A 56,818-nucleotide genomic window follows, 5' to 3' on the forward strand; every position below is an offset into this window, starting at 1 on the left:
ATCTTTGGTTCTTTCATTTTTCTCACCCTTTAATTTTTTTCATTCCTTTTTCATACTTATGGTCTAAATTCACTACGTATCCACGTATACTGAAATGAACGTTTTTTGGGACAAAGGGGGATTTACTTACATGTATGAAAAATGGAAAACCGCTTTCCTTACCATATCAACGCTATTTTTAACCTTTTCTCTTGTACTCCACCCCCAAGCCGCTTTGCAAGCTTCTATTCGCGGGTTAAATATATGGTGGGAAGTTGTATTCCCTTCACTACTACCGTTTTTCATCATTGCGGAACTTCTAATTAGTATCGGTGTTGTAAAATTTATTGGCGTTATATTAGAACCACTCATGCGCCCACTTTTTCGCGTTCCAGGGATAGGCGGATTTGTTTGGGCGATGGGAATGGCTTCTGGTTTCCCTGCAGGCGCCAAATTAAGCGCTAGACTACGAAAAAGCAATCTTTTAACTCAGATTGAAGCAGAGCGCCTCGTTTCTTTCACAAATTCTTCTAATCCACTTTTTATTTTCGGTGCTGTGTCTATCGGTTTTTTTAATAATCCGAAATTAGGAATTATATTAGCCGCTGCCCATTATTTCAGTAACTTTGCTGTCGGATTAATTATGCGTTTTTACGGCGATAATACCGCTTACAAAATTAATACACACACTACAAAAAAACGTCGCTTTCAAAACCCTTTTTTAATCCTTCACGAGACACGCTTACAAGAAAAAAGACCAATTGGTAAATTACTTGGGGATGCCATTGTTTCTTCTATTCAAACATTACTTATGATTGGCGGATTTATTATTTTATTCTCTGTGTTAAATAAAATGATTACTGTATTTCACATTACAGCAGCTCTTTCTTTTATTATGCAACATATTTTATCATTCTTCCAACTAAGTACAGATTTTAGTATACCTATATTATCAGGTATTTTCGAAATGACACTCGGAAGCCAAATGATTAGTCAAATAAATGAAACACCGCTCTTACAACAAGCTATGGTAACAAGCTTCATTTTAGCATTTAGTGGTCTTTCTATTCAGGCACAAGTTGCTAGCATATTAGCTGAAACAGATATCCGATTTAAACCCTATTTTTTCGCACGAATTATTCAAAGTATTCTTGCCCCTATTTTTACATTTGTATTTTGGACACCATTTTATGAGAAAGTGAGTTCTTTCTCGCCTATGCCAAAAGATATTCCTGTATTTTTATCCGAACATCCTTCTATACTACATGAAATTTGGACATCTTTTATACATTATGGACCAATTTTCACATTATTTTGTCTATACTTATATGTTATTTTATTATTTTTGCGCACATATAAAGAAAAACCCCGTTCACTTTAACGGGGTTTGAAACTTTTCTTTTAAAGCACGTTCTACAATAGGAGGTACAAGATCTACTACACTTCCTCCATACCTCGCAACTTCTTTTACAATACTCGAGCTTAAAAATGAATATTGATTGTTTGTCATAATAAAAAATGTTTCAATATTTTCATCTAATTTTCGATTCATAGAAGTAATTTGCATCTCATATTCAAAATCAGAAACTGCTCGTAAACCACGTAATATTGCATTTGCATTACGCATTTTTGCATACTCTACTAATAGCCCACTATGTGAATCTACTTTTACATTCGGGATATCCTTTGTCGCTTCTCGAATTAATTCTAATCGCTCTTCAACTGAAAAGAATGGTTTTTTTGATGAATTGTTTAAAACGACTACGTACACCTCATCAAATACTTTTGCTCCCCTTTTAATAATATCCAGATGCCCAAGGGTAATTGGATCAAAACTTCCTGAAGAAATAGCTATACTTGTCATTCTGTCCCCTCACCTTCATACTTATAAATCGATATTGCAGTAATCCCATAATTCTCAGCTCGTACTTTTACAAGCCTTCCTATTGAATTAGGTAAAACTACATCATTACCATGCTCTGCCATAATTAATCCATCACTATGTAGCAATCCATGTTGATCCATTATACTAATTAAAGATACAATTTTTTGCTCTTTATATGGAGGATCTATCAATATAAGATCGAATGACATTTCACGTTTTATTAGCGCCTTTACTGCACGTTCAGCATCATTTCGATATACTTCAGCTTGTTCCTGTACTCTACAACTTTCTAAATTTTGATGAATTACTTTTATCGCTTTACTATCCCGATCAACAAAAATTGCTTTATCAATCCCTCTGCTCAAAGCCTCAATTCCAAGACCACCACTACCACCAAATAAATCAAGGGCGATACCACCATCAAAATAAGGACCTATCATATTAAAAATAGATTCTTTTACTTTATCTGTCGTTGGACGTGTTGTATTACCAGGAACCGCTTTAAGTGGGTGTCCTTTACATTTTCCTGAAACTACTCTCATCTGTTGTCACTACCTTTATTTCAATCTATCGAGCGATTATAGAAAGCCATTCCCACTTCGGTAACCGTTAACAAACCACATTCACCTAACTATAGGAAAACTCGGCCTCAAATAACCTCTCGTTATTTTTATATATTCATCTCATCATTCACTAATATGAACCCAATATGTATATTAGTTCCACTTTATCTTTTTTATCCTATCACAAAATAAAAAAAAGAAAAATAAAAAGCCCAACATAAAATTTAATTTCATTATGTATATCTTCATTTAGATTGGACATAAATAATTATAACAACATCACCTTCGATGTTGTTGCCAACCGCGGAGAAGACTTACGTTTCCCCATAAGTTCTTCCTCCGGTTTCTCCTCTCCCTTTGCCTTCTTACTAGTACATGCTAGTATAAGAAGGGCCCTGCTATGCAGGGTTTTTTTTCTTTGTGTGCTTTTCATTTAAAAAGTGAAATGGTACAGTAAAAGAAAGAGGAGGAAAAGATATGATTCAACGCTTTATAGAACTTGGAGAAGGCTACTCTGATTTATATGAATTACTTGAAATTGCCAAAACAAATCAAGAACGTATAGCACATATGTTACAATTTGAAACGATAAAAAACGATAAAAAAGTATGTTCGCTTGTTGTAATATTAAAACCAACTACTACTGGTGATTTCCAACCATTATACATATGTCGTGAAGGCATTCCTGTATTTGAAAATAAAAAAAGTAAACGTGTCATTTTATTTGAAGAAACGGCAGAACAACTCGGAAAAAAAGTGGCTACCTTTACTGTAAAACCATCTACAACTTTCCCAGAAAAAGAACTATTTTTTAATCATTTAATTGGTATTTTACGAATGAACAATTTCATTCCTCCGATGAAATAACACGTTATTTCAAGTGAAAAATCCCCGGCTAAATTTAGCCGGGGATTTTTTCTATTAGCTATAATCGTATTCTTTTGCTCGATCAGGACGGGAATTTTCAAATTCCGTTTTTAAATACGGGCGATACGACTGTTCTATCTTTTTCACAAAAGGAAGTTTGTTCAACTTATGCATCATATGCTCAATTTGTTCCATATCACAATATACTACAGCATATTTTAATCGTTTTGATATGTAATGTATGTTACCATATTTCCTTAAAATCTTGGCATGTTTCAATGAATGTAAATAAACAATCATACTTTGTCGTTGCCCGAACATAATCTTCTCCATCTTCTCCTTTTAAAAACATATATTTTATATTCTATGAAAACCAATCAGAAATTTATAACATTACAGGACAAACTCTGTATACGTTTTCTTCCAACTTCTAAAAAACGGGGTACATCACCCCGTTTTTTTACAACCACAACCTCCGCCAGTACCACAACCTCCACCACAGCCACCAGCATCAAAGAATGGATTTCCTGTTGGCACTTTAATGGAAGAAGACACTTCCGAACCGATTGCTACACTAACTTCGTCTAATAACTTCTGCAAAGCAGTTTCTGCTCTTTTAAAAGCTGCAACCTTATCATGTAAGTCCACAGAACGCTTTAATTCTCTCATTTTCATTGACACGGTAGTATAGTCAGGATGGTATTTTCCAAAACGCTGTACTTCCTCATACCGTTCTTTCATCGCTGTAAATTGCTGAATGAGCGTCTGAAGTTCCATATCTTCATGTAATTCTCTATAATACTTACGATAATCTTCTGCTATATCTGAACAGATAATCGCTTTTGCAAGCTGCTCTGCCTTATCTAATATTAATACGCTTTCTAGCGTCGCTACAATCATGAGAGACACCTCCGAGTATCCATCATACCACATTTAGATTAGAACTACTAATTGAAGTGACTTACTCAAAAGAAAGATATAATGAAACTATTTTTACACTATATCCGTACACACTTATACATTAATATGTTCCGCTATATTATATTTAAGAACATCCCACTTTCCACTATTTTGTTTCACATAACTAATACACGCATTTTTTAATGGTGTCTTAAATGTAATTTCATCTGGTTCAATGGCATGTAAAATCGCTTTTATCGCGTGTGAGTGAGCAACAATAATAATACGTTTGCCAAAATGAGTTGTCGCAACATCTTCTAAAGCAGCAAAGCAACGAGCTACAATCTCTTCATCTCGCTCCATACCTTCTACTTTACCTTCAGCAATCAACTCTCTAACAGCCGCAACCGGCTTCCCTGAAGCTTCTCCAAAATTCCGTTCAACAAATCGCTCATCTAATAAAATCGATTGTAATCCAACTGTCTTTGCAATTTCATTAGCCGTTTCTTGCGCTCTAATTAACGGGCTACTTATAATGATATCCCACGTTTCTTCTTGTAAAGCAGCTGCACTCTGACTCGCTTGCTTCTTACCAACTTCATTAAGCGGAATATCTTCTCGTCCCTGAATAATTTCTTGAAAATTCCAATCAGTTTGTCCATGTCGTACTAAACAAATTTCCGTCATGCTGCAACTCCTTTTTAAATAATCAACCTCTATTGTAACAAAAGTTCTGCATGACGGACATATTTTTCACTTCCAATTAGGTTGCATTTTGTTGCTTCATATACTGAAACATATCAATCATGATCGAAGCAACGGCCAATTGATTTTGAAACTTTTCCACTTTATCTGGTATTGTTTTTTTGAAATGTTGCATCGCCGCTAACTCAAAAGCCTCTTTTTCTTCAGGATTTCGTGTTAATTTTCTATACCAGTACGGTTGCTCTCTAATATAGCGAGATAAATCCTCATCAGCCTTTATAAACTCCATAATTTCTGCTCTCATCATCTTTCCCCCTAATCCTTTTGAAAGAAAAATGGGTTATTTTCTGAAGTACTTTGCTCTTGCTGCGTACGGTTACCTTGAAATTGCTGAATAACTTGTTGCACGCTCCCAATTGCACTCGTCACATTGGCTAAATGGTTCTGCATTTGTTCCACGTCCAACTTTTTAAAAAAAGAAAGCATTTGCCCCATCACATCAGCAGTTTTTTCCTCTTCAGTTCGATTATCTTTTTCTTTTTTATTTTCTTTTACCGAAGAAAACGCAGGCGCTCCATCCGGTCTATAAGTTGCCCATATTGGATCTTCTTCACCAAGTAAGTACCATTCTTCATAAAATTGTTGCCATGTTTTATGACCACTTCTAACCTCATGAACCATTTTAGGGTGATGGTTTACAAATTCTTTAAACTGTTGAACCGATGGATGTAACGGTCCTTTTGTTGTTGGCATAATCCTCACCTCTCCATGTATATCTACTATATAGTAAGAAAAAAAAGGCGCATGGTTCGCCTATTTTTAGACGATTCATGCACCTTTTTTTCTGCTATTTGCATACGGTCAGATTCCCACCTACAATTCAGTGAATACGAAGTAACTAATTTGGTGATGTTAACACCCCACCGCTTACAATTTCACTTTATTTTCGAATAAAGTTTTGTGTATAAAATTTATCGTATACACCCACACCTAATCCTGTAAATTGTTCATTTAATAAATTCTTTCTATGCCCCTCACTATTTAACCAACCTTGCACTGCCGCAATTCCATCACTATGTTGAGCCGCTATGTTCTCACCAGCAAGTTGAAATCCTACTTTCCCGCGCTGCAAGCGATCTCCTAGTGTACCTAATGTAGGTGAGTCATGAGAAAAATAATTATTGTCTTTCATATCTTTACTGTGACCAACAGCAACATCTGCTGTTTCCTGATCCCATGTTAATAATGGTAATTTATGACGACCTCGAATGATATTTGTTAAATCAAAAATTTGTTGCATATTCCCATTTTCTACTTGGTTTATTTTTTCTGGAGTCAATGGTTGTTCTGCTATTAATTCACCTGAATAAACGAGCTGATACGGTCTTTGGCGTAATAAAGTTTCATCATCCATATAACGAACACCAACAAGCTCATGTGTAAATTGATCAAAATACAATTGCGCCCATCCATCTTCTACAGGTATTAACGGTTGTTCCATGACTTCGGTATCAGATAGCTCAAATTGATAACTATTTTTCCCTCTTTTTAATGAAATTTCATGCGAAAGCGGACTTTTTTTATATACTTCTTCATATTTTTCATTTATATAATAAGGTGGAACCTTAACTTGTTCACCAGCTGCGTATGCCGTTACAACTTTACGTTCAGAAACTCCAAATTGAACATACTGAGTTAAATCCTGGTTGTATACCCACCATTCATATCCGTATGCAGATGGCTCTATTCGAGAGGGTTCTCCCCACTTCGCTAATAAGTTTTCAGAGTCTTCACCAATCATATTTAAAACAGTGTCTGAGGAGTCTTCCTTAATTTGCTTTTTCTTTTTCACAATTTTATTTTCTTGCTTTGATTGAGATGGGGTTAATATATATTGTGAAACGAGTAATTTCCCATATAAATCAACAGCTAAAATTAAAAATGTAATCATTACGATACGCAATAATTTCTTCAAACGATATACCTCCTGAACAAAACATAAAATTGAGATATACACAAATCCTTTTCTTTCTTTTTGTGTGTACCGTACTCTTTTCACTATATCATATTTTTGTGAAAAAAGTCTGGATTATCCTTTTTCTCTCAATATGAATTGCACTTTCTTATTATTCATACTATTATAAAAATAATGGTGTAACATTAAAAAAGGAGGTATTATATGCAATTTACAAATACGCAATTTAATGGAGCCGTCGTTGAATTAACTCTTTTAACTGAAATCATGGAAAACAACCACTTCGTACTTGCCGGACAGTGGGATTATGAGCGAGTTACATACGATTATAAATTTGAAATATTAAAGGATGTTTATTATTTACGAGTGCAAGGAGTTGCTGTTGAAGGTGACATTGGCAGTAGACACGCTGAAGTAAAACTACTTCCCCCCTTATTAGGAAAACATTATTATCCTCACGGCGTTGAATATGGTGATGATGAGACTTTCCCAACGAATGTACTTCAAAAAAGCGAACAACTCCTACAAAATGTCGAAAAAGAGTTAAAAGAATTTCAAATTATTGATTAACAAAAACAAGCGCATCAATATGATGCGCTTGTTTTATTTCCCTTCCCTAAGAATGAATCGTTTTTTTTACTGGATATCCATAAATAGATCCATCTTTTACTTTAATCTCATCTTCCCAAGGAACCTTATATTTACCTTCAGCTAAATCTTTTACAAACGTATATGGATTTTCTTTCACCCCACCAGGAGTTGCTACATATCCTCTTGAACCTAGATTATATATATTATTTTCCAATCCCCATCCTAATCTAGCCTGATCTGCTAGTTCTGGATATACTTCAGCAGTAACAATCTCCCAAGGATTTCGATGTCCCTGTACTAAAGTAGTCCCATCAAAATTACATACTTGTCCTTCACCAAAGTAATAAAATACGCCATCATAACCCGCTAAGTTTACCGACAATGTATACATTAAATTCTGCCATGCATTTGAACGATTGGTTAGCATCCATTGTTCACTAACTTGTGTACTATATCCAGAAATACGAATTAAGACATTTGCACCTTTATAGGCCGCTTCACGAGCTACTTCAGGGAACATGCCATCATGACAAATACAAACAGCTAATTTACTTCCTCCAGGTCCATCACAAACAGGTAAGCCTAAATCTCCAGCTTTCCAAGGCTCGACTGGCACCCAAGGATTTAGCTTACGATACTTCAAAATCATTTCACCTTGTGGATCAATAATAACTGCTGTATTATATGGCTCTCCACCATCAGGATTTTTCTCCATTATTGAAAAAACACCATATACTTTAGATTCTTTACATGCCTCAGCAAATAAGTCTGTTTCTGGCCCAGGCACTGTGCATAAAAATTCTTCTGTAGTCCATTTTTTTGTATTGAGCCCTTGTGTACTATATTCAGGAAATACTATCAATTCTAAACCAGGGTAACCTGATTTGGTCGAATGAATTGTTTTTATGATTTGTTGAATTTGTTTATCAATGTCTGCACGCGATTCTACTACTGGTACTGGATATTGAATTAGTGCTGTCAAAAAACCACTAATCGGCTTTACCATACTTCCACTACTACCCATTTAAACTCCCCCTTAAAATAGTTCGTGTTTATTAAAGATAACAATATATATTTGTAACTCTCTAAAAAACTTGCACTACATATGGAATTATTACGCATGAAAGCTAGTAGTAAATTTTATCTCCACTTTTAGTACACGCCTACACTAACTTAACATAAAAAAATTAGAAAATTCAATCTTTTTAAGGTAGCTAAAACTAAGTAAAAAAAGCGCATGGAATCCCATACACTTTTTTTACTTAGTCTGTAAATACGGCGGCAATTGTTGCAACTGCTCCTTATCCTTTTCACGTTCTCTACGTGCCCATCTAAAGAATACATAGCCTATAATTGTACCGTACACTATTTCCTGGACAATTTTCATTATGATACCACCAGTTTGCTGGTCTTGTACGACTGGCATCCAGTGCAAAAATTCTGGTCCCGTTATATTTAAATCTGATAAAGTGCCCGCTGGTACACATAGTTCCATCGCTTTCATCCAAGCAGCCGGATCCGTATACGTTGCAAATAACGGGGCTGTCGCAAAAATGATTAACGCACAAGCAGGCGTTAATAATATGCCATTAGCAAACATATAACCAAGTTTCTTTATATCACTTAATGTTTGATATTCTGGTAATGGATTTAACATCGGCCACCACATCATGATTGCTGTAAAAAACAATATAGCGAGACAAATAGGATGAGCTATTTGACTTTGTTTTACCGTATCAAAAACAACTGGTAAATGATAAAAAGAAAACAGGCCGTTAAATACAAATAACGCAATAAGCGGTTTAGCAAATGCCTTTAATATAATTTGAACAAACTTAAAAGAAGTAATGTAACGATATAACCAAATTGGTATACCAAGCAACAGTAACGGTGGAACTGCAATATACATGACTGCCATTTCAAACATATGAGCACTAAATATAATATGGCCAATTAAATCAATAGGCCCTCCCTTTACAAAATACAAAAGAACAATACCAGTCGTAAAATAAAAAATTTGCTTCTTACTTACCTTCGTCGCATTTTCAAATCGCATTCTATATGGCCCAATAATTAAGAAGTACCCAATAAGAATCGAAAGCATAAATAATAAAAAGATTGGACTCCATAAAGCCTGAAAACCAAATATCCACAAGTTACTCATTTTCACACCTACCTTCGTAAGGTTATCTCATAATATGAAGAGGGAGCTGTGACAACACAAGCTCCCTTATTTTTCACTTTTCAAATCCACACGATTGTCATAAAAGCTAAAATTGTAATTAACCCTATTAGCAGACCAGAGTAAAGAAAGAAACTTGCTGCTTCATGTCCTTTATGACTCATATGCATAAAATAATACAATTGAAAAATTACTTGTACCACTGCTAATAGTAAAATAAACGGTACAGAGAAAATCGGACTAAAAGTTTTTGGATACGCCACCGCTACAAATGCAACTAATGTTAAAAAAATCATTAATGCAAACGTAATAACTTGATGCCTCATTTCCTCCGCACTTTTTCTCTTCCGATAAACAAGATCAACTTTAGGATTATTCGTTTGCTTTATCGCCATTGTTTATCCCACCATTCCCATTAAATATACTACAGTGAAAATAAACACCCAAACTACGTCAATAAAGTGCCAATAAATCGATGCAACATAAAACTTCGGTGCATTGTATAAATTTAGACCTCTCTTCGCATTTCTAAAGATTAATGTTAGAATCCAACATAACCCAAACAATACGTGGAGTCCATGTGTACCAACAAGAGCATAAAACGCAGAGCCAAACGCACTACTTCTCATAGTATGCTTAAATTCATGTGTATAATGATAAAACTCATATATCTCAAACCCTAAAAACCCTAAACCTAGCAATACTGTTACTAGTAACCAAAGCTGCATTTTCTTAAAGTTAAAGTTTTTCATGTGATACATCGCATATACACTCGTTAAGCTACTCGTTAATAAAAGCATCGTCATAATGAAAACGAGTGGCATTTGGAACATCTCTTGAGATGTTGGTCCACCATTTGTAGAATTCTTTAACGCTAAATATGTTCCGAATAAGGAAGCGAACAACACTGTTTCGCCTCCAAGAAATAACCAAAAACCGACAAACTTATTTTTCCCTTCAAGGGTTGCTTTTTCAGGCTCTGCTGGAAATGTTTCATTCGTTAATTTTTCATCTACATGCATTATGCCTTGCCCCCCTTATCCTCTAAATCTTCTTTATGAATATGATACCCATGATCATCAATTACTGAACGTAGGAACATTGCGCCAAATGTAATGATTAAACCAATAATTGCTACTAATAACCAGAACTTATCTTTTCCGCCCTGCATATACATCGCACCAAATGCCGCTATAAACAATCCGAAAGAAATGACAAATGGTGAAAACGAAGGATTTGGCATATGAATATCACCAACTGGTTCCGCTGCTGTCATCTCTTTATTACCTTCACGTTTTTCAATCCAAAACGGATCTAATCCGCGAACAAATGGTAATTGTTTAAAGTTATATTCTGGTGTCGGTGCTGGCATTGTCCATTCTAATGTACGTGCATCCCACGGATCACGACCAGCTTTTTCTTTTGATACTGTCGTTTTAATTACATTGAATAGAAGAACAATCGTTCCAAGAGCCATAAACACCGCTCCGATGGAACTAATCATATTCCCCATTTCCAACCCTTGCCCTTCAAGATATGTGTAGTAACGGCGTGGCATACCAATCAAGCCAAGGAAATGCTGAATAAAGAACGTTAAATGGAAGCCGATAAAGAATAGCCAGAACGTTATCTTTCCTAATGTTTCATTTAATACTTTATTAAACATCAGTGGCCAATAATAATGAGCTCCTGCAAGTAAACCAAATACAACACCGCCAACGATTACATAATGAAAATGCGCTACTACGAAATAGTTATCATGAAATTGATAATCAGCTGGTGCAGATGCTAGCATAACCCCTGTAACTCCACCCATTACGAATGATGGAATGAAAGCTACTGCCCACATCATTGGTGTCGTAAAACGAATACTTCCGCCCCACATTGTAAAGAGCCAGTTGAATATTTTGATACCAGTTGGAACCGCAATCGCCATTGTTGCGACCGAGAAAATAGCATTAGCAACTGGACCAAGTCCAACAGTAAACATATGGTGCGCCCATACCATAAATCCTAAAAATCCAATTAATACAGTCGCAAACACCATCGATGAATAACCAAACAATCGTTTTTTCGAAAATGTCGCGAAGATTTCTGAGAATATTCCGAAAGCTGGGAGTATAAGAATGTATACTTCTGGATGACCGAAAATCCAGAATAAATGCTCCCATATAATTGTATTCCCGCCCAATGCCGGATTAAAGAAACTTGTTCCAAATAAACGATCTAACATTAAAAGTCCTAATCCTACAGTTAACGGCGGAAAAGCGAATAATATAAGCGAAGATGTTACAAATGTCGTCCATGTAAACATCGGCATACGCATGTACGTCATTCCTGGCGCCCGCATATTAATAATGGTTACAAGGAAGTTAATACCTCCAATTAATGTACCAATACCTGAGATTTGCAAGCCGAGTACATAGAAATCAACACCATGACCTTTAGAGGCTAAAGCTAAAGATGCATAAGATGTCCATCCTGCATCAGGTGCTCCACCTAAAAACCAACTTAAATTTAAAAATACTCCACCAAAGAAAAATAACCAAAATCCGAGTGAATTCAAAAACGGGAACGCTACATCACGTGCACCAATTTGAAGTGGTACAGCGGCGTTCATAAATGCAAACACGAGTGGCATAGCTGCGAGGAAAATCATTGTTGTACCGTGCATCGTTAATACTTGATTATAAGCATCCCCAACAAGAAAAGCATTGTTAGGAATCGCTAATTGAAGGCGAATAAATAGAGCTTCTATTCCGCCTATTACAAAAAACAATCCACCTGCAATTAAATAGAGAATGGCAATCTTTTTATGGTCTACTGTCGTTAAATAATCCCATATGACAGCACCCATCCCCTGTTTTTTTGCTACAGAACTCACGTTTTCAACCTCCCCTTCGCGAATAATCCCTCTTTACTTTTCAACTTTTAACGTTTGTAAGTATGCATTTAATGCATCAATTTGATCATCCGTTAAGTTGCCATATTTGCCAGTCATTTTGTTTCCTGGCTTCATATTTTCAGGATCTTTCAGCCATTTTTTTAAGTTTTCTTCATTGTTTTCGGCAATACCGGCAACCATATCGCGATCCGCAAAGTTTGCTAAGTTTGGTGCGATACGAGCGGAAGGTGGTCTACTATCATTAGATCCAACTGCATGACAACCAATACAGCTTTTATTAAATATTTCTTGGCCCTCTTGCGCCTTTGTTGAAGCTACTTCTTTCTTCCCATCAATCTTCTTCATATCAGCAAGCCATTTTTTGTACTCGCTTTCATCTAAAGCTTTCACTTTAAATTGCATTAAAGAATGTGATGGGCCGCAAAATTCTGTACAAAAACCATTATAAGTGCCCGATTTATCTGCCTTTAACCACATTTTGTTCACATTGTCTGTATTTGTATCCATTTTCCCTGCTAAAGATGGAACCCAAAATGAGTGTTTAATATCGGCACCCTTCAAATTTAAATACACTTTCTTACCTGTGGGGATGACCAAATCTTGCGAAGTTACTATCTTTTCTGATTTATAAGAAAATTCCCACCAATAAAGATTCGCTGTTACATCAACAACGATAGTATCTTTATCAATATTCTTTTTCTCCATCGCACTTACATCAGCAAGTTTGAATGTATATGTAACTGTTGGAACAGCTAAGATTAGTAAAAGAATAATCGGAATAACTGTCCATATAATTTCTAGCTTGTGATTCCCTTCAACTTGCTCTGGAATATAATCTTCCTGACCTTTCTTTTGTCGGAAACGCACAATTACATATAAGAAAATAATAGTAACTACTAGTACTACTCCTACCATGATTGCACTCGCCAGTAGAAGTAAATCATATTGCATTTTTGCTACTTCTCCTTGCGGAATTAAAGTAGATTGAAAGGCTTTACCGCATCCCCCTAACAGTAAAGCCAGCAGTGAAACGAACGAAAGCAGTCGCCACTGTTTCTTCATACAAACAACCCCCACTTTCCTTGTGAATTAGATTGTACTTTATAGTTAAGTAAAGTAAATCTCAACGTAAAGAAATCCAATTATGTCGTTGTCTTAGAAGAATGTAACTACAATCATTGATACAAATAAGATTGTTAAATAATTTAGGGAATAAACAAACATTTGCACGGACCATTTGATGTCATCTTTCTTACGGAAGCCATAAAATCCTAAAACGATCCATCCGATGTTAAGCAGTGTTGCAATTACCATAAATGTTATCCCTAGTCCACTCATATAAAATGGTAGTGGTAATAAACATACTGTCCAAATCATAATTTGGCGTTTCGTAATTTCAAATCCATGAACTACAGGAAGCATTGGAATTCCTGCATTTCGATATTCATCAACACGTTTCATTGCTAATGCAAGGAAATGTGGGATTTGCCAAATAAACATAATTAAAAATAACATCCAAGCAATTGGATGGCCTAAAGATGGATCGATTGCTGCCCATCCAATTAAAGGAGGAACTGCACCAGATATACTACCTACAACAGTATTTAGTGTATACTTTCTCTTTGTCCATAAACTATATAGAACAACATATGTGAAAGCACCAATAAATCCCATTAAGACTGCCATTGGTGTTGTTAATAATAAAAATACAAAACCAAGAAGTAATATGACTAGTCCAAATGTAAGTGCAAATCCTGGTTTATACTTTCCAGTAACCGTTGGACGGGTCTTTGTTCTTTCCATTAATGGATCGATGTCTCGATCAATGTAGTTGTTTAAACAACATACCCCTGCCATAACTAATCCAGAACCAACGATTGTAAAGAATAACTTATCCAGATTGTCCATTACACTTAATCCATTAAAGTGTAATGCCAACCAAAATCCTGTAAATACAGTAAGTGTATTTGAGTTTACAATCCCCATTTTAACGAGTGCTTTTAAATCTTGTAACCGAGTTGTTTCCGGTACACTTGTAACAGCGGACTCATCATGCAGCTCACTTGTTGCATGGTTCATCACTCTAACCCCCTCTTAAAACTTTCATCTTTCTTTTTGCGCATATTTCAAATGAAATAATTCGCTTCTATATAGCAATATTATTACAGTAGAAACATTGTTAACCCATTCTACTACTAATCTACGCCCATACTCCAATATATTAAATCATATTTCCCGAACATTTTGTGAAGAAAACATGAACTTTTTGTGTCGAATATAAAAAACTTCATTCTGACTTGTCCTTATCATAACATGATGTTACCTTCTATAATAAACTATTTTGTCTTATTTAACACGTATTCTCCCCATTTCTTTTCAAAATAGCCTATTTTTCACCTAAAATTTTCCTTAGGAACCCTGTTTTTACACCTATTTTCTCCCCCTTTCCTTCCCCCTCCATTTCTTTGCTATTTTATTATTTTTTATATATCATAGGAACTAGCGCGTTTTATTCTATACATAATGGAATGAAAATATTTCGCAATAACTTCATAGCAGAAAGATGGTGAAAGAGATTGCAACGCTTTATTAAATGGTTAGCAGTCATTACAAGCCTTGATTTATTAATAGTTTTATTAGGAGGCGCTTTAGTTACAAAAACAGGTTCTGGTCAAGGTTGTGGTAAATCATGGCCACTTTGTAACGGTGAATTTGTTCCATCTAATTTATCAATGGAAACTATTATTGAACTTAGCCACCGATTAACATCCGGATCAGCTGGAATTCTTGTCACTCTCCTTTGTATTTTGTCCTGGAAATATTATAAACATGTGCGTGAAACAAAAACGTTAGCAATTTTATCCTTCGTATTTTTAGTTGCACAAGCATTAATGGGAGCAGCAGCAGTTGTTTGGGGCCAAATGCCAGCTGTACTTGCTATCCACTTCGGTATTTCCTTAATTTCATTTGCTTCTGTCATTTTATTAACGTGTCTTATCTTTGAAATTGACCAAAAATTTGATGCACGTTCACTTATTATGGACAAAAAAATGAAATTTCATATTTATGGTGTAACAATTTACAGTTATATCGTCGTCTACACAGGTGCTTTAGTACGTCACGAACGAGCTAGCTTAGCCTGTCCAGACTTTCCTTTATGTAGCAAAAACAGACCTATGCCAACTCAACTACATGAATGGGTTCAAATGGGCCATAGAGTTGCAGCGATGTTAATTTTCGCTTGGATACTATACGCGATGATTCTCGCTATTCGCCATTACAAACAGCAACCTGTCGTATATTGGGGATGGATCATTTCATTTATCCTTGTTACACTTCAAGCTGTAGTAGGAGTTTTAGTTGTATTTACAAACGCTAGTTTAGCAATGGCATTGTTACATTCTCTATTCATTTCTTGCTTGTTTGCCGTACTATGCTATTTAGTTATGTTAGGAACAAGAAGTAAAGTGAATGCAAAAGAAGCCGAATTAACTTCTAAACAAACAAAATAATTTAAAACTAAAATCCCTTGCCAATTCGGCAAGGGATTTTTTGCAATAAAAAAAGAGCTGTATTTTACACAGCTCTTTTTTTATTTTAGTGATCTAATTCAATAAGTAAATCACCCGTTTGAATCGCATCACCATCGTTAACATATACTTTCTTCACTTTACCATTGAACGGCGCTTGAACTGTCGTTTCCATTTTCATCGCTTCTGTAATTGCCATAGAATCGCCTTTTTTCACTTCATCGCCTTCTTTTACAACTACTTTAATTACCGTTCCTGGCATCGTTGCACTAATATGATTTGGATTCTCACGGTTTCCTTTCACACGTTGTGCAACTGTTGCTTTTACACTCTCGTCTTTCACGATAATTTCACGTGGTTGACCGTTAAATTCCAAGTAAAGGACACGATTTCCATCCGGCTGAGGTTCTCCAATTGATACTAGTTTAACCATCAATGTTTTACCCTGTTCAATTTCTACATCAATTTCTTCACCTAGTCTCATACCATAGAAGAACGTCGGTGTATCAAGTACAGATACATTTCCATAAAGCTCAGCAACTTTTTCATAATCCATAAATACTTTTGGATATAAAGCATATGCAACTACATCAAAAATCGTTACTTCGCGTCCAAGTTTATGGAATAATTCTTCTTTTAACGCTTCGAAATCTACTGGCTCTAGTAATTCACCTGGTCTTACTGTTAATGGCTCTTTCCCTTTTAAAATAATCTTTTGTAATTCTTTCGGGAAACCACCGTACGGTTGACCTAAATCACCAGAGAACATTTCAACAACAGATCCTGGGAAGTCCATAGCATGTCCACGCTCTAAAACATCTTGTTCTGTCAGATGGTTTTGAACCATAAATAATGCCATATCACCAACAACTTTTGATGATGGCGTTACTTTTACAATATCTCCAAACATGTCATTCACACGGCGGTACATTACTTTCACTTCATCGAAGCGATCTCCTAAACCAACCGCCTTCGCTTGTTGCTGAAGATTACTATACTGCCCACCCGGCATTTCATGCATATATACCTCTGTATGAGGCGCATTCATACCACTTTCAAACGGTGCATAGTATTTGCGTACATCTTCCCAATAATGAGATAGTTTTTCTAAAGAATCTATATTAACATCTGGTTGTCTTTCGTTTCCACCTAATGCATAGTATAGCGTGTTCGCACTTGGTTGTGACGTTTGACCAGCCATAGAACTCACTGCTACATCGACGATATCAACACCCGCTTCAATTGCCTTCGTATACGTTAATATACCATTTCCACTCGTATCGTGCGTATGCAGGTGAATCGGAATCGACACTGTCTCTTTTAATGCAGAAACTAAATCATATGCTGCATTTGGTTTTAATAAGCCCGCCATATCTTTAATACCTAAAATGTGAGCTCCTGATGCTTCTAACTCTTTTGCTAAATTTTTATAGTAATTTAAATCATATTTACTACGCAGTGGATCATGGATATCCCCTGTGTAGCACATTGTTGCTTCTGCAATTTTACCAGTGTCTCGTACAGCGTCAATTGCAACTCTCATGCCTTCCACCCAGTTTAAGCTATCAAAAATACGGAATACATCAATGCCTGCTTGAGCAGAACATTCCACAAATTTTTGAATTAAATTATCTGGATAGTTTTTGTATCCAACTGCGTTTGAAGAACGAAGTAACATTTGGAATAAAACGTTCGGCATTTTTTCACGAAGATCTAGTAATCGTTCCCATGGATCTTCTTTTAAGAAACGATACGCAACATCAAACGTTGCACCGCCCCACATTTCCGCTGAGAATAGGTTCGGTAACATTCTCGCTGTTGGCTCCGCAATTTGATGTAAATCTTTTGTACGAATACGAGTTGCAAGTAATGACTGGTGTGCATCACGGAATGTTGTATCCGTTAAAAGTACACGTTTTTGATCCTGTACCCATTTTACTAATCCGTCTGCTCCACGCTCGTCCAAAATTTGTTTCGTTCCATTTTGGATTGGCTCTGAATGTTTTAAACATGGAATACGAGCATCTGGGAATATTGGTTTTTCTTTTTTACCTACTCCTGGGAAACCATTTACTGTTACTGTACCAATGTAATTTAACATTTTCGTTCCACGGTCTTTACGTTTCGGGAACAAGAACAATTCAGGTGACGCATCGATAAATGAAGTATCATATTCTCCTGATAAGAAGTTTTTATGTTTTACTACATTCTCTAGGAATGGAATATTTGTTTTAATACCACGAATACGGAATTCTTTTAAGTTACGTTCCATTTTTGCAGCAGCTTGCTCAAAAGTAAGTGCCCAAGTTGTAACTTTTACAAGTAAAGAATCGTAGTACGGTGTAATAACTGCACCTTGGAAGCTATTTCCTGTATCAAGACGTACACCAAAACCACCGCCTGATCGATACGCCATAATTTTTCCTGTATCCGGCATAAAATTATTTAGCGGATCTTCAGTTGTTACACGAGATTGAATTGCAAATCCATGTACAACTACTTCCTCTTGCTTCGGAACACCTACCATTTTGCTATGTAATGAATGTCCATCAGCTATTAAAATTTGTGATTGAACAATATCTACTCCCGTAATCATTTCTGTAATCGTATGTTCTACTTGAACACGTGGATTTACTTCAATAAAGTAAAACTCATCATCTTTTACAAGGAATTCTACTGTTCCTGCATTTAAATAATTTACATTTTTCGTTAACTTCACAGCAGCATCACAAATACGCTGACGCAGATCATCTGAAAGTGATACACTCGGTGCAATTTCTACAACTTTTTGATGACGACGTTGTACAGAACAGTCACGCTCGTATAAATGAACAACATTGCCTTCTTCATCTGCTAAAATTTGTACTTCTATATGTTTAGGTTTTTCAACGAATTTTTCGACGTAAACTTCATCATTACCAAAGGCTGCTTTTGCTTCTGATTTCGCTCGATTATATGATTCTCCTAATTCCTCACTAGTACGCACAATACGCATACCACGACCGCCACCCCCAAGGGATGCTTTAATAATAATCGGGTAATCATACTTTTCAGCAAATTTTTCGACTTCTTCTAATGAATTTACTGGACCATCACTACCAGGTATAACTGGAATTTGTGCTAGCTGCGCTTGTGTTCTTGCTTTCACTTTATCTCCAAACATATCTAAATGCTTACTTTTCGGACCGATAAAGATAATTCCTTCTTCTTCACAACGTTTAGCGAATTGAATATTTTCTGACAAGAAACCATATCCAGGGTGGATTGCATCTACATGATTACTTTTTGCAATCTCAATAATGCCTTCAATATCTAGATAAGCATCAATTGGTTTTTTTCCTTCCCCAACTAAATAGGACTCATCGGCTTTATAGCGATGATAAGAACCACTATCCTCTTTAGAATAGATTGCAACTGTTTTTAATCCAAGTTCCGAACAAGCTCGAAACACACGAATTGCAATCTCTCCACGGTTAGCTACCAATACTTTTTGAATACGTTGCAGCTTTGTCATGATTTTCCCCCTCTACTTTCCTACCACTCTAGAGATAAAATATATACACACCTTAAAAAGCGTGAAGTTCTTCACTTTCCACATTATATTATACTTAGAAAGCTTCACTTTATTTTTATCCATCATACCTTATTTTTTAACAAATGATAAGTTTTCTGTGCAATTTGTTTCACAAAAATAGTATAGCATACCTCTTCCTTTTCTAACAACTTAATTGTATATCACATTAAACTAAATGTGATATATTGTTTAACCGAAAGATATATTAATACATCACATTTAAAACTACTTAAAAATAAAAACACATCATGCTCTAAAGCACAATGTGTTTTTATTTTACAACTACAAGATGTGGTCCATTTTGTTCTTTTTCTTTCATTAATCCATTCTGTTGTTTCTCTTGTCGTTTCACGTGACTAGCAATATTGAGTAGTATCCCCATCGCAAGTAGATTAGCTAATAAAGAACTACCACCGTAACTGACAAACGGTAATGGTACTCCGGTAAGTGGTATTACTCCAGACATACCACCAACATTAATAAACGTTTGAACTCCAAACAAGCTTGCAATTCCGATAGCTATTAAACTTCCAAATGGATCTGTACACTTTTGTGCGACTCTAAATGATCGAATAATTATAAGCAATAAACAAATCAAAATGATTGCTACGCCTATAAAACCAAGTTCTTCCGATATAATTGCCATAATAAAATCCGTTTGTGGTTCTGGTAAATAACCATACTTTTGCACACTATTTCCTAATCCCCTACCATTAAGCCCTCCAGAAGCAATTCCAATAAATGAATTCACCAATTGGAATCCATCCTTTTGAGGATCATTAAACGGATCAAGGAAAACAGAAAAACGTGCCTTTTGATATGGATTTAATGCATAATTGCCAAGAAGATATAGTGCCGGAATCCATACTATAGAAGTTAAAGCAATTCGTTTAATCCATAAGTTAACCTGTACTCCCGAACAAAGGAACATAATTCCTACTGTTCCTGCAATTAACAAATCAGTACCTAAATCATTTTGCTTTAATATTAAAAACATGATTATACCAACACCAATGAGTACTGGACCTGACCCTTTGAAAACAGGTGTATTCGTTTCTTGTCTTTTCGCAAAAAAATGAGCTAATATGAGGATAACCGTTATCTTTACAAATTCCGCAGGCTGTATTCCAAATATCCATCCGTTTGCACCGTTTACTGACTTAGTGAAAAAGGCAGCTGCAGCTAATAAAGCAACACTAGCACCGTAACTCCCCAACAAAAAAATTCGTTTTCTCCAAACTTTATATGGGATAGTAGCAATAATTATTAATACTATTGTCCCAACAACTAAAGTAATTAATTGTCTTTTAAAAAAGAAATTTGCTGGTTTATCAAATCGCGAAATCGCAACAATGGAACTAGAACTATATACCATTATTACTCCCAGCACACATAAGATAACAAGAGGAAGTAACAATGAATAATCCATTGATTTCCATACTTTTTTCATTTCATTTCCTCTTTCTGTTTCAATTTAACTATTGTTGTATTCCATATGTACATTGATTCTTCCTGCTTTATTATACAAATAAAAAGCTCAAACTAATTTAGTTTGAGCCCCCTTATTTGAACCCGTTATTGTTGTTTGTTTGTAAATGCTTCATGAAGTGCAGATAACTCACGTTCGAGCTCACCTAACATTGCTTTCCCTTGTTCTTCTGCAATAAGACCAAGGCGAACTGCAAAATCGACCTCGCGGGATAGTCCAAACATTTGTGTGTCTAACACTTCTTCATATAATGGACATTGCGGCATTGTAAGATGGTCCATTTGCACCTTAATAAGTCTTAAAATCTTCTCTGCATCCGCTTGTAGAAGGGCTAGTGCCTTTTCCTGATGATTTGCTACTGTCTCAGACGCCAAATTGATTCCCTCCGTTTCCGTCCTACTCTCCTCTATCCTATCTATTAATATTAGCGATAGTTTTAATAAATTGCAATAGAAACATTTTTTGTGACAACAGTGTCTAATACTATTATACTGAAAAGTGGGAGTATAACACAAATGGGGGAACAACAATGAGCGAAATTTTATTTATTAACGGAAAAGTACGTTTTCCAATCACTATTGATCCAACTGTTTGGATCTTTGATGATCGAAAAGTAGATTTGACAACTTACTTTGATGAAACTAGAGAAAACACGTCTGAACTAGAAACTTATTTAAAAAACACTTCAGAACATTGGGATCGCGAAATCCGTGATGGTGCCGCTTTTCCTCCAATACAACAAAGTGTGAAGAAATATAAAAAAGAACAGCTGATTACTGGAACATTTGGTATACCATTTCATCCATTCCTTGCTAACGCTGAAATTTTAGAGGACGCTACGCAAGTTGAAATTGAAACGGTAGATCATACAATGACACTTCCATTAGAAACTGTCAAAAATGCTATACTAGGCTTTTCAAAAGAAGGAAAACCATTAAAAGAAGACGGGCCTGTTCATCTCTATTTCAACGATGGATCTAATCAACAAAATCCAATCCGTAACATCCGTAAATTTACAATTATTTAAAGAAAAGGAGTGAGCTTAAGCTCACTCCTTTTTACAATAAATCTGCTGCTAGTTGAGCTAAATTAGATCGCTCCCCTTTAACAAACTTCACATGACCACTAATACGCTGTTCTTTAAACTTCTCTACAACATACGTTAAGCCATTATTATATTCATCTAAATATGGGTGATCAATTTGCTGAGGATCTCCCATCAATACAATCTTACTCTTTTCCCCTACCCTAGTTAATATCGTCTTCACTTCATGCTTTGTTAAATTTTGTGCTTCGTCAATGATAATGAACTGATCTGGAATACTTCTCCCGCGTATATAAGTAAGGGCTTCTACTTCAATCGAACCCATTCCAGCTAAAATAGCATCTAACTCTCCTGGCTTTTTCGTATTAAATAAATACTCTAGGTTATCAAAAATTGGCTGCATCCATGGTCTTAATTTTTCTTCTTTTTCTCCTGGTAAATAACCGATATCTTTTCCGACTGGAACAATTGGTCTTGCCACAAGTAATTTTTTATATAACCCTAAGTCTTCTGTTTGCATAAGTCCCGAAGCTAACGCAAGTAACGTTTTTCCTGTGCCGGCTTTCCCCGTTAACGTTACAAGCGGAATATCTTCACGAAGCAACAATTCTAATCCCATAATTTGCTGCACGTTTCGTGGTCGTATCCCCCACACTTGTTCATTGTGAAAAATAAGTTTCTTTACCTTCTTCCCTAAGTGATCCACAATGCCAAGCGCAGAACTAGAGCCCCCTAATGCATCTTTCATTACTACAAATTGATTTGGGTAAAAAGGATGATTCGCAATTTCAGATAGAGGCAATTCACCTTTCTCATAAAAATAATCCAATTGTTCTTTTGATATATATCCTTCTAAAAAACCAGAATATATATTTTCTACTTCAATTACGCGATCACTTAAATAATCTTCAGCCTTCAAACCAATTGCATCAGCTTTTACCCTTACGAGTACATCTTTACTTACTAAAATAACAGACTTCCCGTCCTCTTTTTCCTGTTCTTCTAAAGATAGATTTTTTGCTACAGCTAAAATTCGATTATCATTTGTTTTTTCTACAAAAATATCTTGTAGTTGCACAAATGAACGATGGTTCAATTCAATACGAAATGTTCCGCCGTTTTCTAGCGGGATACTTTCATGCAGCTTTCCTATTTCACGAAATTTATCTATTAACTTAGATACATAACGAGCGTTTCTTCCTACTTCATCCATATAACGTTTTTTCGAATCAACCTCTTCTAATACAACTGCTGGAATCACTACTTCATTGGTTTCAAATGAAAAAATAGATAAAGGATCCTGCAAAAGTACATTCGTATCTAACACATAAATTTTATCCAACCTGTTACCCCCTGACTCCACTTTTAAATTTGTAGAACAAGGGTTTCATCCATAAAATATGGACGAACCATTGTTATAATTATATGTACCGTGTAAACGAGGTAGAATCGAAAATCATAGTCATTAAACCTTTTATTTATTCTTTATTCATTTCTATTCAATATATTACTTTTTATTATAATTATTAACGTTAAATCACAATAACCGACTACAAAAGTGAATAAACGAATTTCTTATTTAGCATCTTTATAATTCTCTTATCCCTACTAACACTTCGTTATCCAGCTTTTTCGCTGCCCGAAGATCATATGTTTTTTCATATGTTGGTTCAATTGCAAGTTTCGCTCCATAAAACATAACATCACGCACTTCTTGCACCTTTACTTCTATTACAGTTAATTTTAGAGAAATACCTTCCATTCTATCTGTCAAAATTTCACCTGCACCACTTATAGAAAATACGGATTCATTCGCCATTATAGTCAATACCACACCTGTATTATGACGTATATTTTCCACAATACGTGAACGTTGATCTACTGCAAATCGAATACTAGTTTCACTCACTGCATACACCCAAGAAATAGCACTTACGTTAGGAACTTGTTTTTCGAAATCTGTCGTTGCTATCATAACAATACACTCTTTACGCAACGTTTGTACTAAATCCTCTGTTAAGGTAGGCTCTACTACATTCGCCATATTTTCACCTCCAAATATACTTGGTATATCCTTATCATAACTTATTTTTTGAATTGCGAAAATATTATTTTTTCCCACTATTATTCAAAAACATTATACTTCCATGATATACTTATACTGATAGAATTCGTATTGAGGTGACGAAATGAGAGTCAAATGTATGATTTGTGATAAAAAAGATATGTTAGATGATGAAAATCCTATGGCAAAAAAACTGCGTAATCGCCCTATTCATACATATATGTGCATGGAATGTTCGGAACGAATTGCAGAGCGTACAATGGAACGTCATGCAAGTGGTAATTTCCGATTATATCGTGATAAAAAAATCGAAGATGATTGGTAAAATGTAAATAAGTCCTTACTCATATAGATAAGGACTTATTTATATTTTTCTGGTTCACGATTCATCTGATCCAAAAAACAATCAATGGCTTCTAACGGAAACCTTGCAGATTTCTGTTCTCCATTTATTTCATATGTAATTAAATACATTTCCTCGTTCTTTTCGACTTCCACATTTCTTAATTTATGTTCTTCATATACCATATTTTGAAATAACAAATATGTTTCTTTTGCAGCACTATCATCTGGACGTGCTTCCGCAACTGTTTTAATTGTTAACCAATTATATAGTACATCTTGTACTGAACGCATGAAAACTCCCCTTTCTTATCCTGCTTTTTGTTGTTTCGCTTGACGCAAACGCAGTCTATAAATTCCAAGTACAATTGCCGCTACAACAAGTCCTTCTCCAACAGGTAAAAACACAGCAAAAAAGGTTAATACTGTGCATCCAATTGCTAATGATATGTATATCACAATATTTTTTAGTACAGACAACTTTCTAGCAAACCCTAAATTATAAACGAGAGCACTTAATATAATAATCGTCCCATAAAGTAACCACATTCCTAACTCTGGATTTTCATCTACCTTACACAATTTTGCAAAAAAAGACATCCTTTCTAACACACTCTTCCCCCCCTAGCAGTAAAATGCAATTTTCTTTATACACTTAATACAAGAGTAACTCGCAAAAAAAATACTGTCCACAAAAAAGAGTAAATATTCTAAAAAATAAACAAAATAAAAAAACAACGCCCTTTATAAAGGGCGTTGTTTTTTTATTTTTACGCTTCAACAGATTTCTTTTTCTTAGCAGCTCTTTCGCGCTCACTCTTATCAAGAATCTTTTTACGTAGACGAATTGATTCTGGAGTTACTTCACAGAACTCGTCATCGTTTAAGTACTCTAATGATTCTTCTAAAGTCATTAGGCGTGGTTTCTTCATTGTTGAAGTTTGATCTTTCGTCGCAGAACGAATGTTAGTTTGTTGTTTCATTTTCACAACGTTAACTGTTAAGTCGTTCTCACGAGTGTGTTCTCCGACAATCATACCAGCATATACTTCTGTACCTGGTTCAACGAAGATTACACCACGGTCTTCAACTTGCATAATACCGTATTGTGATGCTTTTCCTGTTTCAAGTGAAACTAGAACACCTTGGCGACGTCCACCAACTTGTCCAGCGTGTACTGGTTGGTAGCAATCGAATGTATGGTTTAAAATACCGTAACCACGAGTTAATGTTAAGAATTCTGTTGTGTAACCAATTAAACCACGTGCTGGAACCATGAAAGTAAGGCGAACTTGACCGTTTCCGTTATTCACCATATCTAACATTTCACCTTTACGTGCACCCATAGATTCCATAATAGAACCAGTGTATTCTTCAGGTACATCGATTTGTACGCGCTCTACAGGCTCACATCTTACGCCATCAACTTCTTTAATGATTACTTCTGGCTTAGATACTTGTAATTCATAACCTTCACGACGCATGTTTTCAATTAAGATAGATAAATGTAGTTCCCCACGTCCAGATACGATCCACGCATCAGGAGAATCTGTATTATCTACACGTAAACTTACATCTGTTTCTAATTGTGAACGAAGACGCTCTTCAATTTTACGAGATGTAATGTATTTACCTTCACGACCTGCAAATGGGCTGTTATTTACAAGGAACGTCATTTGTAGTGTTGGCTCATCAATACGTAATAATGGTAACGCATCTTGATGTTCAACTGGACATACTGTTTCACCTACGTTAATGTCTTCCATACCAGAAACGGCTACTAAGTCCCCTGCTTTTGCTTCTTCAATTTCTTGACGTTTTAATCCCATGTAACCGAATAATTTCGTTACGCGGAATTGCTTCACGCTTCCGTCTACTTTCATTAAAGCAACTTGTTGTCCAACCTTCATTGTACCGCGGAATACGCGACCAACTCCAATACGTCCAACGTAGTCGTTGTAATCAAGAAGTGCTACTTGGAATTGAAGTGGCTCTTCGCTGTTATCAATTGGTGCTGGAATATGTTCGATAATTGTATCGAATAATGATTTCATATTCTCTTCTTGATTTGCTGGATTTGAATCTAAGCTTGCTGTTCCGTTCATTGCTGATGCAAATACAACTGGGAACTCTAATTGATCTTCGTTTGCACCAAGCTCAATGAATAAGTCGATTACTTCATCAACTACTTCATCTGGACGAGCGAAGTCACGGTCAATTTTGTTTACAACTACGATTGGAGTTAAGTTTTGCTCAAGAGCTTTCTTTAAAACAAATCGTGTTTGTGGCATACAACCTTCATATGCATCAACAACAAGTAAAACACCATCAACCATTTTCATGATACGTTCTACTTCTCCACCGAAGTCAGCGTGACCAGGTGTATCTAAAATGTTAATTCTTTTATCTTCATAGTGAATCGCTGTATTTTTCGCTAAAATTGTAATACCGCGTTCTCTTTCTAGATCATTTGAATCCATTGCGCGTTCTTCAACGTGTTCGTTCGCACGGAAAGTCCCCGCTTGACGTAATAACTGGTCAACAAGTGTTGTTTTACCATGGTCAACGTGGGCAATAATTGCTATATTACGTAAATCTTGTCGTTTTTTCAACATGTCCAACTCCTAATGTCTTTTTAATCCTTCTCTATTATAAGAGCGAAGGGGATACAATAGCAATTAAAATAAAAGCAAGAATGAAAATATAGTTGTATTCTTACTTTTGTGAAAGTAAAATGAGATTGGAGGGTGAAGAAATGGAACACATTCAATATCGCTTTTTATTAACTGCAATTATCGGTGTTATTTTCTTAATCGGTATCGGCATTATGATTGCTGAAAATAGTCCAATCGGTATTATTATTTGCATTATCGGCACATTTGTTACAGTTGGATACGGTTTTGTAACAAAAAGAAAAATGCGCAAATCACAATAACGCTAAAAAGTAAGAAGCTTATACACAGCCTCTTACTTTTTTTGTTGCTCTCATATAAACGATAACACTTCTTCATACACTCCTGGTTTTGCAACTAACACACTGCTCTTCTCTATGATAGAAAGTGGCGCTCCAGAGAATGTCGTCACCTTACCTCCAACTTCTTCTACAATTATCTGCCCTCCGCCAAAATCCCATGGTGATAATCTCGGCGTTACATATGCATCTATTCTTCCTGTTGCAACGTATACCATCTCTAATGCTGCACAGCCATATGACCTTGTGCCCCTTGCTTTCTTAACAAGTGCCATCATACTTTCCATATTAAGCAATGGATTATCTGTAAGCCATATCGCATTTAAAGCTACAATACCTTGCTCTACAGTTCCTTTTTCCAATGGAGGAATTGATATACCATTACAAAAAGCTCCAGATCCCTTGACTGCATGATATAGTTCATCATGCACTGGATCATATATAAGTCCAATCTTTCCGATACCGTTCTCATAAATCCCAATTGAAATCGCAAAATTTCTTTTTTGATGAACAAAGTTCATCGTGCCGTCAATTGGATCAATTAACCAAACAACCCCGTCAGAAGACGTTATCTCGTCTCCATAACCCTCTTCTCCTAAAATATTATGATTCGGGAATGTTTCTTTAATTTTCCCAATTAAAAACTGTTCTATCTCTCGGTCCATATTTGTAACTAAGTCAGCTGCATTTGATTTTGTTTCTATAATAAGTGCTTTTTTCATTGATGCCATTAAATGCTCTCCTGCATCCCGAATCCACCGTTTGGCGTGTGCATCGATGTCTTTCCATACTTCTTGCATGTTTAAACACTCCGATCTATACTGTTCACAGAAAAAACGAACCCTTTATAAGGTTCGCACCAACTAATTTTTTATACATATACTATTATTACGCTTCTAAACGAATCATTTCAAGTCTTAACACTTCTAACTTTTGTACACACTCTTCTTTTTTCTGGTTATCATCTTCCATCATCGCATCATATAAAGTTGCTAATTCATAATCTAGCTCCAAACGTAGCACCGGTATTCTCTTTTCAGCATCTGTTCTCTTTAACGCATTAATCACCTGTCTCATATTATTTGCCTCCTCCCAATATTCGTCTGCCCTCGGACTAGAATTAATTCAATTTTCTGATTTTTTGTTTTATACTATACTATGTTGGATAAATCATCTATGCAACAAAATTATATTTTTTTATTTAAATTTTTTTGTGCTGTTTTTTTTATGAATAGTACAAGCTATGCTAAAATAAAAGCAAAATAGGAGTTGGAGGAACAATCATGACAATACAAACATTCAAATCAACTGATTTTGATGTCTTTACAGTTGATGGTCTCGAAGAACGAATGAGTGCAATTAAAACGAACATTCATCCTAAGCTAGAAGCTTTAGGGGAACAATTTGCAGAATACTTATCCAAACAAACTGATGAGAACTTTTTTTATCATGTTGCAAAACACGCACGCCGCAAAGTCAATCCACCAAACGATACTTGGGTTGCTTTTTCAACAAATAAACGAGGATATAAAATGCTACCGCATTTCCAAATCGGCTTATGGGGTACTCATGCCTTCATATACTTTGGTTTAATCTATGAGTGTCCACAAAAAGTTGAGACGGCTCATGCCTTCTTAGAACATTTAAATGATTTAAAAACAAATATTCCAAATGACTTCGTTTGGTCCATTGACCATACTAAACCAAGTGTGAAATTACATAAAACACTTGAAACCGAAGACTTACAAAAGATGATTGAACGATTAGCTACTGTAAAAAAAGCAGAATTATTAGTTGGTATTCATATATCACCAGAGGAGTTTTCAGCAATGACCAACGAACAATTCCTTGCTAAGATTGAATCTACGATGCAATCACTCCTTCCTTTATATGCACTTTGTAATCGATAGTAGAAAACGGACAATTTATATTGTCCGTTTTTAGTTGTTATCACATTATATCACTTCAGTTTTTATTTTTCAAAATATTTTTTACATTTTTACAAGCTTTTGTTCTTCGACTTCTTTTGCCCTTTGAATAGCACGATATATAGAGTATCCACTTACCTCTTGAAATTCTTTATCAATTTTCTTTTCTTCTGCTTTCGATGGAACAATCTCTTTAAAACGACGATATAAACCCATTAACTCTTCTCTTATAATTCCTTTTTCATAAGCTTTCTCAATCGCTTCATAAAACTTCACCATTGTAACCATTTCCTCATTTGACCAATCATAATCTAACGGATATTGATATTCCATTTTGCACCTCATTTATCATTTCTTCTTGTTTCATTATGCTATCTTAAAGAGAATATTTTATTCTTCATTATAGCCACTCTGCATTATACACTATTTATTCATTTTAATGGAATTGTCTTCCTCTATTCATTAGTTGAGGCTAACTATTAAACATACTCACCTTAAAAAGATTTTTTTCTATACATCTATAATTATTGGTGATATAATGCTTTTGTTTTATAGAAAATAAAGTGAAGCTACCATCTCAAAAACGATTTTTTGAATGGCAGAAAAACAAGCCTTATTCTAAAAAGGGCTACACTTTTTTAGAGCAGGATTATATAAAACAAATTACACTAAATATTATGAAGAAGAAGGGGTGTATAGATTGTCCCAATACGAAACACCATTGTTTACCGCTTTAGTTGAGCACAGTAAGCGAAATCCAATTCAATTCCATATTCCTGGTCATAAAAAAGGACAGGGCATGGATCCTACATTTCGCGAATTTATTGGGCATAATGCATTAGCAATTGATTTAATTAATATTGCGCCACTCGATGATTTACATCATCCAAAAGGTATGATTAAAGAAGCACAAGATTTAGCAGCAGCCGCATTCGGTGCAGATCATACTTTCTTTTCTATTCAAGGTACAAGTGGCGCTATTATGACAATGGTGATGAGCGTTTGCGGTCCTGGTGACAAAATCCTAGTACCACGAAACGTGCATAAATCAGTAATGTCAGCTATTATTTTCTCAGGTGCAAAACCGATTTTCATGCATCCTGAAATCGATCCGAAGCTCGGTATTTCTCATGGAATCACAATTCAATCTGTCAAAAAAGCACTTGAAGAGCACTCAGATGCAAAGGGCTTACTTGTTATTAACCCAACGTACTTTGGGTTTGCTGCAGACTTAGAACAGATTGTACAATTAGCACATTCTTATGACATCCCTGTACTAGTCGACGAAGCTCATGGTGTTCATATTCATTTTCACGATGAATTACCTATGTCAGCGATGCAAGCTGGTGCGGATATGGCAGCAACAAGTGTTCACAAATTAGGAGGCTCTTTAACTCAAAGTTCTATTCTTAATGTGAAAGAAGGCTTAGTGAATGTAAAGCATGTCCAATCTATTATTAGCATGCTTACAACCACATCAACTTCTTACATCTTGTTAGCATCCCTTGATGTTGCGAGAAAACGTCTTGCTACAGAAGGAACAGCACTCATAGAACAAACAATACAATTAGCTGAGCATGTTCGTGATGCTATAAATTCTATTGAGCATCTTTACTGTCCTGGAAAAGAAATGTTAGGTACAGATGCTACCTTTAACTATGATCCTACAAAGATAATTGTATCTGTAAAAGATTTAGGTATTACCGGCCACCAAGCTGAAGTATGGCTTAGAGAGCAATATAACATTGAAGTAGAACTCTCAGATCTATACAACATACTATGTCTTATCACTTTGGGAGATACAGAAAGTGATACAAATACACTTATTGCAGCATTACAAGATTTAGCAGCAACATTTAGAAATAGGGCAGATAAAGGTGTTCAAGTACAAGTAGAGATTCCAGAAATTCCAGTGCTAGCACTTTCTCCTCGAGATGCTTTTTATTCGGAAACAGAAGTCATTCCATTTGAAAATGCAGCGGGGCGTATTATAGCTGATTTTGTTATGGTTTATCCGCCAGGGATTCCAATCTTTACTCCGGGGGAAATTATTACACAAGAAAACTTAGAGTATATTCGTAAAAACTTAGAAGCAGGTTTACCTGTACAAGGTCCTGAAGATATGACATTACAAACATTACGTGTTATTAAAGAGTACAAGCCTATCAGTTGATAGGCTTTTTTTTCACCTTTTTTCCTTTTCTTCATACGATACTTAAGAATGTAACGTATAGGTGGGGATACTATTATGATTGTAATAGGCCGTTCTATTGTACATCCTTATATTACAAATGAATACGAGCCATTTGCAGCAGAGAAACAACAAATTTTATCAATAATGGCAGGAAATCAAGAAGTTTATTCCTTCCGAACAGCTGATGAACTCAGCTTTGATCTCAATTTACGAGTTAATATTATTATCTCTGCACTAGAGCTTTTTCAAAGTGGATTTCAGTTTCGTACATTTCAGCAATCCTTTTGCAACCCCCAGTATTGGAAAAGAACGTCTCTTGGAGGATTCGAGCTTCTTCCAAACATACCACCTTCTATTGCCATACAGGATATTTTCAAAAACGGAAAACTATATGGAACTGAATGCGCAACCGCTATGATCATTATTTTTTATAAAGCTTTACTATCATTGTATGAGGAAGAAACTTTCAATCGTCTATTTGCAAACCTTTTACTTTATACATGGGACTACGACCAAGATCTAAGGCTCATAACAAAAAACGGTGGCGATCTTGTTCCAGGTGACCTCGTTTACTTTAAAAACCCACAAGTAAATCCAGCTACGATTGAATGGCAAGGAGAAAATACAATCTATTTAGGAAATTTCTTTTTTTACGGGCATGGCGTAGGTGTAAAAACAAAAGAAGAAATTATTTATTCATTAAATGAACGACGAGTCCCTTACGCTTTTATTTCAGCTTTCTTGACCGATACTATTACCCGTATCGATAGTCGTATAATGAGCCAATACGCTTCTTCTAGTACACCACAGACCTCCATAAGCTTTATTCCGATTAGGGATGATGCAATCGTTGCAACAGTTGGTCATACAACTACAATTTATTAAAAAAGCGCCTACACATGTAGGCGCTTTTTCTTATTATTAAGCTTTTGTATGTTCTTTATGGTCACATTCGCAATGAGATCCACATTTCCCGTATAGTACTGTTGATTTTTCATCTTCAAAATGTCCAATTGTTCCTTCACACACTTGGCATACGATTGTTCCCATTTTCATTTCCCCCTGAGTTTCAATAGTAATCTATTTATTTATCATTAAGCTTTCGCATTATCTTTTCTAGCACAGTCACAATTTGTTCCGCATTTTCCGTAAAGTACCGTCGTTTTCTCATCTTCAAAATGTCCGATTGTTCCTTCACATACTTGGCATACGATTGTTCCCATTTTTCATTTCCCCCTAAGTTTATGGTCCTAAAAACTTTTAGCTGTCCATTTCCTATCAATTATTGGGCTTTTGTATGCTCTGTGTGATCACATCCGCAAGATCCACATTTCCCGTAAAGTACCGTTACTTTCTCATCTTCGAAGTGTGCAATTGTACCTTCACAATCTTGACATACGATTGTTCCCATTTTTCATTTCCCCCTAAGTTTATAATCCCAAAAACTTTTTTGTAACCGCTTAACTTTCTGTCTTTATTTTAATATGTTATACTTTTTACGTCAATAGGTTTTTAGTATAACACATTAAATATTTTCAATTTAAATTAGTATGCGATATTCAAATAAAAAACAGCCATATTTATAAGTACGACTGTTTCACATTAATTATTCTTCATATTCCGCATGTAAAGAAGTTGACGGAACTAGAAATTTGAAAAACTGAGCTAACTCCTTTGCTTCCTCTTCTGATCCTAATTTAAAAATCTCCTGTATATATTGAACATTCTCTACATCATCTCGTCCGAGTAAAGTAGACCTTCCTGTTTGCATACAAACAATGAGCGGCTTTCCAAAAAACATATTTGTATAAATAACACCAAAATCATAACGTGTATCATGTGTCATAAACCCTAAAAATCGTACCTTCACACTTTCATGCTCATCATACAATTTTTCAAACATTGGTTTCCACCTTTCTACATCACGTTTCATTAATAGTATATTAAACAAAACATGTAATACTCCTTTTAATTGTCAAAAAATTCAGTAGGATGTAGAATGATAGTATTCTACTAAGTTAGGGGGAACTTATATGCAACACGCCTTTATTACGCTTGTACCGAAATCCAACCAACAATCAGTTTCAATAGATGATATAAAACAACTTTTTCATTATTATAAAGCAGTTACTTCTAAAACTGGTGCCCAAATTAATTACACGTATACAAATACCGCTTTTCCTTATGAAATTTTAGATACATCTACAACAACATTAAAACTTCAATCCAATCACGACCGGTATGACTCAATTTATATTGGTGTTGGTATAGAAAATGAACAATCTTTCATCCAAGTTTCTTTACCACCTAATGCAACATTTGGTGACAAAGGGAAAGCAAATGAATTTTGCCGTTTTTTAGCGAAGAAATTAGAAGGAGAGTTACAATTATTTAATGGAAGAACAATGTATTTTTATAAACGCTAATTTAAAAAATAGATAATATGATTAAAAATAATATACAATTCGAACATGTAAGAAATAAAGCTTGCTTTCTTACGTGCAATACAAAATATGCTATTACATAGGCTAAATATAGAAATACGAAAAAAAGAATAACTTTATAATGAAACTTATCACCATTCGATAATGTTAATACAGTGGAAAAGCCACTCCATAGTAGTAAATGATAAAATATAACATGTAATATTTTCATGGAACCTTCTCCTTTGACATGCTCTATTTTATTAATATATGGGGGTACGTTTGAATCAATTACATATTATAGGATGATATATATTACCTTTGAAGTAAGTTAAGCCGGAATCATTTGTTAAAGTATTATATATTCATTCGACAAGTACGTTTAAAGACCTTGCAAGTCATTTGATGAAAATAAAAATAGCCCCTCTCTTACAATAAGAGAAGGGCTATTTACATTACTTAAATTATTTTACAATGTGAATTGGCATTCCAAGAGCAACTTCAGCTGCTTCCATTGTGATTTCACCTAATGTTGGGTGAGCATGGATTGTTTGAGCGATATCTTCAGCTGTCATTCCAGCTTCGATAGCTAAACCAATCTCAGAGATAATATCAGAAGCACCTGCACCTGCAACTTGAGCACCTACAAGAAGACCATCTTCTTTACGTGTTACAAGTTGTAAGAAACCGTCAGTGCTGTTTAATGATAATGCACGACCGTTAGCAGCGAATGGGAACTTAGATACAGTTACAGTCATTCCAGCTTCTTCAGCTTGTTTTTTAGTGTAACCAACAGATGCTAATTCTGGATCAGTGAAGCATACTGCAGGAATTCCGATGTAATCGATAGCTGATGCATGGCCACTAATTGCTTCTACAGCTACTTTACCTTCGTAAGAAGCTTTGTGAGCTAATGGTGGTCCAGGAACGATATCACCGATTGCATAGATGTTTGGTACATTTGTACGACATTGCTCATCGATTTCGATGATGCCGCGGTCAGTCATTTTAACTCCAACCTGCTCAAGACCGATTTCTTGAGTGTTTGGACGACGACCTACAGTTACTAATACGTAATCTGCTTCTACAGTTTGGATTTCACCTTTAACTTCAAAGCTAACTTTTACGCCAGTTTCTGTTTCTTCAACGCCTTTAGCCATAGCTTTTGTATGGATATTTACGTTACCTTTTTTCTGTAGAGCACGTTTAACAACAGAGCTCATAGCTTTTTCGAAACCAGCTAAGATTTCGTCGCCAGCTTCTACTACAGTAACTTCTGTACCGAAGTTAGCATATGCAGTACCTAATTCCATACCGATGTAACCGCCGCCGATTACAACAAGTTTTTTAGGAATTTCAGGTAAGCTTAAAGCACCTGTAGAGTTGATAACACGTTTAGAGTATTTGAATCCTGGAATTTCGATTGGTGTAGAACCAGTTGCAAGAACAGCATTTTTAAACGTATAAGTTTGAGCTGCATCTTCAGTCATAACGCGTAATGTATTAGCATCTACGAAGTAAGCTTCACCGCGAATGATTTCAACTTTGTTACCTTTAAGAAGGCCTTCAACACCGCCAGTTAATTTCTTAACTACGCCGTTTTTCCATTCTTGAACTTTTGTAAAGTCAACTTTTACGTTTTCTGCAGTAATACCCATGTCATCAGAATGCATTGCATTCTCATAACGATGACCTGCATTGATTAACGCTTTTGAAGGAATACATCCAACGTTTAAGCATACGCCACCAAGGTTAGCTTTTTCAATGATTGCTACCTTTTGACCTAATTGTGCTGCACGAATTGCCGCAACGTATCCACCAGGACCTGCACCAACAACGACTGTATCTAATTCAATTGGGAAATCTCCTACTACCATTGTTATTACGCCTCCATTACTAATAATTGTGGGTCATTCAATAGACGTTTAATTTGGTTTAACGCTTTTTGAGCAGTTGCACCGTCAATTAAACGATGGTCAAAGCTTAGAGATAATGCTAATACTGGAGCTGCAACGATCTCACCGTTTTTCACAACTGGTTTTTCAGCGATACGGCCGATACCAAGGATTGCTACTTCTGGGTGGTTGATAACTGGAGTGAACCATTGTCCACCTGCAGAACCAATGTTTGTAATTGTGCAAGAAGCACCTTTCATTTCAGCTGGAGCTAGACGACCTTCACGTGCTTTACCAGCAAGATCATTGATCTCGTTAGAGATTGTGAAGATAGACTTACGATCTGTATCTTTAACAACTGGTACTAATAGACCTTTGTCTGTATCAGCTGCGATACCGATATTGAAGTAATGTTTATGAACTACTTCTTGAGATGCATCGTCTAAAGAAGTGTTTAACATTGGGTATTCACGTAATGCAGATGTTAAAGCTTTAACAACGTACGGAAGGTAAGTTAATTTAATACCTTTGTCAGCTGCTACTGCTTTGAACTTCTTACGGTGAGCAACAAGTTCTGTTACATCTACTTCGTCCATTAATGTTACGTGAGGAGCTGTGTGTTTAGAGTTAACCATTGCTTTCGCAATCGCTTTACGGATACCACTCATTTTCTCACGAGTTTCTGGATATTCACCAGCTGGGATTGGTTGTGCTTTTGGTGCTTCTTCTTTCGCTGCTGCTGGAGTAGCTTCTACTGCTGCTGGAGCCTCAGTTGCTGCTACAGTTTGTCCACCATTTGCAAATGCATCGATGTCAGCTTTTACGATACGGCCATTCTTACCAGTACCAGCTACTTTATGAATGTCTACACCTTTTTCACGAGCGTATTTACGAACAGATGGCATAGCGATTACGCGCTCATTTACTACTTCTGCAGTTGCTGCTGGAGTAGCTTCCGCTGCTGGAGCTTCTACTGCTGCTTCTTCAGCTTTTGGAGCTTCATCATGATCGTCACCTTTAAATTTAAGGTTTTCGTATCCAGGAGCATCAAATTTAATTAATGTATCTCCTACGATTGCAACTGTTCCTTCTTCTACAAGTACTTCAAGTACTTTACCTTTAACAGGAGAAGGGATTTCTACTACTGCTTTATCATTTTGTACTTCAAGAAGTACATCGTCTTCGTTTACTTCATCGCCTGGTTTAATAAACCATTTTACGATTTCACCTTCGTGGATACCTTCACCGATATCTGGTAGTTTAAATTCAAATGCCACGGAATTCAGCCCCCTGATTCATTTCATTATTATGGAATATGTACAAAAGAAACCAGCATGTGCTGATTTCTTTTGCACATGAAAAGCTAAAAATTAGAAGTTCATTACTTTGTTTACAGCTTCAACAATATCTTTGTGGTTTGGTAACCATACGCTCTCTGCTTGAGAGAATGGGAATACTGTATCAGCAGCTGCAACACGTACAACTGGAGCTTCTAAGTTTAAGATTGCACGGTCGTTAATTTCCGCTACAACGTTAGCTGCAATACCAGCTTGTTTTTGAGCTTCTTGAACTACAACTACGCGACCTGTTTTTTCAACAGAAGCGATGATTGTTTCGATATCTAATGGTTGAACTGTACGTAAGTCAACAACCTCTAAAGAGATACCTTCTTTTTCAAGTTCTTCAGCAGCTTTTAATGCAGCGTGAACCATAGCACCGTAAGCGATAACAGATACATCTGTACCTTCACGTTTGATATCAGCTTTACCTAAATCAATTGTGTAATCACCTTCTGGTACCTCTTGACGGAATGAACGGTACAATTTCATATGCTCTAAGTAGATAACTGGATCGTTGTCACGAATCGCAGAGATTAAAAGACCTTTAGCATCGTATGGAGTAGATGGAATAACAACTTTTAGACCAGGTTGTTGAGCCACTAATCCTTCTAAGCTATCAGCATGAAGTTCAGGAGTATGAACACCACCACCGAATGGAGAACGAACTGTTACTGGAGCAGTCCAACGTCCACCAGAACGGTAACGCATACGAGCTAATTGACCAGAAATTGAATCCATTACTTCATAAACGAAACCGAAGAATTGGATTTCTGGAACTGGACGGAATCCTTCAAGTGCAAGACCAACTGCAAGTCCACCAATACCAGACTCTGCAAGTGGAGTATCCATTACACGATCTTCACCAAATTCAGCTTGTAAACCTTCAGTAGCACGGAATACACCGCCGTTTACACCAACGTCTTCACCAAATACAAGTACGTTAGGGTCATTTTTCATTTCAACGCGTAAAGCATCAGTGATTGCTTGAATCATTGTCATTTGAGCCATGGCTTACTTCGACTCCTTTTCTTTGTAGATTTCATATTGTTCAGCTAAGTTGTAAGGCATTTTTTCGTACATGATTTCCATTAAATCAGTTACTTTTTGTTTTGGAGCTTGGTCAGCCTTAGCAATTGCTTGTTTGATATCTTCTTTTGCTTCTTCGATTACTGTCTCTTCAACTTCTTGAGACCATAGGCCTTTAGCTTCTAAGAACTTACGGAAGCGTACGATTGGGTCTTTTTGTTCCCATTCGTTTTCGATATCTTTTGTACGGTAACGAGTTGGGTCATCACCAGCCATTGTATGTGGACCGTAACGGAATGTTAAAGTCTCGATTAAAGTAGGGCCTTCGCCATTTACTGCGCGCTCACGAGCGAAAGCAGTTGCTGCGTATACAGCTAATGGATCCATACCGTCTACTTGAATTCCGTAAATACCTGCTGCTACTGCTTTTTGTGCTACAGTTTTAGCTGCAGATTGCTTTTCTACTGGAGTAGAGATTGCATAACGGTTGTTTTGAACAACGAAGATTGCTGGAGCTTTGAATGCACCTGCAAAGTTCATACCTTCGTAGAAGTCACCTTGTGAAGCACCACCGTCACCAGTGTAAGTAATTGCAACAGATTTTTTACCACGTAGTTTCATACCTAACGCAACACCAGCAGTTTGGATGATTTGCGCACCGATAATGATCTGTGGAGCTAATGCATTTACATTCTCAGGCATTTGGTTACCCATGAAGTGTCCACGAGAGAATAAGAATGCTTGGTATAATGGTAATCCGTGCCATACTAATTGTGGTACATCACGGTATCCTGGTAAGATGAAGTCTTCTGCTTCAAGTGCGAAATGACTTGCTAATTGAGAAGCTTCTTGTCCAGCTGTAGGTGCGTAGAAACCTAAACGTCCTTGACGGTTTAAAGAAATAGAACGTTGATCTAATACGCGAGTATACACCATACGACGCATTAATTCTTTTAATTGATCATCAGATAATTCAGGCATAGCTGCTTCATTCACAACTTCACCGTTTTCATTTAAAATTTGTAATGTTTCAAATTGAGCTGCGATAGCTTTCATTTGCTCATCAACATTAAATAGGGTCTTTTTTGTTTTAGTACCCATTCCGTTCACCTCTTCCTCTCTTGAACCATATTCTGAAACGCTTTCACTGGCTATTTTCCAGTTTAAAAAGCGCAACGATGTAAACCAACATGTTTGTATGTCGGTTGAGAATAATTTTGTGTACCTAACAATCTGTACTAATGTTTTTTCAGAAACATATTAATACAATCTTGATCACGTTTTTTAGTTTACAACTATTCTAATTACGATGTCAATTACTTTGAATACGTTTTTTTATAAATAATATGCAGGTTTCTACTACACAAACGTGTTTTTATTTTTTACATCTGTATTAGTAAGCATTGACCTACTGTTATATTATTCCCTTTTTCACTTATTTTTTCTCTTAGAATAATATGTAAACGATTTAATTCTCTTTAGTTTTTCTCTCTTCGTAACAAAAATATACAAACTACTCTTCCTTTTTTAGGTAAATACCTATACATTTCTACCCTCTCTTCCATACATTATAGTAACCGCAGTATTAGCGGGAAATGATAAAGGAGGTCATCTCATGTACGGATACTCATATTGCTATCCAACTTGTTCATATCCTTCCTACGGTTATGGCGGTTCTTGTGGCGGGTCTGGACGCGGCTTCGCCTTAATCGTTGTGTTGTTTATTCTTTTAATTATCGTTGGTGCTGCTTGCATTCGCTAATTGTAAAACGAAACAACTATGGAAAGAAAAAGACGGCTTTGCCGTCTTTTTCTGTTTACCACATACATAACTACTCTATAATAGAACGATTTCCAAAATGCCTTCCCTTTCTTGCCGATGACTTTTTCCATCTCCTTTGGTAGACTAAAGAGGAAAGGAGAGATTACATATGCTTACAATGAAAGATGTTATTCGCGAAGGAGATCCTATTTTGCGCAACGTTGCAGAAGAGGTGTCCTTACCGGCAAGCGAAGAAGATACAACTACCTTAAAAGAAATGATTGAATTCGTAATAAATAGCCAAGATCCTGAAATGGCTGAAAAATATAGTTTACGCCCTGGAATCGGATTAGCGGCTCCGCAAATCGGTGTTTCAAAAAAAATGATTGCAGTTCATGTAACCGATGCGGATGGTACATTATATAGCCATGCATTATTCAATCCAAAAATCATTAGCCATTCTGTTGAACGTACATATTTACAGGGTGGTGAAGGCTGTCTATCTGTAGACCGCGAAGTACCTGGTTATGTTCCTCGTTATACAAGAATTACAGTAAAAGCAACTTCTATTAACGGAGAAGAAGTAAAATTACGTTTAAAAGGTTTACCAGCAATCGTATTTCAGCACGAGATTGACCATTTAAATGGCGTTATGTTCTATGACCATATCAATAAAGAAAATCCTTTTGCCGCTCCTGATGATTCCAAACCTCTAGAGCGATAATAATAAAAAGGCGGAAGTTAATCTTCCGCCTTTTTATTATGAAATGGGTTCCATATTCACTTATAGCAATCCAGCCCACTTTAGTCCATGATATATACCGTCTTCATTAACATCCTTTGTCACATGATTTGCAAGTTTTTTCAAGTCTTCATGGCCATTTCCCATCACAATACCTGTGCCAACGGCTTCGATCATTTCTAAATCATTTAAGCCATCTCCAAATGCATACACTTGATCACGATTAAAACCTAACTTTTCAATGTATTTCTCAATTCCTTTTGCCTTAGAACCACCATTCGGAATGATATCCATTGAATATGCATGCCAACGAATAAAATGAAAATCTGGATAATGATTAATAAACTTTTCCTCTTCATTTACTTCACAAAAAAGTAGTGTTTGATAAATATTACGTTCCTCATAAAAATTAGGCTCATATGCTGGATGCTCAAAGTTTAAGCTTCCAAAGCCTTCTTTCACATAATCATGATATTCCACTGATGCTCTCATATCTTGATGGTCAAGATATACAAGTGGATATCCTTCTTGTTTTGCAAACTGAGTAAACTTATGTAAAGCATCTGGATGTAACGGATTATTAAATATTACCTCATCTTCAAAGACAACATATTGTCCATTAAAACTAACATAATTATGTATATCAAGTTCCTTACGAATATCTTCGAACATAAATGGCGCGCGCCCTGTCGCAATTGCTACATGTACACCTTTTTCTTGTAACTGTTTTACTGCATCTCGTGTAGATTGCGGAATTTTTTTATCATGATCTAATAATGTTCCATCAATATCAAAAAAGACAATTTTATCATTCATTTGTCAAAATCCTTTCTGGCACTCTATATTCCTATTTTGAATATCACTTTTCAAATTCTAAAAAAAAGTATAACATATTAAACATCTGTGAAGAAAGCGTTCCCTTTCTGACCTTATTTGTAAACTTTGCATATATATATTAGTAAAACATGTGGATACTTGTTCGTATGAATTTTCTTTTCCATTCTTCCTCATACTATACCTATAACTAACGGCTACTAATCGTTACTATAGAATAACTTTCACTGTATGGGAAAGGACAAGATTCACCATTCACTTTTGTCCTATCTCTTATATCAGAGATAGAGTTTTCACTAGTAATAGGCATGTTTAAAATAAGGAAAGGAAGGAGTAATCATGCTGAAGAAGCTGAAGAAAAAGCTCAAGCGTTATTTAAATGGTCTAGTTCGTAAAAAGACAGTCGCTTAAATTGTGCCCATTTCGGGCTTTTTCTTCATTCTCATTCGAAAAAACATGAAAATCGTGACTGTTTGCTTTATAATAAGTAACAGATAATGCAAAACATAGACAAGGAGAGGTTTTCCAAATGATTTTTAAAGTATTTTATCAAGAAAAATTAACTGAGGTTCCAGTACGTGAAAATACAAAAGTTTTATATTTAGAGGCTACGTCTGAAAAGGATGTTCGTACAAAATTAAATAAGTTCGCATATAATATCGAGTTTGTTCAGTCTGTTACTGGCGCTCATCTTGAATATGAAAAAGAAAACGCTGATTTAACATTAGCGGAAATCGTATAGCGATATGAAATTTCTAAAAAACGACCAAGTTGCTGTATTTGCTCTCGGTGGGCTTGGTGAAATCGGTAAAAATACATACGCTGTTCAATTTCAAGATGAAATTATTATAATTGATGCTGGAATTAAATTTCCAGAGGACGAACTTCTCGGAATCGATTATGTAATACCAGACTACACTTATTTTGTGCGAAACGAAGATAAAATTAAAGGGTTATTCATTACACATGGTCACGAAGATCATATCGGCGGAATCCCTTACCTATTACGTCAAGTGAACATTCCAATTTACGGCGGAAAATTAGCAATTGCACTCATCAAAAACAAACTAGAAGAACACGGCTTACTTCGTAAAGCAAAACTTTACGAGATTCAAGAAGATGACGTTATTAAATTCAAAAAAACGTCTGTATCCTTCTTCCGTACAACTCACAGTATTCCAGATTCGTACGGCGTTGTTGTGAAAACACCTCAAGGTCAAGTCGTTCATACAGGTGACTTCAAATTTGACTTCACACCAGTTGGTGAACCAGCTGATTTAACAAAAATGGCTGAAATCGGTAAAGATGGCGTACTATGTCTATTATCTGATAGTACGAACAGTGAAGTTCCAAACTTTACTATGTCTGAGCGTCGCGTTGGTGATAGCATTCAAGACATTTTCCGTAAAGTAGAAGGACGGATTATATTCGCAACCTTTGCATCAAATATTCACCGCTTACAACAAGTTGTTGAAGCTGCTGTTGAAAACAACCGTAAAGTAGCTGTGTTTGGTCGAAGTATGGAAGCAGCGATTGAAATTGGACAAAACCTTGGTTATATTCGTTGCCCGAAAGATACATTCATAGATGCATCTCAACTAAACCGCTTACCAGCTAATAAAGTTGTTATTTTATGTACAGGTAGTCAAGGTGAACCGATGGCAGCACTTTCACGTATTGCAAACGGTACACACCGCCAAATTCAAATTATTCCTGGAGATACAGTTGTTTTCTCTTCTTCACCAATTCCAGGAAATACAATTAGCGTAAGTCGTACAATTAACATGTTGTACCGCGCTGGCGCTGATGTAATTCATGGGAAACTTTCAAATATCCATACAAGTGGACACGGTGGACAAGAAGAACAAAAGTTAATGTTACGTCTAATTAAACCGAAGTACTTCATGCCAATTCATGGTGAATATCGTATGCAGCGTATGCACATGAACATAGCAAATGATTGTGGCATCCCTGAAGAAAATTGCTTCATTATGGATAATGGCGATGTTCTTGCTTTACGTTCGGATGAAGCTAGCGTAGCTGGAAAAATCCCATCTGGTTCGGTCTACATTGATGGAAACGGTATTGGAGATATTGGCAATATCGTATTACGCGATCGTCGTATCCTTTCTGAAGAAGGACTAGTAATTGTAGTTGTAAGCATTGATATGAAAGAATTTAAAGTTGCAGCAGGACCTGATATCATCTCACGCGGTTTCGTTTACATGCGTGAAAGTAGCGATTTAATCAATGATGCACAAACATTAATTACAACTCATTTAGAAAAAGTAATGGAGCGTAAAACAACACAATGGTCTGAAATTAAAAATGAAATTACAGACACATTAGCTCCATTCCTATATGAGAAAACGAAACGCCGTCCAATGATTTTACCAATCATTATGGAAATATAAGAAAAAGGACAATGCCATGAAGGCATTGTCCTTTTCTTTTCTCTTATCTTAAAAAGTGTTTAAATCGATCCACTTCATCGTCATGACCAATGACAATTAATATATCTCCTGCTTGAATATTCTCCGTAGCTCGAGGGGATACGATAACTTCTTTGCCTCGTTTAATTGCTACAATATTCAATCCAAACTTCGCACGAATATCTAATTCAATTAAAGAGTGCCCATCAATTTTTTTATTCGCAATAATCTCTACAATACTATGCTCATCTGAAAGCTCAAGGTAGTCTAGCACATTGCTTGATGCAATATTATTAGCAATCCTTTTTCCCATATCACGTTCTGGATGCACAATATGATCTGCACCTATTTTACTTAACACTTTTTCATGATAATCATTTTGAGCTTTTACAGTAATATTTTTTACACCCAACTCTTTCAAAATCAAAGTCGTTAAAATACTTGAATTTAAATTATCTCCAATAGCAACGACTACGTGATCAAAATTTCGAATACCAAGGCTTTTTAATACCATCTCATCTGTTGAATCTGCAATTACAGCATGCGAAGCTATATTTGCAAATTCATTAATTTTATCCTCATCTGAATCGATTGCCATTACTTCCATTCCTAATTGAGCTAGTTCTCGGCAAATACTTCCACCAAAGCGACCAAGTCCAATGACAGCAAATTCTTTTTCTTTCTCACCCACGGGAATTCCTCCAATAACTTCAAGTACTATTTATTTTCAGTGTAACACACTTTATATGCGTCACAAAAACTGTAATTAGCTCTTATTTTTGTTTTTGTATATAAAAATATTGTTGCAAGTAAAAAGCGATACCAACAAGTAGCATAGCAAATACAAATATATTTCCAAAAGAACTAAATGTTTCAAAAACGAATAATAATGTTTCTTGACCAAAAAAGGCAAATAGAAGCTGTGTGAATGCAAATAACAACGCCCATATGTAATGATGTTGATGGAATAAATAATGCGTTGCACCTAAAAAAGCAATAAACGAAAAGATAAAGATCCACCAATTTTCTAAAAATAGTTGCCAATTAGAAAATTGATATCCATTTACTAATATCGCAATAAGCGCGATAACTACCATCGTCGGCACACTCCAAAATAATGCCCGTCCTCTAAAGAAACGAGTGCCTTTAACATCTCCTTTTTCATGTGCAATATATGTTAGTACTACTGTGCTTATATACAAAACAGAAAGAATTGTTAAAACGATAATAAGCCAAAAATGTAATTGATAATATTCATGCTCTATATTTGTCACGATTGCAGCTAACATGCACGGAATTAACATTCCCGTCCAACCATCTACTTTTCTTTCATTCCAAAAGACCGTATTACCAATCCTTATTCCTAACAACATAAAAATAATGATACCCAATACAAATAACGTAGTTTTATTCCCTACTAAACTCGTTGAAAAAGCAATTAATCCAATAAATAAAAAGAGCACAAACCCATTCATAATTTCTAGTACAGGTGATAAATATCTCTTCACCCATTTGTATGTTTCGTCATATTCATTATTATCTACTAGACGATAGGCATAAAAACTTATCCCAAAATAAACCGCCGCAATAATAACGTACGCATATAAGACGAAACATAAAATCGCACTGCTAATTTGCACGTAATTCCCCACCCTTTTTTCTATGTTTCACATTGATTTTACACACTTTTCATACTAAAAGTAAACATATATAAGTTAGTCAAATAATTAATAATGAGCAGTGGCTAACCCCCCTGCTCATTATTAAAACAGTACAATTAACTTTAATTCTTCCATTTGTATGTCAATGTCTAAAATCAATCTATACGAGCGTTACTTACACCTCAGAACAAAAAGTTTTTTGGAACCTTCAAGAAAGTGGAAGTTTTATTTTCTATTCCCTTTCCACTTTACATATTGGCTTAAAAATGTAATTGCCTTTTCAATCACTTCTTCGTCTGGTTTTAATTTTGCATGATGTAAACCATATTCTGAATTTACTCCAAGCCAAAACATAAATCCAGGGATTTCTCGAAGCATATAACCAAAATCTTCACCCGTCATTGCCTCAGTACATGTAATAACATTCATATCAGTTTGTTTATGTACAAATTCCATAAACTCTCTCGTTAACTCTTCATGGTTATATACTTGATGATACATTGCTCCGTAATCTATAATCGCCTCACACTGGAAAGAAGCTTCGATACCTGCAACAATTGACTCAATTCTGCTTTTCACACGCTTCATTGATTCCACTGATAATGTTCGAATTGTTCCTTCTAAACGAGATTTTTCTGCAATAATATTTTGAACCGTACCACCAGTAATTTTCCCTATTGTAATTACTGCACTATCAAGAGGATTTACATTGCGACTAATAACGGATTGAAGCTGTGTAACAAGATGACTCGCTGCAACAATCATGTCATTTGCAGTATGTGGATAGGCAGCATGGCCACCTTTCCCTTTTAAATCAATATATAATTCTGAAGTATTGGCAAATAACAGTCCTTCTTTCGTTGCAATTGTCCCCACAGCGTATTCTGGTGCAATATGAAGACCAAGAATTATATTTGGTTTCCATTCTTTTAACTCTTCACTTTCTAACATAGGAAGAGCACCGCCTGGTCCTTCTTCTGCTGGCTGGAATAGAAATACAAGGTCATCATCTATTCTTTCGCTCACAGCTTTCGTTAGAAGGCCTAAACCGATTGTTGTATGTACATCATGGCCACATGCATGCATCATTCCTTCATGAATAGAAGCAAACTCGTATCCAGTTTCCTCTGTAATTGGTAAACCGTCTATATCTGCACGATAACCTATTATTTTTTCGGGATTTTTTCCATTTACTTTAACGATTACACCCGTTTTCCATGTCTTCACTTCCACAAATTCATGAGAAAGTGTTCCTATATAATCTAAAATATACTGTTGTGTTTTCCATTCCTTAAATCCGATTTCTGGAATTCTATGTAGATCTCTACGAATTTGGACAAATTTGCTTACTGTCATTTTTGCACCTCTATCTATAAAAAGCGTAAGAGCCCATTTACGCTCTTACGCTTTTTTTACTTTTTATTTCTCTGGGTTTAATTGACGAAGCTCTTGTTTAATTTCTGTTTTTGCTTTTGTCTTCTCATCAATTTCTTTAATTACACGTGCTGGAGTACCTGCAACAACTGTGTATGGAGGCACATCTTCTGTTACAACAGCTCCCGCTGCTACAACTGCACCTTTACCTACTGTAACACCCTCTAAAACAACTACATTTGCACCGATTACTACATCATCTTCAACGATAACTGGTTTTGCAGAAGGTGGCTCAATAACACCTGCAAGTACAGCACCTGCACCTACGTGACAGTTTTTACCGACTGTTGCACGTCCACCAAGTACTGCGTTCATGTCGATCATAGAACCTTCACCAATTACAGCACCAATGTTAATTGTTGCATTCATCATAATTACAGCGTTGTCACCAATTTCAACATGGTCACGAATAATAGCACCTGGCTCGATGCGAGCTTTAATACCTTTTAAATCAAGCATTGGGATTGCAGAATTACGACGATCGTTTTCTACAACGTAGTCAACGATGTGCTTATTATTCTCATCAAGAATTGTCTTAATTTCAGACCATTCTCCGAATAATACACCTGATTTTTTATTCACAAATGCTTGTACTGTTTCAGGGAATGTTACTTCTTTTAAATCCCCTTTTATGTATACCTTTACAGGAGTTTTCTTTTCACTTTTTTGAATAAACGAAATAATTTCGTTAGCGTCCATCATTTTCATTCTTGTTGCCTCCTAAATCCATTTATAATGTTACTCTACCAAACGAAAGAGCGAGTAGCAAGATAATAATCTTATTTTCCCCTTTGAATTTCTTCTATAATTTCTAAAAATGCTTGTACTTGCTTCAACTGCCTTGCCGAGTCACTTGTTAACAACCATGTTTCTCTCGTCAGTTGAACAGGTGTTTTATACATATTTTCCTGTACTTCCTTTAAAACAGTAGAAGGTAAAAGGGCATAACCTATACCATTTAAAACAAGTTGTTTACATGTTTCAATTTGGTCAACTACAATCGTTCGCTTAGGCGGATTAGAAAATAAACCATACCACCAATTTTGTATTTGTCCATAATAAGTCGAGTCACTTTTAAATTGAATGAACGGCCTATTTGTTTCTTTTAACATCGAAATATCTTTTATTTCTTTATCAACTAAATACAGTTCATCTTCAAATAATTGTTGCTTCTGACCTTTATATTCTTGTGTTCCCCTCAGTATAGCAACATGCACGTCTCCTTCATAAAACTGCTTTTGCACTTCACTACTCCATCCAGTAAACAGCGATATCTTTACAGAAGGATATTTATGCACAAACTTTTTCAAAACAGGAGGGAGCCAATATTGACCAATAACTGATGCAACAGCTATTTTTAACGTTCCATGAGTTTCCGTTCTGAAAACAGCCAGCTCACTTTTTATATCTTCTTCCCTTTGCAACATTTCTTTGGCATAATTTGCAACTTTTTCCCCTTCAGGTGTAATTGTCAATCCTTTTTGTGAGCGAATAAAAAACTTCATTCCCCATTGTTTCTCCATAGATTGTAATCGTTGACTCAGCGCAGGTTGGGAAACAAATAAACGTTCCGCCGCTTTTCTCATATTTGATTCCTGAGCTAACACAACCATCATTTGAAAATCATCAATTTGCAACTTTCTCCCTCTTTCCTTAGCTTCCATACACCTTATTTCAATAAGCTTTTCATCCTTAATTTACCCGAATGCTTTCATTCAGAAAATACAATTGTCCAGCACAAACTTTCCTTATGTTTTATGTCTTTTTAAATATAATACATACACAAGTGATATGCACGAAAAAAAAGTGACTTCTTCGTTTCTATGAAGTCACTTTTTTCACTTTATCGATTATGTTGCCTTACTTTCTTATTCAACAATTTTAAAATAGCCCGACGTGTTAAAATCCCCTCAAAATAGCCTTCTTCATTAACAGCGCAAATAAAAGGATGATCAATTGTCATTTCTAAAGCTTTTGCAAATGAATCGTCTAATTTAAGAACAGGTATATCTTCTTTCATCACCTGCTCTACTTTCATATCATCGAGCCTTTCAAACTCAATACGTTCTAATCCTAACATACCATCTAATATCATGGCAGTACTAATCAAACCATGTAGTTTATACATTGGATCTAAGACAGGTATCGCTGAATATCCAGATTTTACAAGAACGAGTAAAGCATGTTCTAAACTATTTCCAATTTGGACATGAGCTACTTTTTCCGATGAAATCATTAAATCCTTCACAAGAATTTGTTGAAATTCGTCTTTCGGAATACTAATCATATTACATCCCCCATTTTCCCTTTTTCCTGCTTATGTTCACAACTCTATTCACATTTTATGACAGCGTTTTCATATTATTATTTTGTCCTAAATTTATTTCAATAAAAATACAATCACACAGCTATTTTAGCATACCGCACAAAAAAAAGACTACCATTCCGGTAGCGCTTAATACCCTTTATTTTTTAATCTGTAAAATAACCTTGTGATTTTTTTATATTGCATCACATCGGTCTGTTTCAAACCATTCTCAATATCTGTAAGTTCCACAGCTAAAATTTCACTTGCGTAATTTTGCTGAAATAAAATATCTAGTAGTAAACTTTCTTCTTCCTTCGTTAAAACAACTTCCCTTTGCATATACCCCTCTCCTTACACTCGCATCGTTACTCTTATTATATAAAAAATTCAACCTATTTAATAGATGTAATATTCAGTTTTTATTAAAAGATATGTAACAATCGTACACATACAAAAAAATCATTTCGTATATCGATTTGCATAGCTAAACGCCGCATAAGCATCCGGCTTAATTTTTGCAGTTAATCCCATCGCTCGAATTTTTTCTGTCATATCTAAAATAAATTCTTTTGTTAAGCCATCATTCCCAATGTCTAAATGAATTTCCATTATGAATCCAGCCCCATCTTGAGCATAAGGATGCAATAACTCCCATATTGTTTGTATATGAGTAGGCGTAAATAGACATGCGATTTCTTGACTAAACTGCGTTTCTAAATATATTTTCTCACGTAAGGTCGCTGGCTTATCTTTTACTGATCTATGGTGTAAACAACCCCAGGCACCTTTTCCAACACGATGAATATGGATTGCTGTAATAAACCTCGTATCCTTTTGATGCGCTTGCGAGTCTGTCCCAATGGATAATCGATACAAATTTCGCGGATCCTTTTCAATGAAACTACAAATACGGTTAAAGACCATATCAAAATTTAAATGTCTCTCTGAAACATTGTAAAATTTATGTGCACCGTCCACAGAGTCACGTCCTTTCAATTAGACAGACTTTTCGTATTCTCATTGTATGGGACAAAAACTAAAATTATAACTTCCTATCCTTTATTCGTTTCAATATTTCGAATTACAAAGTGACAAACTTGGCACGTATAAATTACATTTTGATTAGATTGAGCCGTTAATACATGAATAATCTCAGCAGAACTTTGACAATTAGGACAAATCACAACTGGTAAACGTTCCATACGATAACCTCCTAGTTATATTTCTCCCGCTATTTGCAAAACCCAGCGATAGTGAGAAGTTTAGCTTCACATATTCACCCGGTTGACGGGACTAATTATCCACATGGATAAGCAAACTTGCACGGATTAAATTTTCATTTTAATACCATTGTAGGAAAAATAAAAAACTTCTATACATTATGCTAGAAAGTAATAGAACTAAAAAAGGTACTGCCATGTGGCAGTACCTTTTTTATATGTATCAAGAAATGATATCGTAAATCTCAATTGCAACCATGTCGATATTATCGAATTGATATACTTGAGGTTTTTCACCTTGTTGATACACTTCTAACTCATACATTTCACTTTTATCGAAAAATTTCACGCTACATTTGCGCTCACCGTTCACTTCAAAATAGCGTTGTGCTACTTCACCGCTTTCAGCTTGTTCTTGTAGACTAACAAGTCGAGTTAAAATTCCTTGGAGTAGAGACATGAAATCTCTCCTTTCTCTGATCTTCCTACCAATAGGTTTTACAGCTATACTCATTCTATCCGTCATAACAGAAAAAATGTTCCACACTCTAGGATAAAGGTTATTGGCCAGAAACTCAACTAAAAATTTGTCGAAATGCGAAGGAAAAAACAGAAAGAACATATTTCTCCTTCATTATTGCGGTTTTTATACTGGAAGAATATAATAAAAAACAGAAAAAAAGGAGGAATTACAATGAAAAAAATTGAGGTTTATACACAACCCGATTGTCCGCCATGTGTTATTGTAAAAGAATTTTTGAAGCATAATAACGTTGCATATGAAGAATTTGACGTAAAAAAAGACGCTGCTGCTCGCAATCGTCTTTTATACGACTATGATTCTTATTCAACTCCAACAGTCGTAATTGATGGCGAAGTAGTTGCAGGTTTTCAAATTGAAAAGTTACAACAACTACTCAATATAGAATAGGAATAGGTAAATACCTATTCCTATTCTTATCCCGCTATTTGTAGGTAGTAAAACTCCCACCCACTGATTAAAAGTTTCACTTTATAATTGTTGCAACCTTTTTATTTCAGTTAAAAGTTCCTGACTTTCATGATATCCTGCTAACTTCCATTTATCTTGATCCCTTTTCAATGTTACAATTTGATATTGTCCACTTTTTGTCCGCTCATATACATATAAATTTTTATGTTCTTCATCATACGACATTTTCGTTTCTGAATTAAAAGAAAACGGTGCTTCTTTTTCCGGAAGTAAATATTCACCACTTTGTTTATCACTTCTGCTATTTTCATCTGTAAATACTTGAAGGAAATTATCTGTAAAATACGGTGATAACGTCTCTATCATCTTATTCATCGGCAAATGCTTCCCACGAATTGAAAACTGGGTTTCATAGCCTTTTTGTATCGTTGTAAATACTTCTTTCCGATCGACTTCCACTTCCTCTTTTCCTAAAACAGTCGTAACACTATAACCAACTAGAAAGGCAACACATACAAATAGAACAAGCCATATTCCATATTTCCTCATTTTTTCACCTTCCTTTTAAAAGAACTTGTCTTTGTAGTATTCATTGTAACAATGATTATGCAAAGAAAGGACAGATTTCGTTCGTAAAATCTTTACAACGATAGACAGCATTTTCATCACCATTTTCACTATTACCAATTTATGATAAAAACAAACAAAAAATGCACGAATCTCTTCGTGCATTAAAATAAAACATCTTCTTCATATAAATATTCATAAGATAAATCTATAAATAAAAAGTTGTCATCATCAATCGGGAAAGAAAATGTTCGTACCATTTCTCCCGTTTCAATATCTGCATATAAATCTGAAAGCCTCGCCTTATTCTCAAAACGCATTTTCATTATATTCTCGAGAAAATACGGGCGCCAGCTCCAGTTCTTCATATAATAATCCGGCATCACAATCCATTCTCCATCTTTTTTCATAACATTTCCTGATTGTTGGAAACCATCTTCATTACAAATAAATATACGAAAACTACACTGTGATACACTTTGACTAAATTGTAATAACCAATCATTTATATCTTCATTCTTTTTTTGTTTTGATAAAACATCGCCAATGCGATCGCGTAACATCTCTGTTAAATTATAAATTTTTTGTAACTTCTTCTTTTCATGCTGAATAAACTGATGACATTCATTACCTAGTCGCTCTTTCAAAACATTCGTTTCAATAAAATCAGGTAAACATTCTTTTAAATAATTACCTTGATAATATCTTCCGCCGTTCTTCCAAGCATATTGCAGTTGATAAAAAGCATCTATTTCTTCATATAATAAAGTTGCACCAATTCTTCTAGCAAGTAATGATAAAGAATATAAAATATCTTGATAAGACTGTAAAAGTGCTGTTTGCCTTAAGTTCGTTAAATCTACTTTTAAAATATCAGGTGCTAACACGCTAATACGCTCTAAATTACTTGTACCCGTTCCGACTTTATTAATCGAAATTTGAATACCATATGTACGATAATACATAAGCAAATGATTAAATTGCTCTATATCTTCTTTACATTCATGCTCTGTAATCTCTAAAACAATTTGTTTTAAATTTAAACCTTGTTCTTCATACCTCAATAAAAGTTGAAGCAAGCTTTCATCATCATCATTCATTAATACATTAGCATTCCGATGTATAAATAATAATAATTTTTGATCGCTTTCTAAATAACGATTTAAAGCTTTTTCTACTATAATATTATCCGCTTCCAGTTGAAATTCACTTGGAATCGAATCATCGTGAAAGAAAGAAGCTAAACTTTGTATGCCCTCTTCTGTTTGAATACGTCCTACTACTTCATATCCAATTACAGTATGCTCATCAGCACTAAAAATAGCTTGATAATAAGGAAGGACTTTATCCAAGTTACTCATTACATCTAATGCATCTATCAACGTGCTTCCCTCCCTTTACTTTTCAAAAATTATAACATGATATTTACGGAAAAATAATAAAAAATCCCTTCAGTTTTCCTGAAGGGATTAGAGGGGTAAAATGCTAAGGGGAATTAGCAATTCTACTATGAAGAAAAAAGAGGTCTTAAATATAACGTATATATGACCTCTTGTAAACACTTTTCTTTCATATGTCACAATTCCGTCACATTTAACCTTAAAAAAATGAATCAAACATTCATTTTTTTATCCCTTTTAAAATGGATATTGATGTAAATGTTGTCCTCCATCCATTGTCATGCAAGTTCCATTTATGTACGCAGCTTCATCTGAGCATAAATAATAAGCTAGACCAGCGATTTCTTCTGGCGTACCCAGCCTTCCAAGCGGAACACTTTGTATCGTACGCTTAGCCATTTCTTCTGAAATCCATAATTTATCAGCACCGCCCGTACGTTCAATTGGTCCTGGAGCGATAGCGTTAACTCGTATTCCATATTTACGTCCCCACTCAACAGCGAGCGTCTTCGTCATCGCTAATACTCCTGCCTTCGCTGCAGCCGAATGAATAACTCCTGGACCTGCATCCCATGCATATGTTGCTACCATATTAATGATATTCCCTTTTATACCTTTTTCAATCCAATATTTTCCGACAGCATGGCTACAGTAAAATGTACCGTTTAATACAATATTAATGACCGAATTCCAGCCATTCACGGATAAATCTTCTGCTGGACAAATAAAGTTTCCAGCTGCATTATTTATTAAAACATCAATTCGACCAAACTTCTCATCAATCTGTTCAATCATTTTCTGAATGTCATCCGTATTTCTTACATCCATTTGTACAGGTAATACTTGCCCTGGAAATTGTTCAATTTCCAACTTTGTTTCCTCTAGTTTTTCTTTTGTACGTCCTGTAATAACAACTCGTGCCCCTTCTTTTGCAAAGCGAGTCGCCATTCCTTTTCCCATTCCACTCGATCCACCTGTTATAATAACTACCTTTTCTTTCACATACATCCCCTCCAAAAATGAATACACATTCATTTTATCACTTTATTTAATAGAAATCTTTATATTTTTAAACTTTTCTGATATTTTAATGTAAAGAACTTTCTTTTTATTCATTTTTTTTCGTAATCTATACTAATTTTTTATTATGTAAAGTATATTTTTAAATAAACTGAAAGGAGATTTGAGTAGCCTGTAAATGGAATAAAAACATTGAGGTATACTCATATTTTTATGACGCACATTACAAGAAGAAATTTTTTGAAAATTGGTATGCGTACTTGTCTCTATTCATTTATAACCAGTGGCATCGGATACTACTATGCTAAATATATAGAACCCCATTTCATTTCTTTTACACAGCACACATTAAAATCACAACTCATCCCAAAAAGTTTTCATGGTATGAAAATTCTTCAATTCAGCGATTTACATCTCGGATACTATTTCTCGCTTCAACATTTATCTCAAGTTGTTTCTAAAATTAATGCTGTAAATCCAGATATTGTCCTTTTTACCGGAGATCTCATTGATAATTATCAAACGTATACTGACACTCCTTTTGTCGCATCCATTTTAAAAAATATACAAGCCCCCTTCGGTAAATTCGCTATTTATGGTAACCATGATCACGGTGGATATGGAACTGAATACTATGAGCACATCATGCGTGAATCAGGATTTGAACTATTGCTAAATAGTGAAAAAAGAATTCGTCTAATGGATAATAGTGAAATTTCTATTTTCGGTCTCGATGATATACTACTAGGCAAACCAAAAATAGAGAAAACATTACAACATGCACGGCAAAATACTTATAACATCGTTCTTGTTCACGAGCCAGATATCGCGCCGCAAATTTCCAAATATCCAATCACCTTGCAACTTTCTGGTCATAGCCATGGCGGACAAGTACAAATTCCTTTTTTAGGTGCTATTATTACACCATCACTCGCCAAAGACTATATTGAAGGCTTCTATACGATGCAAGATTTAACTCTCTATGTCAATCGAGGTCTTGGAAGAACACGTGTCCCATTTCGTTTCATGTCAAAACCTGAAATCACAATTTTCACACTCCAACATTCGTAATAATTCGCCTATTTTCTTACATATCCTTTCTTGTACGCGCTCATCCATGTTTCGTTTACCATATGATAAAAGTGAGTCCAATAAAGGAGGTATGTTCATGTATCCATATTATCAACCAATTCCAGTCCGTTCAGCACCTATTGGTCCAGTAGGCGACTCACGCTTCTTCCCGTTTTTTGGCGTTCCCTTTCTAGCTGGAATTGCTGGTGGATTGCTCGGCGGAGCATTAGCTTTCGGCCCTCGACCATTTTATCCACCTTATCCACCACCTTTCCCGCCGCCAGCACCTTATCCTTGTTACGGTGGACCATGTCAGCAACCATACTATTACTAGGTTAAAGTAACGATTCTTTCAAATATTATTCTCTCAACGAGCCATCTCATTACACGCTTATAATAAAACTATTGTTTCTACTCATCCTTCTATTTTTGGAGCATATGAGTAGAAAAAAGTAAAAACCTCTTATGGACATAAGAGGTTTTTACTTTTTTTCATTATTCAGCGTCTGTATTTTGATACGCCATCTTAAACAACTTCACTTGGCTATCAATTTCTTCTGTACTACCATTAATAACATAATAGTAATCACCATCTTTATTTTGTTCACGTGTTTTCACATTATCAGCTAATGTAAGCTGTAAAATCGCCTTAATTCGTGCCTTCATTTCAATATCTAATATCGGGAAAGATATTTCCACTCGCTTCTCCATATTTCGCGTCATCAAATCAGCTGAAGATAAATATATTTTCTCCTCCCCATTATGATGGAAATAATAAATACGGCTATGTTCTAAATATCTTCCAACAACACTAACTACACGAATATTTTCACTTACATTTGGAATACCAGGTCGTAGGCAACATGTTCCTCGAACAATGAGCTCTACCTTTACTCCAGCTTGTGATGCTTCGTACATTTTTTTTATTAACGGTTTATCTGTTAATGAATTCATCTTAGCGATAATATATCCATTTCCATATTGCCTATGATAACGGATTTCTTCATCTATTAAATCCATAAATTGCTCTCTTATATCAAA

The 56,818-nt window shown here is 35.5% G+C and carries 69 protein-coding genes (2 of these 69 cut by a window edge); 18 read left to right on the forward strand and 51 right to left on the reverse strand.

All coding sequences use genetic code 11. The annotated features are described in order from the left end of the window. Positions 1-17: the 5' end (the start) of a patatin-like phospholipase family protein gene (locus DN401_RS18450; RefSeq protein WP_000662588.1), read on the reverse strand. Its footprint begins 775 nt before the window's first position; the window shows 17 of its 792 coding nt (coding positions 1-17); its start codon is at positions 15-17; the stop codon falls past the left edge of the window. A gap of 113 nt (positions 18-130) precedes the next feature. Here DN401_RS18450 and ylbJ point away from each other — a divergent pair, with 113 nt between their 5' ends. Then, positions 131-1,360, forward strand: a complete 1,230-nt coding sequence (gene ylbJ / locus DN401_RS18455; protein WP_000273082.1) for a sporulation integral membrane protein YlbJ — start codon at positions 131-133, stop codon at positions 1,358-1,360. Here the strand turns inward: ylbJ and coaD are convergent. Continuing rightward, a complete protein-coding gene (coaD, locus tag DN401_RS18460; RefSeq protein WP_000200601.1) occupies positions 1,352-1,843 on the reverse strand; it encodes a pantetheine-phosphate adenylyltransferase in 492 nt (163 codons plus the stop codon). The two genes, ylbJ and coaD, sit on opposite strands and share 9 nt — an antisense overlap. After that, positions 1,840-2,406, reverse strand: coding sequence for a 16S rRNA (guanine(966)-N(2))-methyltransferase RsmD (gene rsmD / locus DN401_RS18465; RefSeq protein ID WP_001266978.1), 567 nt, complete (start codon positions 2,404-2,406; stop codon positions 1,840-1,842). Before rsmD ends, coaD begins: the two co-directional genes overlap by 4 nt. Before the next feature lie 498 nt (positions 2,407-2,904). Between rsmD and DN401_RS18470 the strand changes: the two genes are divergently transcribed. Beyond that, the gene (locus DN401_RS18470; RefSeq protein ID WP_000616017.1) at positions 2,905-3,294 is read left to right on the forward strand and encodes a DUF7147 family protein; all 390 of its coding nucleotides are present in this window, start codon (positions 2,905-2,907) and stop codon (positions 3,292-3,294) included. Positions 3,295-3,348: 54 nt separating this feature from the next. Here the strand turns inward: DN401_RS18470 and DN401_RS18475 are convergent, their stop codons facing one another. The 6 genes from DN401_RS18475 to DN401_RS18500 all read right to left on the reverse strand — a co-directional run bounded on the left by DN401_RS18475 (position 3,349) and on the right by DN401_RS18500 (position 6,874). Next, the gene (locus DN401_RS18475) at positions 3,349-3,615 is read right to left on the reverse strand and encodes a YlbG family protein (RefSeq protein ID WP_002082261.1); all 267 of its coding nucleotides are present in this window, start codon (positions 3,613-3,615) and stop codon (positions 3,349-3,351) included. Positions 3,616-3,741: 126 nt separating this feature from the next. After that, complete coding sequence (locus DN401_RS18480) at positions 3,742-4,194, reverse strand: YlbF/YmcA family competence regulator (RefSeq protein WP_000634366.1); 453 nt, start codon at positions 4,192-4,194, stop codon at positions 3,742-3,744. Positions 4,195-4,308: 114 nt separating this feature from the next. Continuing rightward, the gene (locus tag DN401_RS18485; RefSeq protein WP_000134946.1) at positions 4,309-4,881 is read right to left on the reverse strand and encodes a histidine phosphatase family protein; all 573 of its coding nucleotides are present in this window, start codon (positions 4,879-4,881) and stop codon (positions 4,309-4,311) included. A 76-nt stretch (positions 4,882-4,957) separates the two neighbouring features. Next, positions 4,958-5,203 (reverse strand): YlbE-like family protein, encoded by a 246-nt coding sequence (locus DN401_RS18490; protein ID WP_001200990.1) that lies wholly within the window; start codon positions 5,201-5,203, stop codon positions 4,958-4,960. 11 nt (positions 5,204-5,214) lie between these two features. Then, positions 5,215-5,652 carry a YlbD family protein gene (locus DN401_RS18495; protein ID WP_001143346.1) on the reverse strand — a complete coding sequence of 146 codons (438 nt, stop codon included), beginning with the start codon at positions 5,650-5,652 and terminating at the stop codon, positions 5,215-5,217. 187 nt (positions 5,653-5,839) lie between these two features. Next, the gene (locus DN401_RS18500; protein WP_149287900.1) at positions 5,840-6,874 is read right to left on the reverse strand and encodes a CAP domain-containing protein; all 1,035 of its coding nucleotides are present in this window, start codon (positions 6,872-6,874) and stop codon (positions 5,840-5,842) included. A 204-nt stretch (positions 6,875-7,078) separates the two neighbouring features. Between DN401_RS18500 and DN401_RS18505 the strand changes: the two genes are divergently transcribed. Then, the gene (locus DN401_RS18505; RefSeq protein WP_001160952.1) at positions 7,079-7,444 is read left to right on the forward strand and encodes a YugN family protein; all 366 of its coding nucleotides are present in this window, start codon (positions 7,079-7,081) and stop codon (positions 7,442-7,444) included. A gap of 46 nt (positions 7,445-7,490) precedes the next feature. Here the strand turns inward: DN401_RS18505 and DN401_RS18510 are convergent, their stop codons facing one another. The 7 genes from DN401_RS18510 to ctaB form a co-directional block, all read right to left on the reverse strand. Beyond that, entirely contained in the window at positions 7,491-8,489 is a 999-nt protein-coding gene (locus DN401_RS18510) for a formamidase (protein WP_000535802.1), read from the reverse strand. 234 nt (positions 8,490-8,723) lie between these two features. Next, positions 8,724-9,629 carry a cytochrome c oxidase assembly factor CtaG gene (gene ctaG / locus DN401_RS18515; RefSeq protein ID WP_000069023.1) on the reverse strand — a complete coding sequence of 302 codons (906 nt, stop codon included), beginning with the start codon at positions 9,627-9,629 and terminating at the stop codon, positions 8,724-8,726. An 80-nt stretch (positions 9,630-9,709) separates the two neighbouring features. After that, on the reverse strand, positions 9,710-10,042 hold the full coding sequence (gene ctaF, locus DN401_RS18520; protein ID WP_000985706.1) for a cytochrome c oxidase subunit IVB: 333 nt from the start codon (positions 10,040-10,042) through the stop codon (positions 9,710-9,712). Between the two features lie 3 nt (positions 10,043-10,045). Beyond that, a complete protein-coding gene (gene ctaE, locus DN401_RS18525) occupies positions 10,046-10,669 on the reverse strand; it encodes a cytochrome c oxidase subunit III (RefSeq protein ID WP_000557861.1) in 624 nt (207 codons plus the stop codon). Beyond that, complete coding sequence (gene ctaD / locus DN401_RS18530) at positions 10,669-12,504, reverse strand: cytochrome c oxidase subunit I (RefSeq protein ID WP_153579316.1); 1,836 nt, start codon at positions 12,502-12,504, stop codon at positions 10,669-10,671. Before ctaD ends, ctaE begins: the two co-directional genes overlap by 1 nt. A gap of 60 nt (positions 12,505-12,564) precedes the next feature. Next, positions 12,565-13,614 carry a cytochrome c oxidase subunit II gene (gene coxB / locus DN401_RS18535; protein WP_000745268.1) on the reverse strand — a complete coding sequence of 350 codons (1,050 nt, stop codon included), beginning with the start codon at positions 13,612-13,614 and terminating at the stop codon, positions 12,565-12,567. Between the two features lie 93 nt (positions 13,615-13,707). Beyond that, the gene (gene ctaB / locus DN401_RS18540) at positions 13,708-14,631 is read right to left on the reverse strand and encodes a protoheme IX farnesyltransferase (RefSeq protein WP_001015058.1); all 924 of its coding nucleotides are present in this window, start codon (positions 14,629-14,631) and stop codon (positions 13,708-13,710) included. A 497-nt stretch (positions 14,632-15,128) separates the two neighbouring features. Between ctaB and ctaA the strand changes: the two genes are divergently transcribed. Then, positions 15,129-16,064, forward strand: coding sequence for a heme A synthase (ctaA, locus tag DN401_RS18545; protein ID WP_001188743.1), 936 nt, complete (start codon positions 15,129-15,131; stop codon positions 16,062-16,064). Between the two features lie 85 nt (positions 16,065-16,149). Here the strand turns inward: ctaA and pyc are convergent, their stop codons facing one another. The 3 genes from pyc to DN401_RS18565 all read right to left on the reverse strand — a co-directional run bounded on the left by pyc (position 16,150) and on the right by DN401_RS18565 (position 21,519). Further along, on the reverse strand, positions 16,150-19,596 hold the full coding sequence (gene pyc / locus DN401_RS18550; RefSeq protein ID WP_000164087.1) for a pyruvate carboxylase: 3,447 nt from the start codon (positions 19,594-19,596) through the stop codon (positions 16,150-16,152). Positions 19,597-19,927: 331 nt separating this feature from the next. Beyond that, entirely contained in the window at positions 19,928-21,106 is a 1,179-nt protein-coding gene (locus DN401_RS18560; RefSeq protein WP_000758402.1) for an FtsW/RodA/SpoVE family cell cycle protein, read from the reverse strand. A gap of 125 nt (positions 21,107-21,231) precedes the next feature. Beyond that, the gene (locus tag DN401_RS18565) at positions 21,232-21,519 is read right to left on the reverse strand and encodes an Fpa/YlaN family protein (RefSeq protein WP_000135694.1); all 288 of its coding nucleotides are present in this window, start codon (positions 21,517-21,519) and stop codon (positions 21,232-21,234) included. A 155-nt stretch (positions 21,520-21,674) separates the two neighbouring features. On the opposite strand from DN401_RS18565, the gene DN401_RS18570 reads away from it, so the two are divergent. Further along, a complete protein-coding gene (locus tag DN401_RS18570; protein WP_001289809.1) occupies positions 21,675-22,172 on the forward strand; it encodes a molybdopterin-binding protein in 498 nt (165 codons plus the stop codon). A gap of 31 nt (positions 22,173-22,203) precedes the next feature. Here DN401_RS18570 and DN401_RS18575 read toward each other — a convergent pair whose 3' ends face one another. Next, positions 22,204-23,532: a PhoH family protein gene (locus DN401_RS18575; protein ID WP_000358083.1), complete on the reverse strand. Its 1,329-nt coding sequence runs from the start codon at positions 23,530-23,532 to the stop codon at positions 22,204-22,206. A 246-nt stretch (positions 23,533-23,778) separates the two neighbouring features. Next, a complete protein-coding gene (locus DN401_RS18580) occupies positions 23,779-24,234 on the reverse strand; it encodes a pyridoxamine 5'-phosphate oxidase family protein (RefSeq protein ID WP_000024593.1) in 456 nt (151 codons plus the stop codon). 145 nt (positions 24,235-24,379) lie between these two features. On the opposite strand from DN401_RS18580, the gene DN401_RS18585 reads away from it, so the two are divergent. Beyond that, the gene (locus tag DN401_RS18585; RefSeq protein ID WP_002082250.1) at positions 24,380-24,580 is read left to right on the forward strand and encodes a YlaI family protein; all 201 of its coding nucleotides are present in this window, start codon (positions 24,380-24,382) and stop codon (positions 24,578-24,580) included. Between the two features lie 35 nt (positions 24,581-24,615). Here DN401_RS18585 and DN401_RS18590 read toward each other — a convergent pair whose 3' ends face one another. From DN401_RS18590 to typA, 3 genes are all read right to left on the reverse strand, one after another. After that, positions 24,616-24,891: a hypothetical protein gene (locus DN401_RS18590; RefSeq protein ID WP_001258156.1), complete on the reverse strand. Its 276-nt coding sequence runs from the start codon at positions 24,889-24,891 to the stop codon at positions 24,616-24,618. 15 nt (positions 24,892-24,906) lie between these two features. Beyond that, positions 24,907-25,209, reverse strand: coding sequence for a YlaH-like family protein (locus DN401_RS18595; RefSeq protein WP_000893662.1), 303 nt, complete (start codon positions 25,207-25,209; stop codon positions 24,907-24,909). Between the two features lie 158 nt (positions 25,210-25,367). Further along, positions 25,368-27,212 carry a translational GTPase TypA gene (gene typA / locus DN401_RS18600; RefSeq protein ID WP_000914762.1) on the reverse strand — a complete coding sequence of 615 codons (1,845 nt, stop codon included), beginning with the start codon at positions 27,210-27,212 and terminating at the stop codon, positions 25,368-25,370. A 140-nt stretch (positions 27,213-27,352) separates the two neighbouring features. Here typA and DN401_RS18605 point away from each other — a divergent pair, with 140 nt between their 5' ends. After that, positions 27,353-27,532, forward strand: coding sequence for a DUF5325 family protein (locus tag DN401_RS18605; RefSeq protein ID WP_000400127.1), 180 nt, complete (start codon positions 27,353-27,355; stop codon positions 27,530-27,532). 50 nt (positions 27,533-27,582) lie between these two features. Here DN401_RS18605 and DN401_RS18610 read toward each other — a convergent pair whose 3' ends face one another. Next, positions 27,583-28,368: an inositol monophosphatase family protein gene (locus DN401_RS18610; protein WP_098212668.1), complete on the reverse strand. Its 786-nt coding sequence runs from the start codon at positions 28,366-28,368 to the stop codon at positions 27,583-27,585. Between the two features lie 88 nt (positions 28,369-28,456). Beyond that, positions 28,457-28,645: a hypothetical protein gene (locus DN401_RS18615; protein WP_001250165.1), complete on the reverse strand. Its 189-nt coding sequence runs from the start codon at positions 28,643-28,645 to the stop codon at positions 28,457-28,459. Between the two features lie 206 nt (positions 28,646-28,851). Between DN401_RS18615 and DN401_RS18620 the strand changes: the two genes are divergently transcribed. Continuing rightward, positions 28,852-29,478: a YktB family protein gene (locus DN401_RS18620; protein ID WP_000155317.1), complete on the forward strand. Its 627-nt coding sequence runs from the start codon at positions 28,852-28,854 to the stop codon at positions 29,476-29,478. Between the two features lie 81 nt (positions 29,479-29,559). On the opposite strand, the gene DN401_RS18625 is transcribed toward DN401_RS18620, so the two are convergent. Next, on the reverse strand, positions 29,560-29,829 hold the full coding sequence (locus tag DN401_RS18625; protein ID WP_000456562.1) for a UPF0223 family protein: 270 nt from the start codon (positions 29,827-29,829) through the stop codon (positions 29,560-29,562). A 367-nt stretch (positions 29,830-30,196) separates the two neighbouring features. Here DN401_RS18625 and speA point away from each other — a divergent pair, with 367 nt between their 5' ends. Together speA and DN401_RS18635 are read left to right on the forward strand one after the other, a co-directional pair. Then, positions 30,197-31,669, forward strand: a complete 1,473-nt coding sequence (speA, locus tag DN401_RS18630) for an arginine decarboxylase (protein ID WP_000084899.1) — start codon at positions 30,197-30,199, stop codon at positions 31,667-31,669. A gap of 75 nt (positions 31,670-31,744) precedes the next feature. Further along, complete coding sequence (locus DN401_RS18635; RefSeq protein ID WP_000635337.1) at positions 31,745-32,575, forward strand: protein-glutamine gamma-glutamyltransferase; 831 nt, start codon at positions 31,745-31,747, stop codon at positions 32,573-32,575. Positions 32,576-32,611: 36 nt separating this feature from the next. Here the strand turns inward: DN401_RS18635 and DN401_RS18640 are convergent, their stop codons facing one another. From DN401_RS18640 to DN401_RS18655, 4 genes are all read right to left on the reverse strand, one after another. After that, positions 32,612-32,740 carry a GapA-binding peptide SR1P gene (locus DN401_RS18640; RefSeq protein WP_000536796.1) on the reverse strand — a complete coding sequence of 43 codons (129 nt, stop codon included), beginning with the start codon at positions 32,738-32,740 and terminating at the stop codon, positions 32,612-32,614. A gap of 44 nt (positions 32,741-32,784) precedes the next feature. Continuing rightward, positions 32,785-32,913 (reverse strand): GapA-binding peptide SR1P, encoded by a 129-nt coding sequence (locus DN401_RS18645; RefSeq protein WP_000536803.1) that lies wholly within the window; start codon positions 32,911-32,913, stop codon positions 32,785-32,787. A 59-nt stretch (positions 32,914-32,972) separates the two neighbouring features. Then, the gene (locus DN401_RS18650; RefSeq protein ID WP_000536778.1) at positions 32,973-33,101 is read right to left on the reverse strand and encodes a GapA-binding peptide SR1P; all 129 of its coding nucleotides are present in this window, start codon (positions 33,099-33,101) and stop codon (positions 32,973-32,975) included. Between the two features lie 195 nt (positions 33,102-33,296). After that, on the reverse strand, positions 33,297-33,593 hold the full coding sequence (locus DN401_RS18655; protein ID WP_000462038.1) for a DUF3055 domain-containing protein: 297 nt from the start codon (positions 33,591-33,593) through the stop codon (positions 33,297-33,299). Between the two features lie 130 nt (positions 33,594-33,723). On the opposite strand from DN401_RS18655, the gene DN401_RS18660 reads away from it, so the two are divergent. After that, on the forward strand, positions 33,724-34,116 hold the full coding sequence (locus DN401_RS18660) for a DUF1885 family protein (protein WP_001163291.1): 393 nt from the start codon (positions 33,724-33,726) through the stop codon (positions 34,114-34,116). Position 34,117: 1 nt separating this feature from the next. Here DN401_RS18660 and DN401_RS18665 read toward each other — a convergent pair whose 3' ends face one another. The 5 genes from DN401_RS18665 to pdhA all read right to left on the reverse strand — a co-directional run bounded on the left by DN401_RS18665 (position 34,118) and on the right by pdhA (position 39,475). Next, the gene (locus DN401_RS18665; protein WP_000697469.1) at positions 34,118-34,345 is read right to left on the reverse strand and encodes a hypothetical protein; all 228 of its coding nucleotides are present in this window, start codon (positions 34,343-34,345) and stop codon (positions 34,118-34,120) included. 232 nt (positions 34,346-34,577) lie between these two features. Then, complete coding sequence (gene lpdA / locus DN401_RS18670) at positions 34,578-35,990, reverse strand: dihydrolipoyl dehydrogenase (protein WP_000260104.1); 1,413 nt, start codon at positions 35,988-35,990, stop codon at positions 34,578-34,580. A 5-nt stretch (positions 35,991-35,995) separates the two neighbouring features. Continuing rightward, positions 35,996-37,285, reverse strand: a complete 1,290-nt coding sequence (pdhC, locus tag DN401_RS18675) for a pyruvate dehydrogenase complex dihydrolipoyllysine-residue acetyltransferase (protein WP_000863419.1) — start codon at positions 37,283-37,285, stop codon at positions 35,996-35,998. 93 nt (positions 37,286-37,378) lie between these two features. Then, positions 37,379-38,356 (reverse strand): pyruvate dehydrogenase complex E1 component subunit beta, encoded by a 978-nt coding sequence (gene pdhB / locus DN401_RS18680; RefSeq protein WP_000068168.1) that lies wholly within the window; start codon positions 38,354-38,356, stop codon positions 37,379-37,381. A gap of 3 nt (positions 38,357-38,359) precedes the next feature. Beyond that, positions 38,360-39,475, reverse strand: coding sequence for a pyruvate dehydrogenase E1 component subunit alpha (gene pdhA, locus DN401_RS18685; protein WP_000536895.1), 1,116 nt, complete (start codon positions 39,473-39,475; stop codon positions 38,360-38,362). A 514-nt stretch (positions 39,476-39,989) separates the two neighbouring features. Here pdhA and DN401_RS18690 point away from each other — a divergent pair. Both DN401_RS18690 and def read left to right on the forward strand, forming a co-directional pair. Further along, positions 39,990-40,136 (forward strand): YjcZ family sporulation protein, encoded by a 147-nt coding sequence (locus DN401_RS18690; RefSeq protein ID WP_000274562.1) that lies wholly within the window; start codon positions 39,990-39,992, stop codon positions 40,134-40,136. A 169-nt stretch (positions 40,137-40,305) separates the two neighbouring features. Then, a complete protein-coding gene (gene def, locus DN401_RS18695) occupies positions 40,306-40,860 on the forward strand; it encodes a peptide deformylase (protein ID WP_000957048.1) in 555 nt (184 codons plus the stop codon). 60 nt (positions 40,861-40,920) lie between these two features. On the opposite strand, the gene DN401_RS18700 is transcribed toward def, so the two are convergent. Beyond that, entirely contained in the window at positions 40,921-41,694 is a 774-nt protein-coding gene (locus DN401_RS18700) for a Cof-type HAD-IIB family hydrolase (protein WP_000998268.1), read from the reverse strand. Positions 41,695-42,241: 547 nt separating this feature from the next. On the opposite strand from DN401_RS18700, the gene DN401_RS18710 reads away from it, so the two are divergent. Beyond that, entirely contained in the window at positions 42,242-42,454 is a 213-nt protein-coding gene (locus tag DN401_RS18710; RefSeq protein ID WP_000576435.1) for a DNA-dependent RNA polymerase subunit epsilon, read from the forward strand. A 4-nt stretch (positions 42,455-42,458) separates the two neighbouring features. Next, positions 42,459-44,126 carry a ribonuclease J1 gene (gene rnjA, locus DN401_RS18715; RefSeq protein ID WP_000670377.1) on the forward strand — a complete coding sequence of 556 codons (1,668 nt, stop codon included), beginning with the start codon at positions 42,459-42,461 and terminating at the stop codon, positions 44,124-44,126. A gap of 43 nt (positions 44,127-44,169) precedes the next feature. On the opposite strand, the gene DN401_RS18720 is transcribed toward rnjA, so the two are convergent. The 10 genes from DN401_RS18720 to DN401_RS18760 form a co-directional block, all read right to left on the reverse strand. Next, entirely contained in the window at positions 44,170-44,835 is a 666-nt protein-coding gene (locus tag DN401_RS18720; protein ID WP_000504032.1) for a potassium channel family protein, read from the reverse strand. Between the two features lie 82 nt (positions 44,836-44,917). Next, entirely contained in the window at positions 44,918-45,784 is an 867-nt protein-coding gene (locus tag DN401_RS18725) for a cytochrome c oxidase assembly protein (RefSeq protein ID WP_001167324.1), read from the reverse strand. Between the two features lie 246 nt (positions 45,785-46,030). Further along, complete coding sequence (locus tag DN401_RS18730) at positions 46,031-47,161, reverse strand: N-acetyldiaminopimelate deacetylase (RefSeq protein WP_000218672.1); 1,131 nt, start codon at positions 47,159-47,161, stop codon at positions 46,031-46,033. A 63-nt stretch (positions 47,162-47,224) separates the two neighbouring features. Further along, on the reverse strand, positions 47,225-47,947 hold the full coding sequence (gene dapD, locus DN401_RS18735; RefSeq protein ID WP_000783241.1) for a 2,3,4,5-tetrahydropyridine-2,6-dicarboxylate N-acetyltransferase: 723 nt from the start codon (positions 47,945-47,947) through the stop codon (positions 47,225-47,227). A 71-nt stretch (positions 47,948-48,018) separates the two neighbouring features. After that, the gene (locus DN401_RS18740; protein ID WP_002026259.1) at positions 48,019-48,903 is read right to left on the reverse strand and encodes a LysR family transcriptional regulator; all 885 of its coding nucleotides are present in this window, start codon (positions 48,901-48,903) and stop codon (positions 48,019-48,021) included. A gap of 179 nt (positions 48,904-49,082) precedes the next feature. Beyond that, complete coding sequence (gene cbpB, locus DN401_RS18745; RefSeq protein WP_000623579.1) at positions 49,083-49,526, reverse strand: cyclic-di-AMP-binding protein CbpB; 444 nt, start codon at positions 49,524-49,526, stop codon at positions 49,083-49,085. 168 nt (positions 49,527-49,694) lie between these two features. Continuing rightward, positions 49,695-49,886 carry an antirepressor AbbA gene (gene abbA / locus DN401_RS18750; protein ID WP_001188692.1) on the reverse strand — a complete coding sequence of 64 codons (192 nt, stop codon included), beginning with the start codon at positions 49,884-49,886 and terminating at the stop codon, positions 49,695-49,697. 120 nt (positions 49,887-50,006) lie between these two features. Next, positions 50,007-50,525, reverse strand: coding sequence for a ribonuclease H-like YkuK family protein (locus DN401_RS18755; protein WP_000348489.1), 519 nt, complete (start codon positions 50,523-50,525; stop codon positions 50,007-50,009). 74 nt (positions 50,526-50,599) lie between these two features. After that, positions 50,600-50,749 (reverse strand): hypothetical protein, encoded by a 150-nt coding sequence (locus DN401_RS29915; RefSeq protein WP_000440540.1) that lies wholly within the window; start codon positions 50,747-50,749, stop codon positions 50,600-50,602. Between the two features lie 241 nt (positions 50,750-50,990). Next, the gene (locus DN401_RS18760) at positions 50,991-51,227 is read right to left on the reverse strand and encodes a YkuJ family protein (RefSeq protein WP_000055151.1); all 237 of its coding nucleotides are present in this window, start codon (positions 51,225-51,227) and stop codon (positions 50,991-50,993) included. 234 nt (positions 51,228-51,461) lie between these two features. On the opposite strand from DN401_RS18760, the gene DN401_RS18765 reads away from it, so the two are divergent. Continuing rightward, complete coding sequence (locus DN401_RS18765) at positions 51,462-51,698, forward strand: glutaredoxin family protein (protein ID WP_000717875.1); 237 nt, start codon at positions 51,462-51,464, stop codon at positions 51,696-51,698. An 81-nt stretch (positions 51,699-51,779) separates the two neighbouring features. Here the strand turns inward: DN401_RS18765 and DN401_RS18770 are convergent, their stop codons facing one another. From DN401_RS18770 to fadH, 3 genes are all read right to left on the reverse strand, one after another. Next, positions 51,780-52,268, reverse strand: coding sequence for a DUF3993 domain-containing protein (locus DN401_RS18770; protein ID WP_001233806.1), 489 nt, complete (start codon positions 52,266-52,268; stop codon positions 51,780-51,782). A 182-nt stretch (positions 52,269-52,450) separates the two neighbouring features. Beyond that, complete coding sequence (locus DN401_RS18775) at positions 52,451-53,668, reverse strand: EAL domain-containing protein (protein WP_000564306.1); 1,218 nt, start codon at positions 53,666-53,668, stop codon at positions 52,451-52,453. Positions 53,669-53,923: 255 nt separating this feature from the next. Then, entirely contained in the window at positions 53,924-54,688 is a 765-nt protein-coding gene (gene fadH, locus DN401_RS18780; protein WP_000660913.1) for a 2,4-dienoyl-CoA reductase, read from the reverse strand. A gap of 231 nt (positions 54,689-54,919) precedes the next feature. Here fadH and DN401_RS18785 point away from each other — a divergent pair, with 231 nt between their 5' ends. Beyond that, positions 54,920-55,777: a metallophosphoesterase gene (locus tag DN401_RS18785; RefSeq protein WP_002041742.1), complete on the forward strand. Its 858-nt coding sequence runs from the start codon at positions 54,920-54,922 to the stop codon at positions 55,775-55,777. 97 nt (positions 55,778-55,874) lie between these two features. Beyond that, positions 55,875-56,111 (forward strand): hypothetical protein, encoded by a 237-nt coding sequence (locus tag DN401_RS18790; RefSeq protein WP_000283738.1) that lies wholly within the window; start codon positions 55,875-55,877, stop codon positions 56,109-56,111. 161 nt (positions 56,112-56,272) lie between these two features. Here DN401_RS18790 and DN401_RS18795 read toward each other — a convergent pair whose 3' ends face one another. Then, positions 56,273-56,818, reverse strand: the 3' end of a protein-coding gene (locus tag DN401_RS18795) for a polyphosphate kinase (protein WP_000421680.1). The gene runs 1,563 nt beyond the window's last position; the window shows 546 of its 2,109 coding nt (coding positions 1,564-2,109); the start codon falls outside the window, past its right edge; its stop codon occupies positions 56,273-56,275.

The sequence above is a fragment of the Bacillus sp. BF2-3 genome (assembly GCF_008368795.1).
GTDB classification, from domain to species: Bacteria; Bacillota; Bacilli; order Bacillales; family Bacillaceae_G; genus Bacillus_A; species Bacillus_A cereus.

What these genes read in the sequence shown, in the direction of transcription:
- ylbJ (WP_000273082.1), top strand. Translation starts at nt 131, where the DNA reads ATGTATGAAAAATGGAAAACCGCTTTCCTTACCATATCAACGCTATTT.
- coaD (WP_000200601.1), bottom strand. Translation starts at nt 1,843, where the DNA reads ATGACAAGTATAGCTATTTCTTCAGGAAGTTTTGATCCAATTACCCTT.
- rsmD (WP_001266978.1), bottom strand. Translation starts at nt 2,406, where the DNA reads ATGAGAGTAGTTTCAGGAAAATGTAAAGGACACCCACTTAAAGCGGTT.
- DN401_RS18470 (WP_000616017.1), top strand. Translation starts at nt 2,905, where the DNA reads ATGATTCAACGCTTTATAGAACTTGGAGAAGGCTACTCTGATTTATAT.
- DN401_RS18475 (WP_002082261.1), bottom strand. Translation starts at nt 3,615, where the DNA reads ATGTTCGGGCAACGACAAAGTATGATTGTTTATTTACATTCATTGAAA.
- DN401_RS18480 (WP_000634366.1), bottom strand. Translation starts at nt 4,194, where the DNA reads ATGATTGTAGCGACGCTAGAAAGCGTATTAATATTAGATAAGGCAGAG.
- DN401_RS18485 (WP_000134946.1), bottom strand. Translation starts at nt 4,881, where the DNA reads ATGACGGAAATTTGTTTAGTACGACATGGACAAACTGATTGGAATTTT.
- DN401_RS18490 (WP_001200990.1), bottom strand. Translation starts at nt 5,203, where the DNA reads ATGAGAGCAGAAATTATGGAGTTTATAAAGGCTGATGAGGATTTATCT.
- DN401_RS18495 (WP_001143346.1), bottom strand. Translation starts at nt 5,652, where the DNA reads ATGCCAACAACAAAAGGACCGTTACATCCATCGGTTCAACAGTTTAAA.
- DN401_RS18505 (WP_001160952.1), top strand. Translation starts at nt 7,079, where the DNA reads ATGCAATTTACAAATACGCAATTTAATGGAGCCGTCGTTGAATTAACT.
- DN401_RS18510 (WP_000535802.1), bottom strand. Translation starts at nt 8,489, where the DNA reads ATGGGTAGTAGTGGAAGTATGGTAAAGCCGATTAGTGGTTTTTTGACA.
- ctaG (WP_000069023.1), bottom strand. Translation starts at nt 9,629, where the DNA reads ATGAGTAACTTGTGGATATTTGGTTTTCAGGCTTTATGGAGTCCAATC.
- ctaF (WP_000985706.1), bottom strand. Translation starts at nt 10,042, where the DNA reads ATGGCGATAAAGCAAACGAATAATCCTAAAGTTGATCTTGTTTATCGG.
- ctaE (WP_000557861.1), bottom strand. Translation starts at nt 10,669, where the DNA reads ATGCATGTAGATGAAAAATTAACGAATGAAACATTTCCAGCAGAGCCT.
- ctaD (WP_153579316.1), bottom strand. Translation starts at nt 12,504, where the DNA reads ATGGGTGCTGTCATATGGGATTATTTAACGACAGTAGACCATAAAAAG.
- coxB (WP_000745268.1), bottom strand. Translation starts at nt 13,614, where the DNA reads ATGAAGAAACAGTGGCGACTGCTTTCGTTCGTTTCACTGCTGGCTTTA.
- ctaB (WP_001015058.1), bottom strand. Translation starts at nt 14,631, where the DNA reads ATGAACCATGCAACAAGTGAGCTGCATGATGAGTCCGCTGTTACAAGT.
- pyc (WP_000164087.1), bottom strand. Translation starts at nt 19,596, where the DNA reads ATGACAAAGCTGCAACGTATTCAAAAAGTATTGGTAGCTAACCGTGGA.
- DN401_RS18560 (WP_000758402.1), bottom strand. Translation starts at nt 21,106, where the DNA reads ATGAAAAAAGTATGGAAATCAATGGATTATTCATTGTTACTTCCTCTT.
- DN401_RS18570 (WP_001289809.1), top strand. Translation starts at nt 21,675, where the DNA reads ATGAGCGAAATTTTATTTATTAACGGAAAAGTACGTTTTCCAATCACT.
- DN401_RS18580 (WP_000024593.1), bottom strand. Translation starts at nt 24,234, where the DNA reads ATGGCGAATGTAGTAGAGCCTACCTTAACAGAGGATTTAGTACAAACG.
- DN401_RS18585 (WP_002082250.1), top strand. Translation starts at nt 24,380, where the DNA reads ATGAGAGTCAAATGTATGATTTGTGATAAAAAAGATATGTTAGATGAT.
- DN401_RS18590 (WP_001258156.1), bottom strand. Translation starts at nt 24,891, where the DNA reads ATGCGTTCAGTACAAGATGTACTATATAATTGGTTAACAATTAAAACA.
- typA (WP_000914762.1), bottom strand. Translation starts at nt 27,212, where the DNA reads ATGTTGAAAAAACGACAAGATTTACGTAATATAGCAATTATTGCCCAC.
- DN401_RS18605 (WP_000400127.1), top strand. Translation starts at nt 27,353, where the DNA reads ATGGAACACATTCAATATCGCTTTTTATTAACTGCAATTATCGGTGTT.
- DN401_RS18610 (WP_098212668.1), bottom strand. Translation starts at nt 28,368, where the DNA reads ATGCAAGAAGTATGGAAAGACATCGATGCACACGCCAAACGGTGGATT.
- DN401_RS18615 (WP_001250165.1), bottom strand. Translation starts at nt 28,645, where the DNA reads ATGAGACAGGTGATTAATGCGTTAAAGAGAACAGATGCTGAAAAGAGA.
- DN401_RS18620 (WP_000155317.1), top strand. Translation starts at nt 28,852, where the DNA reads ATGACAATACAAACATTCAAATCAACTGATTTTGATGTCTTTACAGTT.
- DN401_RS18625 (WP_000456562.1), bottom strand. Translation starts at nt 29,829, where the DNA reads ATGGAATATCAATATCCGTTAGATTATGATTGGTCAAATGAGGAAATG.
- DN401_RS18635 (WP_000635337.1), top strand. Translation starts at nt 31,745, where the DNA reads ATGATTGTAATAGGCCGTTCTATTGTACATCCTTATATTACAAATGAA.
- DN401_RS18640 (WP_000536796.1), bottom strand. Translation starts at nt 32,740, where the DNA reads ATGGGAACAATCGTATGCCAAGTGTGTGAAGGAACAATTGGACATTTT.
- DN401_RS18645 (WP_000536803.1), bottom strand. Translation starts at nt 32,913, where the DNA reads ATGGGAACAATCGTATGCCAAGTATGTGAAGGAACAATCGGACATTTT.
- DN401_RS18650 (WP_000536778.1), bottom strand. Translation starts at nt 33,101, where the DNA reads ATGGGAACAATCGTATGTCAAGATTGTGAAGGTACAATTGCACACTTC.
- DN401_RS18655 (WP_000462038.1), bottom strand. Translation starts at nt 33,593, where the DNA reads ATGTTTGAAAAATTGTATGATGAGCATGAAAGTGTGAAGGTACGATTT.
- DN401_RS18660 (WP_001163291.1), top strand. Translation starts at nt 33,724, where the DNA reads ATGCAACACGCCTTTATTACGCTTGTACCGAAATCCAACCAACAATCA.
- DN401_RS18665 (WP_000697469.1), bottom strand. Translation starts at nt 34,345, where the DNA reads ATGAAAATATTACATGTTATATTTTATCATTTACTACTATGGAGTGGC.
- lpdA (WP_000260104.1), bottom strand. Translation starts at nt 35,990, where the DNA reads ATGGTAGTAGGAGATTTCCCAATTGAATTAGATACAGTCGTTGTTGGT.
- pdhB (WP_000068168.1), bottom strand. Translation starts at nt 38,356, where the DNA reads ATGGCTCAAATGACAATGATTCAAGCAATCACTGATGCTTTACGCGTT.
- pdhA (WP_000536895.1), bottom strand. Translation starts at nt 39,475, where the DNA reads ATGGGTACTAAAACAAAAAAGACCCTATTTAATGTTGATGAGCAAATG.
- DN401_RS18690 (WP_000274562.1), top strand. Translation starts at nt 39,990, where the DNA reads ATGTACGGATACTCATATTGCTATCCAACTTGTTCATATCCTTCCTAC.
- def (WP_000957048.1), top strand. Translation starts at nt 40,306, where the DNA reads ATGCTTACAATGAAAGATGTTATTCGCGAAGGAGATCCTATTTTGCGC.
- DN401_RS18700 (WP_000998268.1), bottom strand. Translation starts at nt 41,694, where the DNA reads ATGAATGATAAAATTGTCTTTTTTGATATTGATGGAACATTATTAGAT.
- DN401_RS18710 (WP_000576435.1), top strand. Translation starts at nt 42,242, where the DNA reads ATGATTTTTAAAGTATTTTATCAAGAAAAATTAACTGAGGTTCCAGTA.
- rnjA (WP_000670377.1), top strand. Translation starts at nt 42,459, where the DNA reads ATGAAATTTCTAAAAAACGACCAAGTTGCTGTATTTGCTCTCGGTGGG.
- DN401_RS18730 (WP_000218672.1), bottom strand. Translation starts at nt 47,161, where the DNA reads ATGACAGTAAGCAAATTTGTCCAAATTCGTAGAGATCTACATAGAATT.
- dapD (WP_000783241.1), bottom strand. Translation starts at nt 47,947, where the DNA reads ATGAAAATGATGGACGCTAACGAAATTATTTCGTTTATTCAAAAAAGT.
- DN401_RS18740 (WP_002026259.1), bottom strand. Translation starts at nt 48,903, where the DNA reads ATGGAAGCTAAGGAAAGAGGGAGAAAGTTGCAAATTGATGATTTTCAA.
- cbpB (WP_000623579.1), bottom strand. Translation starts at nt 49,526, where the DNA reads ATGATTAGTATTCCGAAAGACGAATTTCAACAAATTCTTGTGAAGGAT.
- abbA (WP_001188692.1), bottom strand. Translation starts at nt 49,886, where the DNA reads ATGCAAAGGGAAGTTGTTTTAACGAAGGAAGAAGAAAGTTTACTACTA.
- DN401_RS29915 (WP_000440540.1), bottom strand. Translation starts at nt 50,749, where the DNA reads ATGGAACGTTTACCAGTTGTGATTTGTCCTAATTGTCAAAGTTCTGCT.
- DN401_RS18760 (WP_000055151.1), bottom strand. Translation starts at nt 51,227, where the DNA reads ATGTCTCTACTCCAAGGAATTTTAACTCGACTTGTTAGTCTACAAGAA.
- DN401_RS18765 (WP_000717875.1), top strand. Translation starts at nt 51,462, where the DNA reads ATGAAAAAAATTGAGGTTTATACACAACCCGATTGTCCGCCATGTGTT.
- DN401_RS18770 (WP_001233806.1), bottom strand. Translation starts at nt 52,268, where the DNA reads ATGAGGAAATATGGAATATGGCTTGTTCTATTTGTATGTGTTGCCTTT.
- DN401_RS18785 (WP_002041742.1), top strand. Translation starts at nt 54,920, where the DNA reads ATGACGCACATTACAAGAAGAAATTTTTTGAAAATTGGTATGCGTACT.
- DN401_RS18790 (WP_000283738.1), top strand. Translation starts at nt 55,875, where the DNA reads ATGTATCCATATTATCAACCAATTCCAGTCCGTTCAGCACCTATTGGT.